39 protein-coding genes, 1 tRNA gene and 7 pseudogenes (2 of these 47 running past the window's edge) are annotated in these 57,671 nt (G+C 72.1%); 25 read left to right on the top strand and 22 right to left on the bottom strand.

The annotated features are described in order from the left end of the window. The 6 genes and pseudogenes from ACEXOX_RS18375 to ACEXOX_RS18350 all read left to right on the top strand — a co-directional run. Positions 1 to 137: the final stretch of a roadblock/LC7 domain-containing protein gene (locus ACEXOX_RS18375; RefSeq protein ID WP_030018953.1), read on the top strand. It extends 271 nt beyond the left edge of the window; only the last 137 of its 408 coding nucleotides appear in the window; the start codon falls outside the window, past its left edge; it ends in the stop codon at positions 135 to 137. A 73-nt stretch (positions 138 to 210) separates the two neighbouring features. Then, positions 211 to 572, top strand: a pseudogene (locus ACEXOX_RS18370) (DUF742 domain-containing protein). After that, the gene (locus tag ACEXOX_RS18365) at positions 553 to 1,176 is read left to right on the top strand and encodes an ATP/GTP-binding protein (protein ID WP_030018955.1); all 624 of its coding nucleotides are present in this window, start codon (positions 553 to 555) and stop codon (positions 1,174 to 1,176) included. Before ACEXOX_RS18370 ends, ACEXOX_RS18365 begins: the two are co-directional and overlap by 20 nt. Before the next feature lie 368 nt (positions 1,177 to 1,544). Next, positions 1,545 to 2,267 carry an ABC transporter ATP-binding protein gene (locus ACEXOX_RS18360; protein ID WP_406521903.1) on the top strand — a complete coding sequence of 241 codons (723 nt, stop codon included), beginning with the start codon at positions 1,545 to 1,547 and terminating at the stop codon, positions 2,265 to 2,267. Next, the gene (locus ACEXOX_RS18355; protein WP_406521901.1) at positions 2,264 to 5,023 is read left to right on the top strand and encodes an FtsX-like permease family protein; all 2,760 of its coding nucleotides are present in this window, start codon (positions 2,264 to 2,266) and stop codon (positions 5,021 to 5,023) included. The genes ACEXOX_RS18360 and ACEXOX_RS18355 overlap by 4 nt, the downstream gene beginning before the upstream one ends. A gap of 300 nt (positions 5,024 to 5,323) precedes the next feature. Further along, positions 5,324 to 5,533 carry an MbtH family protein gene (locus ACEXOX_RS18350; protein WP_030018958.1) on the top strand — a complete coding sequence of 70 codons (210 nt, stop codon included), beginning with the start codon at positions 5,324 to 5,326 and terminating at the stop codon, positions 5,531 to 5,533. Between the two features lie 220 nt (positions 5,534 to 5,753). Here the strand turns inward: ACEXOX_RS18350 and ACEXOX_RS18345 are convergent, their stop codons facing one another. After that, positions 5,754 to 6,992, bottom strand: coding sequence for an acyltransferase (locus ACEXOX_RS18345; RefSeq protein WP_406521899.1), 1,239 nt, complete (start codon positions 6,990 to 6,992; stop codon positions 5,754 to 5,756). A 468-nt stretch (positions 6,993 to 7,460) separates the two neighbouring features. Here ACEXOX_RS18345 and ACEXOX_RS18340 point away from each other — a divergent pair, with 468 nt between their 5' ends. Beyond that, positions 7,461 to 8,063, top strand: coding sequence for a DUF1707 domain-containing protein (locus tag ACEXOX_RS18340; protein ID WP_406521897.1), 603 nt, complete (start codon positions 7,461 to 7,463; stop codon positions 8,061 to 8,063). Between the two features lie 178 nt (positions 8,064 to 8,241). Here the strand turns inward: ACEXOX_RS18340 and ACEXOX_RS18335 are convergent. Then, positions 8,242 to 8,317: transfer RNA gene (locus ACEXOX_RS18335), tRNA-Arg, on the bottom strand. A gap of 314 nt (positions 8,318 to 8,631) precedes the next feature. Between ACEXOX_RS18335 and ACEXOX_RS18330 the strand changes: the two genes are divergently transcribed. The 7 genes and pseudogenes from ACEXOX_RS18330 (at position 8,632) to ACEXOX_RS18300 (ending at position 19,061) form a co-directional block, all read left to right on the top strand. Beyond that, positions 8,632 to 10,362 carry a dynamin family protein gene (locus ACEXOX_RS18330; protein ID WP_406521895.1) on the top strand — a complete coding sequence of 577 codons (1,731 nt, stop codon included), beginning with the start codon at positions 8,632 to 8,634 and terminating at the stop codon, positions 10,360 to 10,362. A 287-nt stretch (positions 10,363 to 10,649) separates the two neighbouring features. Continuing rightward, a complete protein-coding gene (locus ACEXOX_RS18325; RefSeq protein ID WP_406521893.1) occupies positions 10,650 to 12,983 on the top strand; it encodes a GTPase in 2,334 nt (777 codons plus the stop codon). A gap of 280 nt (positions 12,984 to 13,263) precedes the next feature. Beyond that, positions 13,264 to 13,821 (top strand): single-stranded DNA-binding protein, encoded by a 558-nt coding sequence (locus ACEXOX_RS18320; RefSeq protein WP_406521892.1) that lies wholly within the window; start codon positions 13,264 to 13,266, stop codon positions 13,819 to 13,821. A 416-nt stretch (positions 13,822 to 14,237) separates the two neighbouring features. Next, positions 14,238 to 15,652, top strand: a pseudogene (locus ACEXOX_RS18315) (LAETG motif-containing sortase-dependent surface protein). Between the two features lie 477 nt (positions 15,653 to 16,129). After that, positions 16,130 to 17,794, top strand: coding sequence for an energy-dependent translational throttle protein EttA (gene ettA / locus ACEXOX_RS18310; protein WP_406521890.1), 1,665 nt, complete (start codon positions 16,130 to 16,132; stop codon positions 17,792 to 17,794). Between the two features lie 5 nt (positions 17,795 to 17,799). Further along, positions 17,800 to 18,243 (top strand): acyl-CoA thioesterase, encoded by a 444-nt coding sequence (locus ACEXOX_RS18305; RefSeq protein WP_406521889.1) that lies wholly within the window; start codon positions 17,800 to 17,802, stop codon positions 18,241 to 18,243. Continuing rightward, positions 18,240 to 19,061 carry a hypothetical protein gene (locus ACEXOX_RS18300; protein WP_406521888.1) on the top strand — a complete coding sequence of 274 codons (822 nt, stop codon included), beginning with the start codon at positions 18,240 to 18,242 and terminating at the stop codon, positions 19,059 to 19,061. Before ACEXOX_RS18305 ends, ACEXOX_RS18300 begins: the two co-directional genes overlap by 4 nt. Positions 19,062 to 19,187: 126 nt before the next feature. On the opposite strand, the gene ACEXOX_RS18295 is transcribed toward ACEXOX_RS18300, so the two are convergent. Further along, entirely contained in the window at positions 19,188 to 19,592 is a 405-nt protein-coding gene (locus tag ACEXOX_RS18295; RefSeq protein WP_031004512.1) for a globin, read from the bottom strand. 74 nt (positions 19,593 to 19,666) lie between these two features. On the opposite strand from ACEXOX_RS18295, the gene ACEXOX_RS18290 reads away from it, so the two are divergent. Further along, positions 19,667 to 20,743, top strand: coding sequence for a methyltransferase domain-containing protein (locus tag ACEXOX_RS18290; protein ID WP_406521886.1), 1,077 nt, complete (start codon positions 19,667 to 19,669; stop codon positions 20,741 to 20,743). A 118-nt stretch (positions 20,744 to 20,861) separates the two neighbouring features. Here ACEXOX_RS18290 and ACEXOX_RS18285 read toward each other — a convergent pair whose 3' ends face one another. The 3 genes and pseudogenes from ACEXOX_RS18285 to ACEXOX_RS18275 all read right to left on the bottom strand — a co-directional run bounded on the left by ACEXOX_RS18285 (position 20,862) and on the right by ACEXOX_RS18275 (position 25,442). After that, positions 20,862 to 22,157, bottom strand: a complete 1,296-nt coding sequence (locus ACEXOX_RS18285; RefSeq protein ID WP_406521884.1) for an FHA domain-containing protein — start codon at positions 22,155 to 22,157, stop codon at positions 20,862 to 20,864. A 699-nt stretch (positions 22,158 to 22,856) separates the two neighbouring features. Further along, positions 22,857 to 24,282, bottom strand: a pseudogene (locus ACEXOX_RS18280) (vWA domain-containing protein). A gap of 269 nt (positions 24,283 to 24,551) precedes the next feature. Next, the gene (locus tag ACEXOX_RS18275) at positions 24,552 to 25,442 is read right to left on the bottom strand and encodes a PP2C family protein-serine/threonine phosphatase (RefSeq protein WP_406521882.1); all 891 of its coding nucleotides are present in this window, start codon (positions 25,440 to 25,442) and stop codon (positions 24,552 to 24,554) included. Positions 25,443 to 26,120: 678 nt separating this feature from the next. Here ACEXOX_RS18275 and ACEXOX_RS18270 point away from each other — a divergent pair. After that, positions 26,121 to 26,483: a hypothetical protein gene (locus ACEXOX_RS18270; protein ID WP_406521881.1), complete on the top strand. Its 363-nt coding sequence runs from the start codon at positions 26,121 to 26,123 to the stop codon at positions 26,481 to 26,483. Between the two features lie 63 nt (positions 26,484 to 26,546). Here the strand turns inward: ACEXOX_RS18270 and ACEXOX_RS18265 are convergent, their stop codons facing one another. The 11 genes and pseudogenes from ACEXOX_RS18265 to ACEXOX_RS18215 form a co-directional block, all read right to left on the bottom strand. Next, on the bottom strand, positions 26,547 to 29,582 hold the full coding sequence (locus tag ACEXOX_RS18265; RefSeq protein WP_406521879.1) for a tetratricopeptide repeat protein: 3,036 nt from the start codon (positions 29,580 to 29,582) through the stop codon (positions 26,547 to 26,549). Continuing rightward, positions 29,579 to 30,928 (bottom strand): hypothetical protein, encoded by a 1,350-nt coding sequence (locus tag ACEXOX_RS18260; protein WP_406521878.1) that lies wholly within the window; start codon positions 30,926 to 30,928, stop codon positions 29,579 to 29,581. The genes ACEXOX_RS18265 and ACEXOX_RS18260 overlap by 4 nt, the downstream gene beginning before the upstream one ends. Positions 30,929 to 31,653: 725 nt before the next feature. Further along, positions 31,654 to 32,643 (bottom strand): glutamate ABC transporter substrate-binding protein, encoded by a 990-nt coding sequence (locus ACEXOX_RS18255; RefSeq protein ID WP_406521876.1) that lies wholly within the window; start codon positions 32,641 to 32,643, stop codon positions 31,654 to 31,656. 20 nt (positions 32,644 to 32,663) lie between these two features. After that, positions 32,664 to 34,170: pseudogene (locus tag ACEXOX_RS18250) on the bottom strand (hypothetical protein). A 454-nt stretch (positions 34,171 to 34,624) separates the two neighbouring features. Then, positions 34,625 to 35,590 (bottom strand): N-acetylglucosamine kinase, encoded by a 966-nt coding sequence (locus ACEXOX_RS18245; protein ID WP_406526385.1) that lies wholly within the window; start codon positions 35,588 to 35,590, stop codon positions 34,625 to 34,627. Between the two features lie 115 nt (positions 35,591 to 35,705). Beyond that, positions 35,706 to 36,947, bottom strand: a complete 1,242-nt coding sequence (locus tag ACEXOX_RS18240) for a 6-phospho-beta-glucosidase (protein ID WP_406521874.1) — start codon at positions 36,945 to 36,947, stop codon at positions 35,706 to 35,708. Positions 36,948 to 37,004: 57 nt separating this feature from the next. Continuing rightward, positions 37,005 to 37,802: a carbohydrate ABC transporter permease gene (locus ACEXOX_RS18235; RefSeq protein ID WP_406521873.1), complete on the bottom strand. Its 798-nt coding sequence runs from the start codon at positions 37,800 to 37,802 to the stop codon at positions 37,005 to 37,007. 116 nt (positions 37,803 to 37,918) lie between these two features. Continuing rightward, a pseudogene (locus ACEXOX_RS18230) lies at positions 37,919 to 38,910 on the bottom strand (carbohydrate ABC transporter permease). Between the two features lie 12 nt (positions 38,911 to 38,922). After that, entirely contained in the window at positions 38,923 to 40,260 is a 1,338-nt protein-coding gene (locus ACEXOX_RS18225; protein ID WP_406521871.1) for an ABC transporter substrate-binding protein, read from the bottom strand. A 247-nt stretch (positions 40,261 to 40,507) separates the two neighbouring features. Then, positions 40,508 to 41,642: pseudogene (locus ACEXOX_RS18220) on the bottom strand (ROK family transcriptional regulator). Between the two features lie 132 nt (positions 41,643 to 41,774). Next, on the bottom strand, positions 41,775 to 42,206 hold the full coding sequence (locus ACEXOX_RS18215; RefSeq protein WP_406521870.1) for an ATP-binding protein: 432 nt from the start codon (positions 42,204 to 42,206) through the stop codon (positions 41,775 to 41,777). Positions 42,207 to 42,361: 155 nt separating this feature from the next. Between ACEXOX_RS18215 and ACEXOX_RS18210 the strand changes: the two genes are divergently transcribed. Together ACEXOX_RS18210 and ACEXOX_RS18205 are read left to right on the top strand one after the other, a co-directional pair. Continuing rightward, positions 42,362 to 43,249: a helix-turn-helix domain-containing protein gene (locus tag ACEXOX_RS18210; protein WP_406521868.1), complete on the top strand. Its 888-nt coding sequence runs from the start codon at positions 42,362 to 42,364 to the stop codon at positions 43,247 to 43,249. Next, complete coding sequence (locus ACEXOX_RS18205) at positions 43,246 to 43,443, top strand: DUF397 domain-containing protein (protein WP_406521866.1); 198 nt, start codon at positions 43,246 to 43,248, stop codon at positions 43,441 to 43,443. The genes ACEXOX_RS18210 and ACEXOX_RS18205 overlap by 4 nt, the downstream gene beginning before the upstream one ends. On the opposite strand, the gene ACEXOX_RS18200 is transcribed toward ACEXOX_RS18205, so the two are convergent. Genes ACEXOX_RS18200 through ACEXOX_RS18190 form a run of 3 tightly spaced genes read right to left on the bottom strand, consistent with a single transcriptional unit; the run spans position 43,424 to position 47,144 of the window. Then, on the bottom strand, positions 43,424 to 45,574 hold the full coding sequence (locus tag ACEXOX_RS18200) for a xanthine dehydrogenase family protein molybdopterin-binding subunit (RefSeq protein WP_406521865.1): 2,151 nt from the start codon (positions 45,572 to 45,574) through the stop codon (positions 43,424 to 43,426). The genes ACEXOX_RS18205 and ACEXOX_RS18200 overlap by 20 nt on opposite strands. Further along, a complete protein-coding gene (locus tag ACEXOX_RS18195; protein WP_406521864.1) occupies positions 45,571 to 46,599 on the bottom strand; it encodes an FAD binding domain-containing protein in 1,029 nt (342 codons plus the stop codon). Before ACEXOX_RS18195 ends, ACEXOX_RS18200 begins: the two co-directional genes overlap by 4 nt. Beyond that, positions 46,596 to 47,144, bottom strand: a complete 549-nt coding sequence (locus ACEXOX_RS18190) for a (2Fe-2S)-binding protein (RefSeq protein ID WP_406521862.1) — start codon at positions 47,142 to 47,144, stop codon at positions 46,596 to 46,598. The genes ACEXOX_RS18195 and ACEXOX_RS18190 overlap by 4 nt, the downstream gene beginning before the upstream one ends. Before the next feature lie 204 nt (positions 47,145 to 47,348). Between ACEXOX_RS18190 and ACEXOX_RS18185 the strand changes: the two genes are divergently transcribed. From ACEXOX_RS18185 to ACEXOX_RS18170, 4 genes are read left to right on the top strand one after another with little or no spacing between them, the layout of a single operon-like run. Beyond that, positions 47,349 to 49,148, top strand: a complete 1,800-nt coding sequence (locus ACEXOX_RS18185; RefSeq protein WP_406521860.1) for a YwqJ-related putative deaminase — start codon at positions 47,349 to 47,351, stop codon at positions 49,146 to 49,148. Between the two features lie 21 nt (positions 49,149 to 49,169). Next, positions 49,170 to 49,631: an SUKH-3 domain-containing protein gene (locus ACEXOX_RS18180; protein ID WP_406521858.1), complete on the top strand. Its 462-nt coding sequence runs from the start codon at positions 49,170 to 49,172 to the stop codon at positions 49,629 to 49,631. Between the two features lie 3 nt (positions 49,632 to 49,634). Next, a complete protein-coding gene (locus ACEXOX_RS18175) occupies positions 49,635 to 50,021 on the top strand; it encodes a YwqJ-related putative deaminase (protein ID WP_406521857.1) in 387 nt (128 codons plus the stop codon). Positions 50,022 to 50,057: 36 nt separating this feature from the next. Beyond that, positions 50,058 to 50,594 carry an SUKH-3 domain-containing protein gene (locus ACEXOX_RS18170; RefSeq protein WP_406521855.1) on the top strand — a complete coding sequence of 179 codons (537 nt, stop codon included), beginning with the start codon at positions 50,058 to 50,060 and terminating at the stop codon, positions 50,592 to 50,594. A gap of 236 nt (positions 50,595 to 50,830) precedes the next feature. On the opposite strand, the gene ACEXOX_RS18165 is transcribed toward ACEXOX_RS18170, so the two are convergent. Continuing rightward, complete coding sequence (locus ACEXOX_RS18165) at positions 50,831 to 51,898, bottom strand: mechanosensitive ion channel family protein (protein WP_406521854.1); 1,068 nt, start codon at positions 51,896 to 51,898, stop codon at positions 50,831 to 50,833. 277 nt (positions 51,899 to 52,175) lie between these two features. Here ACEXOX_RS18165 and ACEXOX_RS18160 point away from each other — a divergent pair, with 277 nt between their 5' ends. Continuing rightward, positions 52,176 to 52,712, top strand: coding sequence for an HNH endonuclease (locus tag ACEXOX_RS18160; RefSeq protein WP_406521852.1), 537 nt, complete (start codon positions 52,176 to 52,178; stop codon positions 52,710 to 52,712). Positions 52,713 to 52,790: 78 nt separating this feature from the next. Here ACEXOX_RS18160 and ACEXOX_RS18155 read toward each other — a convergent pair. Next, positions 52,791 to 56,047 (bottom strand): annotated as a pseudogene (locus ACEXOX_RS18155) (beta-N-acetylglucosaminidase domain-containing protein). A gap of 773 nt (positions 56,048 to 56,820) precedes the next feature. Between ACEXOX_RS18155 and ACEXOX_RS18150 the strand changes: the two are divergent. Both ACEXOX_RS18150 and malQ read left to right on the top strand, forming a co-directional pair. Next, positions 56,821 to 57,138 (top strand): hypothetical protein, encoded by a 318-nt coding sequence (locus ACEXOX_RS18150; RefSeq protein WP_406521850.1) that lies wholly within the window; start codon positions 56,821 to 56,823, stop codon positions 57,136 to 57,138. Beyond that, positions 57,138 to 57,671, top strand: partial view of a 4-alpha-glucanotransferase gene (gene malQ / locus ACEXOX_RS18145; RefSeq protein ID WP_406521849.1) — the start only. It continues 1,635 nt past the right edge of the window; the window shows 534 of its 2,169 coding nt (coding positions 1–534); its start codon is at positions 57,138 to 57,140; its stop codon lies beyond the right edge, outside the window. Before ACEXOX_RS18150 ends, malQ begins: the two co-directional genes overlap by 1 nt.

Raw genomic sequence — 57,671 nt, 5'->3', positions numbered from 1 at the left:
GCGCCGGCGCGTACCTCGCCGTCCTGGCCGATGAGGGTGTGGACGCCGGGCTGATAGGGCAGCGGATGCGGGACCTGGTGGCCCGTATCGGCGAGCACCTCAGCAGCCCACCGCGCCACGACGGACAGGACGCATGAGCGGGCGCAGCAGGCGGATCGGCCGGCGGCGTCGGCCGCGCGGGGGTACGGCGGGGCGAAGCGGGGACACGGCATGAGCGGAGCGGACCAGGACTGGGAGGAGCAGAGCCCCGAGCGGCTCTACGTGATCACCGGTGGGCGCAGCGGCGCCTCCGGCCACACCACCTCCCTCGACCTGGTCACGCTGATCGTGTCGAAGGCCGGACCGAAGCCGGGAATGCAGCCGGAGCAGGCGTCGATCATGCGGCTGTGCCATTCCCCGCTGTCCGTGGCGGAGCTCTCCGCCTACATGCAGTTGCCGATCAGTGTGGTCACCGTCCTGCTCGGTGACCTGCTGGCCGACGGGCGGGTGGTGGCACGCGCGCCCGTACCCCCGCCCAACTTCCCGACCGTGCCCTTATTGAGGCGGTGATCCATGGACTTCAAAAGCTCTGAAACGCTCGTCGAGCGCCCCGCTCAGGGGCCGCGGAGCGAGGACGAACTGCCCGAGACGGCCGCCGCCGCGGTCAAGGTCGTGATCGTGGGCGGTTTCGGGGTCGGCAAGACGACCCTGGTGGGATCGGTGAGCGAGATCCGCCCGCTGACCACTGAAGAAACGATGACGCAGGCCGGTGTCGGCGTGGACGACATCGTCGGTGTCGAGCGCAAGACCTCGACGACCGTGGCGATGGACTTCGGCCGCATCAGCCTCAACGACGAACTGGTGCTGTACCTGTTCGGCACGCCGGGCCAGCAGCGCTTCTGGTTCCTGTGGAACGGGCTGTTCGACGGCGCGCTGGGGGCGGTGGTCCTCATCGACACCCGTCGCCTGGAGGTCAGCTTCGACGTCATCGGCCGCCTGGAGGAGCGCGGCGTCCCCTTCGTGGTCGCCATCAACTCCTTCCCGGACGCCCCCGTCCATGCCGTCGAGGAGATCCGGGGCGCCCTCGATCTGCCGGCCGAGGTGCCGATCATCGACTGCGACGCCCGGCTGCGTACCTCCAGCCGCGACGTACTGATGACGCTGATGCGGTACCTGCACTCGCTGGCCGGGGCTTGATCGACTGATGTCGTCGGCTAGTTGAACACCGAGTACCGATGTTCGTGCGCTGACCGTTCGGGGCTGAGACCTGAACGGTCAGCGTTCGTGTGTGGTGGCCGTTCGTCGCCGTTCGCCGGGCCACCCGGTGCCGTTGCCCCCACCCGCATGGTGTCGCTGAGTCCCCCCTCAAGTGGGGTGCGGACCCCCTCGTGATCGCCACGCTCCGCCCATAGCGTCTGAGCAGCCGAAACATCGGCGAGCAAGCGCAAGGCCGGAGGGGTTACGGAATGATCAGGCTTCGCCCGCGAGGCAGCGGCAGAGCGACGAGGGACGCGGAGCCGCTCCACGCGCGCGGCAACGACGGCGCCGCGTTGACGCTGGAATCCGTGACCCGCAGTTACCGGCGCGGAGTCAGGACCGTAGCCGCCCTGGACGACGTCAGCGTCACGGTCGCCCGGGGCAGCTTCGTGGCCGTGATGGGACGTTCCGGCTCCGGCAAGACGACGTTCCTCCAGTGCGCCGCCGGCCTGGACCGGCCGACCTCGGGGACCGTACGTATCGACGGCACCGACCTGTCCCGGATCGACGAAGCCGCCCTCACCCGGCTCCGCCGCGAACGCGTCGGTTTCGTCTTCCAGTCGCTCAATCTGGTGCCTTCGCTCTCGGTCGTCGAGAACGCCGCACTGCCCCTGCTGCTGGGCGGCGAGGAGCCGGGCAGCGCGGATGTACGGGCGCGAGCGCTGCGCGTCCTGGACTCGGTGGGACTGGCGGACCGGGCCGACGACTCTCCGCTGCTGCTCTCCGGCGGGCAGCAGCAGCGGGTGGCCATCGCCCGCGCGCTGGTCACCGACCCCGCGGTGATCTTCGCGGACGAGCCGACCGGCGCCCTCGACCCGGTCACCGCCATCGACGTACTGACCCTGTTGCGGGACGCGGTGGACCGCGCGGGGCACACGGTCGTGATGGTCACCCATGACCCGGTCGCCGCCTCCTGGACGGACCGGGCGCTCTTCATCGACGCCGGGCGCGTCGTCGGCGTACTGGACCAGCCGCGACCCGACGGCGTCGCCCAGACGATGAAGCGGCTGGGCGGAGGCGCGAGGTCATGACCTACGCGCCTCACGACCATTCCGTACGCCCCCGCAGTACCGCCCGTTTCCTCGCTGCCCGCTCGCTGAAGCTGCACCGCAAGGCGTGGGCCGCGGTGTTCGCGGTACTGGTGCTCACTTCTCTGGTACTCGGCGGTTTCGCGCTGGCCACGCTGTCCGCGGTGACCGGCCACGCGCGGGTGGAACGCTATGCGGGCGCCGCGGCGGTCGTCACCGGCGACCAGACCACCCGCTACACGGTGGAGACCCTGGGCGGCGAGATCCAATCGGCTTCGGCGGAGCTGACGGAACGGGTGCGGGTGCCGCGTTCGGTGCTGCCCAGGATCGCGGCCGTGCCGGGCGTACGGGCCGCCGTCGCGGACGATGCCTTCCCGGTCGCCATGTCCGCGAGCCCCGCCGCCACACGCATCGCCACGCACACCAGCACCGCCACCAACACCCCCACCTCCACTCCCAACACCAGCTCCACCTCTGCCCCCGTTTCCCCCTCCAACCCCATCTACGGACATCCCTGGCAAGCCGCCGCCCTCGCGCCCTTCACACTGCGCGAAGGGCGCGCCCCCGCCGGCCCCCGGCAGGTGGTCCTCGACGGCGACCTGGCCGACCGCGCGGGCGTACGCGTGGGTGACGAGATCACCGTGCAGTCCCTCGGCGACCCCGCGACGTACGAGGTCTGCGGCATCGCGGCCCCCGAGGGACAGGGCGACCGCACCGGCCTGGGACACCAGGGCGCTGTCTTCTTCACCGACCAGCGCGCGCGGCAACTGGCGGGGCACCCCGAAAGTGCCGATGCCATCGGTGTACTCGCCGAACCCGGGGTGAGCGACGAGCAGGTCCACGCCGGGGTGCGCGCGGCGCTGGGCGGCGCCGATCCGGCCCGCAGTGTCACCGCCGGGCAGCGTTACGAGGAGGACGACACCGCGCTGACGGTGCTGACCGGCGACAGCCGCGGGGAACCGGAGTTCCTCGAAGCGGCTCCCAGCCGCTGGGGCCTGCTGCGACTGCTGGTGTCGGTCTGTGCTCTCGTCGTGATGATCGCCGTACTCGTGGTGGCCGGTACGGTCGCGCAGGCCGTGCATCAGCGTGCCCGCGAGATGGCGTTGCTGCGCGCGGTCGGCGCCACGCCGGGGCAGTTGCGCGCGACGGTGAGCCGGGAGGTCCGTACGGTCGCCGTCGTCGCCGCCGTGACCGGCGCGATCGGTGCGGTACCGGTCTTCGGGCTCCTGCTGAGCCTGCTGCGCAGCCGCGACGCCGTACCCGCCGGCCTCGAACTGCCCACCCCCTGGTGGCTGTACGCGGCACCCCTGCTGACCGCCGGGCTGACCGTCCTCGTCGCGTGGATCGCCGGCACCCTGGCCTGCCGGCGCACGGCCAGGGTGAGTCCCGCGCAGGCGATGGGCGAGGCGCGGGGCGAGCCGGAGCGGCCGGGCCGCGGCCGTACCGTGACCGGCCTGGTGATGCTGTCCCTCGGCGTGATGTCGGCCGGTACGGCGGTGCTCCAGTTCGGCGAGGTGGCCGCGATGGCCGCGAGCACCGCGGCGATAACGCTGGTGATCGGGTGCGCGCTGCTCGGCCCCTGGATCGCCCGCGGCGCCCTACAGGTGCTCGGCGCGCCCGCACGGCGGTTCGGCGGTGTGGGCGGCTACTTGGCTGCCGCCGCCGCACAGGCCAACTCGCGTCGGCTGGGTGCCGCGATCACGCCGATCGTGCTGATGGTGGCCTTCGTCGTGGTCCAGATGTCGGGCGGCGCGACGCTGGACCGGCAGGGCGGCCGGCAGGGCGAGGACGCGGTGCACGCCGATCTGGCGGTCACCACGGACGGCCCGGGCCTGACGCAGGAGACGGTCGGCCGGATCGGGCGGGTACCAGGAGTGGCGGCCGCATCGGGCGTGCTGCACAGCACGGTCGTCCTGGCGCGCAAGGAACTCGGCGAGCCGCGGCTGGACCGGCTGCCGGTCCTGGCGGTCAGCCCCGCGGCGCTGCCGCGCGTACTGGATCCGGGTGTGGTCGAGGGCGATACGGCGAAGCTGGGCCGTGGCACGGTCGCGGTGGGCAAGGACCGGGCGCGGTCGCTGGGGCTCGGCATCGGGTCCGCCGTCACGCTGCGGTACGGCGACGGGGCAAACGTTTCCCTGCGCGTGGCGGCCATCTACGAACGCTCGCTCGCCCTCGGCGACTTCCTCTTCGCCCCCGAGGAACTGGCGCCCCACATGTCCGCACCCCTGCACTCCCGCGTCCTGCTCAGCCTCGACTCCCCGGGCGATCGGACACAGGCCGCCGTGCGGCGGGTGCTGGCTGGCTCCGCGACAGGCGCGCGGGTCACGCCGGACCCGGCGGGGGAGCAGCGGCAGGCCGTGGACCGGGGCGTCGGAGAAGTGATCACCGTGGTCGCGGTGAGTGTGATCGGCGGCTTCACCGTCATCGCCGTACTCAGCACCCTCACCCTCATCATGATCGGCCGTCGGCCGGAGATTCAGCTGCTGCGCCTCGTGGGCGCGGGGCGGCGTCAGATCCGGCGGATGCTGCGCATCGAGGCGGCCGTCGTGGGGTTGGCGGGCCTGGTGGTCGGCACGGTGGTCGCGCTGGTGCCGCTGATCGCGCTGAGCCTGCCGCTGGCCGGGACGCTGCCGTACCTGCCGCCCGCGCAGGCCGGGACGATCGTGGCGGTGGTGGCGGTGACGGTCGCGGCGGGCACGCTACTGCCGATGCGGCCCGCGCTCCGCAAGCGTCACCCGGCGGGTCCCGGAGGACGCTGAGGGGCGCGAGGAACGGCCGCGAGGTTCGGTCGGGAGCCGATAATCGATTATCCGGAAAACGAGCGCGAGGGCTACGGGCCGTACTGGCACCGCAGCCCTCGCGCTTTTCCATGACGGACACGGTTACCGACCGACCTCGCGCCCGGGGCGCACCCCGCCCCACCCCACCGTGACATCCTCCCTGAACCGCTCGGAACCGCCACAAATCCGGCTATTCCCGACCCCGTACTACGGCGTCGACGCAACCTCACGCATAATCCAATTCTCCACTGGTAACTCCCTCACCGAGAGGCCACTCGCATGACGAACCCCTTCGAAGACCCGGAGGCGCAGTACCACGTCCTGACGAACGACGAGAACCAGCACTCGCTGTGGCCCTCGTTCGCGGAGATCCCGGCCGGCTGGCAGAGCGTGTTCGGTCCGGAGGGCCGGCAGGCGTGCCTGGACTACGTCGAGGAGCACTGGACCGACATGCGGCCGCGCAGCCTGGCGGAGGCCATGGCCGACTGAACCTTTCGCCTCCCGTCCTGCCTCATGCGAAAGCACCCGTTCCGGTCCCGGAACGGGTGCTCTTCGTTTTCCGACGGCACTCGGGATGCCCCCCGCCTTGCCGTCGCACCGCCGTCATCTCCGCGGTTTCATCTCCGTGGCTTCGCCACCGTCATCACCGTGACCTCGCCATCGTCCCCAGCACGCCGCCGGCGTCACCGTCACACCCCCGTCGTCACCGTCACACCCCCGTCAACCGCAGCGCGAACGCCGCGAATCCCACCGCCAGCACCCCGGCACACACCCGCGGCCCCCGGGGGATCCCCGCCCACGGCATCTCCAGTCGCCGCGCCGGCCGGGCGACGAGGACGAGTACGACGGCGAAGAGCGGCAGCCACGGCAGCCGGGTCGCCATCCAGGCGGCGAAGTCCGGCGCGGTGGTCAGTCCCTCCACCGTCGTACCGACGAACGAGGCCGGTACGGCGACGGCCAGCATGGCCGTCTGGTGCCAGCACAGGATCGTCATCGCGGACCGGTTGACGGCCGTCACCGGAGCCCACAGCGCGGGCCGCCGCAGCAGGGCCGTGATCCGGTCGCGGAGCAGGATCGCCGCGCCCGACTGCGCCGCGGCCAGGGCGATCACCAGCAGGGACGGCGGGTGGGAGTTCGTACGGTCCTGGCCGGGGACGCCGACCATGCTCGCCGGGTAGTGGAAGACGAGAAGCAGTACCGCGAAGAGGACGGCGCCGCCGACGAGCAGCAGCCGGGCGCCGCGCCTGCCGAGCCGTTTCTCGCCCCAGGAGACGCCCAGTTGGTAGCCGAAGAGCCAGCCCGGGATCAGGCTGATCAGCGTGGCCCAGTACGGGATCGAGTCGGCGTACGGGCCGTAGCGCAGGAAGTCCACGGCAGCGACGACCGCCGCCAAGGGGGCCGCCGCCCAGCCGCCGAGCCTCCGTGAGGCTGCCATGCAGTACGGCGTCAGCGCCGTCACCGCCGCGTACACGCCCACGAACCACAGGGGCTGGACGACCAGCGTCGCGGCCGTGTGCAGCGTCGTGAGGGGGACGCCGGCCGCGTACAGGGCGGCAGCGAGCACGGCCCACACGGCGGTGACGCCGACGGCGGGCCGTAGCAACCGGGTCAGCCGGCCGCGCAGCCAGTCGCCCGGTGTCGTGCCCCGCGCGGTGGCGCGCCGGTAGGACTGCACGGAGGCGTAGCCGCCGACGAGGAAGAAGATGCCGAGCATCTGGAGCACCCAGGTGATCGGCGCGAGCGGCGCGAAGGTGGAGAGCGGGCTGGCGTTGTGCAGCGAGCTGTCGGGGTCGCGGACCAAGCCGCCGACGAGCCAGTGGCCGGTCGGTACGGCCAGCAGGGCCAGCGCCCGCAGCCCGTCGACGGCCCGGTCGCGCTGGACGACCGGGAGGCGGCCGGCCGCGCCCGGCAGCGGTGTGTGCGAGCGGGACCGCTCGTCCAGGCTCATGCTCCGGAACCCGCGCTGTCCGCGGCGCGCGGCATGGCAACTTCCCGTACAGCGGCTTCTCGTACCGCGGCCTTCCGTATGCAGGCATCCTGTACCGCGGCCTTCCGTATACAGGCTTCCCGTACCGCGGCCTTTCGTATGCACGCATCCCGTACCGCGGCTTTCCGTATGCAGGCTTCCCGTATGGAGGCTTTCCGCATGGCAGCTTTCCTCTTCTCGCACACGGTCGGCGCATGGGCGTGCCACGGGCCTGCCGAGGGTCCGTCTTGAAGGTGATGGGGCGATCGCCTTCCATGCTGGTGCGAGGAGCCTGCGAAAGCAGTCGGGACAGAACCCGTATCAGGGTGGGGCAAACCTCACCGCGGCCCAGGGGGACAGCACCCTGCGGGGCGGGCCCGGTGGCTGGTCCGTCTCCCCTACTCCCCGGGCAGGGCCCGCTGTTGTTCGCAATGTTCGTATCATCGGCTCATGACCGCCAAGACTCCGGAATCCGCCTCCTGGGGCGAACTGCGCGCCTCCCACGCCGACCGGGAGGCCGTGGTGGAACAGCTGAGGGAGGCGGCGGGCGAGGGCCGGATCGACCTCGCGGAACTGGAGGACCGGCTGGAACGGGCGCTGACCGCCAAGACGTTCGCCGACCTCGCGCCGCTCACCGCCGACCTGCCGCAGGCCGGCCCCACGGCGGACCCGGGCGAGGCGCTGGTCCTCAAGGGCGGCATCCACGGCGTGTCCCGTACGGGGCGCTGGGAGGTGCCTGTGCACATCACCGCGCACGGCGGTATGGGCGGCGTCCGGCTCGACTTCACCCGTACCGAGTGCCGACTCCCCGAGGTTGAGGTGGAGGCGTACGGAGAGATGGCGGGTGTCACGGTCGTCATCCCCGAGGGGTGGGCCGCGAACTGCGACGGCGTCGCGACGGGCCTCGGCGCCCTCAGGGACGAGACCACCCCCGAGCGGCTCCCGGACACGCCGCTCATCCGGCTCACCGGGGCCGTCGGCATGGCCGGCGTGGTCGTCCGTCATCCCAACGCCCGTGAGCGCCGTCAGCTGAAGCGCGAACGGGCGAAGTAGCCGCGCGCCCGTACGGCGGCAGCCTGCACGCCGCGCCGGCGGCCTGTCGCGCCCGTACAGCAGTCATCGCGCCAGTACGGCGGCCGGTCACGCTCGTACGGCGGTCATCGCCCCGGACGGCGACTGTCACGCCCGTACGGCACTCGCCACGCCCGGGCGGCCTCGACGGCGAGCGATGTGGCGCCCCCGGCAGGACTCGAACCTGCGGCCAAGTGCTTAGAAGGCACCTGCTCTATCCACTGAGCTACGGGGGCCAGGTGGTGGGCGTGGATCACACGGGCCGCCGACAAGGATAGGGCTCCGTGTGCCTCGTCCCGGTTGCTTCACCTCCGTGGCACGTTGTGGAGGTTCGGTGAAGCGGTCCCGATAATCGCAGGCAGGTACGAATTCTGCACCGTTTTTGGCGCCTCACGCGTCGGGTGTTGTGCACTCGTTATGCCTGAGCCCCTCTGATCGCGTCTGCCCCATGCGTCGCTGATCCCGATCTGTACGGGTTTACGCGGCACGCACAGATGGCTATACGCTTCAAAAACCTGCCAAAATTGGGCATTCTGCACGAGTGGCAACCTTGGATGTACAACCCCGTCTCCTTGACGTCCTGTCCGCGCTGCGCGACCGCGTCGACGCCGCGCGCTTCCCGCTGCCACTGCCCGGCGCCGCCCGCGCCCGGCGTACCCGGTCCGAGTTGCTGGACCAGCTCGACGACTATGTGATGCCCCGGCTACGCGCTCCTCAGGCCCCGCTGCTCGCGGTCGTCGGCGGATCCACCGGCGCCGGCAAGTCCACGCTCGTCAATTCCCTGGTGGGCCGGCGCGTCAGCGAGGCGGGCGTACTGCGGCCCACGACACGTACGCCGGTGCTCGTGTGCCACCCCGACGATCATCACTGGTTCGCGGGACGGCGCGTACTGCCGCAGTTCACCCGCGTCTGGGTGCCCGAGCAGGACGGCCCCGAGGGACTCGACGCGTACGACGACGCGTGTGAACGCGAGTGCGAGTACACCTACGAAGGTGAGGACGGGGAGGAGGGCGGCGGCGCGCCGGCGAGCGCGGCGGGCATGGCGCCCCTGCGCATCGAGACGGACCCGGCCCTGCCCAGCGGTCTGGCCCTCCTGGACGCCCCCGACATCGACTCGCTCGTCGCGCGCAACCGGGAGCTGGCCGCCGAGCTGATCTGCGCGGCCGACGTATGGGTACTGGTCACCACCGCCGCCCGGTACGCGGACGCGGTGCCGTGGCACCTGCTGCGTACGGCCAAGGAGTACGACGTCACCCTCGTCACCGTGCTGGACCGGGTGCCGCACCAGATCGCCACCGACATCTCGGCGCGGTACGCCGCTCTGCTGACCCGCGCCGGGCTCGGAGACGTGCCCCGCTTCACCATCCCCGAGCTGCCCGAGTCGGCGGGCGGCGGCAGCGGGCTGCTGCCCGCCACGGCGGTGGCGGCGCTGCGGCGCTGGCTGGAGCGGCACGCACAGGACCCCGTGGTCCGGAACGCGGCGGCCGCCCGTACCACCGCCGGGGTCCTGGCCTCGCTGCACTCCCGTATGCCGGCCCTCGCCGGAGCCTCCGCCTCCCAGCACGCCGCCACGCTGCGGCTGGCCGACCAGGTGGAGCAGGCGTACGAGGAGGCCGCGGCCCGGGTACGGCGCGAGGTCGAACAGGGCGAGGTGCTGTCCGGCGACGCCCGCGCCCACTGGCGCGACCACGAACTCGGCGGCCGCCCCGACGAACTGCTGGACGCCCTGACCCACGGACTGACCTCCCTGCTGCGCTGCGCGGTGGAAGAAGCCGACGAGCGGGCCGCCGAGGCGTGGCGCCGGGACCCCGCGGCGGCGGACGCGGCCCTGGCGGAGGTGGCGGACGCCGCGGCCTCGGCAGCCCGCCTGGGTGTGCTCGTACGGCGCTGGCGGCGCTGTTTGGAGGAACTGGCGGAGGAAGGCGTACGGGAAGCGCGCGCGCCACGAGGCGGGCGCGCGGCGCGCAGGGCACGGGCCGGGGAGCGCGCGAAGTCCGCCGCCGACCCGGAGGAGGCCGCGGCGCTGCTGGCCACCACCTTGCTGGGCGGACGCCGGGCCCGTACAGCAGGCGAAGCCCTCGCCGACTTGCTGGGCGCACAGGCCGCGGTACGGCTGCGAGACCGGGGCGGCCGACTGCTCGACACGTACCTCCGGCGCGCGCTGGACGGCGAACGGGAGCGGCGTCTGACGCCGCTGGAATCGCTGGGCGTACGGCCGGACCACCAGGCCGCGCTGATCGCCGCGCTGTCTCTATTGCAGAAGGAGAAGGTGACGCGGTGACTGCTCGTGTGGGGCGTATGGATGGGGATGTGGGTGGGGACGGGGACGGGGATGTGGGCGGCGGGTATGCGGATGGGGACGCCGGAGCGCGGCCGGAGATGGCGGGGGGTTCGCCGATGGCCACCGAGACGGCCATGCCCATCGAGACGGCGACGGCCGTAGGGGCGGCCTCCGTGGCGTCCCCGAAGACAGACCCGGATGTTTCGGATGATGCGGAAGTTCCGGGACCCCTGGCAGACCCGGTGGCCCCGGAAACCCCGGGAGGCCCGGCGGCCCCGGAAAGCCCGATGCCCCCGGACGCGGCAGCTGTCCGGCCGGCCCCCGACCAGGCCGAGGCGCGCACCTCCTGGAACGACGGGCTGATCGCCCGCCGCGCGAAGGACGGTGCCGACGCGAAGCCCGCCACCGGGCGGCGACACGCCCGCGCACGGGAAGCGGCGGCGGAGCCACGCGAAGGCCGACAGCCCGAGTGGCGTGAGTGGCCCGAGTGGCTGGAGTGGGAAGACCGGGACCGGAGTTCCCATCCGGACGGGGACGCGTGGCCGGACGACGGGGACGAGTGGCACCAGCAGCGCGACTGGCAGGAGTGGGAGGACGAGGGCGACAGCGAACTCGAAGCCGTACTGGCCGTACTCCAGGAACCCGCGGAACCCGTACAGGAGCCGCGGGGCCGGCGCGGCCGCGCCCAGGAGGCGAAGGAGTGCGCCCCCGACCCCCGGACCCCCAGGGAGCCCAGAGGAACCAGAGGAAGCAGAGCTGTCAGAGGCACCGGTGGCATCAGACAGCGCAGAGAGCGCAGTGCCCCCGAAGGCCCAGAAACCCCCGAAGACCGCGACGACCACGTAGCCCCAGGCAGACCAGGGACCCTCAGACCCCCTGGAACTCCCAGAACCTCTGGAGCCCCCAGAACCCGACCGACCCCCGCCCAGCGGCTGCGGCCCCGCCTCGACGCTCTCCGGGAGCTCGTCGGGCTGTCCCGGACGCGCCTGGACGGGGCGACGCTGGCCGAGGCGGGACGGGTGCTCGGCGCGGCGGACGAGCGCTACCGGCTGTCCGGGGAACACACCGTCATCGCTGTCGCGGGGGCCACCGGCAGCGGGAAGTCGTCCCTGTTCAACGCGCTGGTGGGGGCGGACCACTCGGACGTGGGGGCGCGCCGGCCGACGACCTCGGAGCCGGTGGCCTGCGTGTGGTCCGGCGGGCAGCCGGGCGCGCACGGCCTGCTGGACCGGCTCGGAGTACCGGTACGCCGCAGACACGCGCCGGCCGCCGGTTCGGCCACGCTGCCCGGCCTCGTCCTCCTGGACCTGCCCGACCACGACTCGGCCGCGGCCGGGCACCGTGAGCAGGTCGACCGGATGCTGGGGCTGGTGGACGCGGTGATCTGGGTGGTCGACCCGGAGAAGTACGCGGACGCGGTGCTGCACGAAAGGTATCTGCGGCCGCTGGCGGGCCATGCCGAGGTCATGTTCGTCGTCCTCAACCAGGTGGACCGGCTGCCGGGGGACGCCGCCGTACAGGTGGTCGACGATCTGCGGCGGCTGCTCGACGAGGACGGCCTGGCCCTCGGCGAGCACGGCGAACCGGGCGCCGCCGTACTGGCGCTGTCGGCGGCCACCGGAGAGGGCGTCGGGGACCTGAGGGAGGCCCTCCGCCAGTTCGTCGCGGAGCGCGGCGCGGCGGACCGGCGGTTGACCGCCGACGTGGACGCGGCGGCGGGGCGGCTGTGGCCGGTGTACGTGGCGGACGGACGGTACGGGCTGACGGAAGCGGCCCGGGAGGAGTTCGAGGACTGGCTCGCCGAGGCGGTCGGCGCCGGGGCCATGGGCAGTGCGGCGGAACGCGACTGGCTGCGCCACGGGGAGCGGGCCTGCGGCACGCCGTGGCTGCGCCTGCGGCTGCGCAGACGGCGGTCGGGGGCGGCGCGCGGGCGGTCCGGGCGGACGAGCCCGGGTCGTACGGGACGGTCCAGGCTGTGGCATCGGGACGCGTGCCCGGACCCGTACACGGAAGCGGACGCAGCCGGTGATGTGGACGGCGAGGACGAGTACGGCACCGTGAGCGGCTGGGTGCCGGTGGACGGGCGGGCGACGGCGCGGCCGTTGGTCGAGCAGGCCGTACGGGCCGTGGCGGGGGAGGCGTCGGAAGGGCTGCCGGCGCCTTGGGCGCAGGCGGTGCGCGAGGCGGCGTTCCGGGGCGCCGAGGGACTGCCGGAGGCGCTGGACCGGGCGGCGGCGGTCTCGGAAGGGACCTTGCGCGCCGGGCCGCTGGTGCGGCCGCGGTGGTGGTCGGTGGCCGCCGTGACGCAGGGGCTGCTGACGGTGTTGCTGGTGACCGGGGTGTTGTGGCTGCTGGCCGTGGTGGTGGGCGCGGCGGATGCGGGGGAGTGGCTGTCCGCGCTGCTGGTGACGGTCATCGGGACGACGGGCGGCCCGGTTCTGTCGTGGGTGTGCGGAGTGTCGGGGCGCGGTGCGGCCCGTCGGTACGGCCAGGAAGCGGAACGCCGGCTGCGTACGGCGGCGGCGGGCTGCGGCCGCGCCGCGGTGCTGGAGCCGGTCGCCGCCGAACTGCTGCGCTATCGGGAGGTGCGGGAGCAGTACGCGGTGGCGGCGGGGTTGTGAGGCGGTGAGGCAGCGGGATCGGGAGACAGCGGGACTGGGAGACAGCGGGGCAGCGGGGTTGTCGGCTTCGCAGCTGCGCGGCTTCGGAGCTGTGAGGGGGCGGGGTGCTGGGGCCCGCCGACATGATGATCCCCCGCCGGAGTGACGGAGTTGTCCACAACTCCGCGGTAGCGCACAGGCCCCGGCAGGCTCCGGCGAATCCGTGCAGCATGGGTTCCACGCAGGCCCGGGACCGGGCCGCAGGGCCCGCCCGGGGCCCATGACGGGGGAGGCGACGGCAATGTACGAAACGATGGTGACGCTGGTGGGGAACGCCGCGACGGCGGTGGAGCACCGGCTGACCACGACAGGCGCTTCGGCGGCGCGGTTCCGTCTGGCGACGTCCGCGCGGCGCTGGGACAAGGAGCGCGGATGCTGGGTCGACGGGGACACGAGCTTCTACACCGTCCGCGCGTGGCGGACGCTGGCGGACCACGTCGCCGCCTCCGTCTCGCGCGGCGAGCCCCTGGTCGTGCACGGCCGCATGCGGGTGTGGGACCGGGAACTGCCCGAGGAGAAGGGCGGACAGCGGCGGGTGTCGGTCGAGGTGGACGCCGTGGCCGTCGGGCACGACCTGTCGCGCGGCACCTCGGCCTTCCGGCGGATCAACCGGACGGGTACGGATCCGACGCCCCCGGACGGACGGCCGGGCGGCGGGGAAGAACCCACCGAGGCGGCAGCCCCTCCGCCCCTTTCGCCCTCTCCGGCCCCTCCAGCCGCCGCACCGGCCACAGAACCTGACTGGTCGTCGCCGCCCCCGGCGCCCACTCGGGAGGAGGGCGGTATTGCCTCGGCCTGACACCTCACCCGAGTGGTTCCGAACCTTCCGGTGGAGCCTCGCCGGCACCGGCCGGCGGCAGCCTCCGAGGCTGCCCCGCCCAATCCTCTCCCGACGCTCTCCCGGCTCTCTCCCGCCCGTCTCCCGAACCTTCTCCGCACCCTCGATGCGCCTTACGCCGGAGAAGCGATCAGTGCCCGGAACGTCCCGGTGATTTGTCGATATTGCCAGGTCAAGTGGGGTGCAGTCGGTAACGATTGTGATTCGGATCGCTTATAGGACGGTATTGCGGGGGATCGTGTTCCGCCCGCTCTCTAGGATCCGTCGGGTACTCACGAGTACTCACGGGGGCTGATGTATTCGGCTGTTGAGTTCTTCGGGTTCATTCCGGCGAGGCAACTCCCCTATCGATCCCGCCTCGCCCAGAGGGGAAATTCATGATTTCAGTGAAGAGGCGGGGCGCAGCCCGCCTCGCCGCCGCGGTCCTGGCGTCGGGTCTCGTCGCGGCGGGCGCGATAGCCACCGCGGGTCCCGCCGCGGCTGACGAAGCGGCGCCGGTCCACGGCGGCGCCAGTGCCACGCTCGACGGTCTGAAGACCTACGGCCAGGCCGTCCTCCACGCCGACGGTCACGACCAGCGGATCGGCGCCGGGCTCTTCGAGATGAAGGTCGACAACGGCGGCACCCTCCAGACGTACTGCATCGACATCGGCACGCCGACGCAGCAGATGGCGAAGTACAAGGAGGTGCCCTGGAGCGCCTCGTCGCTGCACGACAACCAGGACGCCGGCAAGATCCGCTGGATCCTGCAGAACTCCTACCCGCAGGTCAACGACCTGGCCTCGCTCGCGCAGAAGGCCGGTGCCGGGAGCCTGAGCGAGAAGACCGCTGCCGCCGGTACCCAGGTCGCGATCTGGCGCTTCTCCGACCACGTGAAGGTCGACGCCGTCGACCCCGCGGCCGGGAAGCTCGCCGACTACCTGGAGAAGAACGCGAAGAGCCTCAGCGAGCCCGAGGCGTCGCTGAAGCTGGACTCGCCGGCCGTCTCCGGCAAGTCCGGCAGCAAGCTCGGCCCGGTCACGGTCCGCACCAACGCCGGCAGCGTGACCGTCTCCCCGGCCGCCGGTACCCCCGCCGGCGTCAAGGTGGTCGGCGCCGACGGCAAGCCCGTCACCAAGGCGGTCAACGGCACCCAGCTCTTCTTCGACGTGCCCGCCGGCGCGAGGACGGCGCCACCTCGCTGACCGCGCAGGCCGCCACGAAGGTCTCGGTCGGCCGCGCCTTCACCGGCAGCGTCGGCCGCGTCAAGAGCCAGACCATGATCCTGGCCGGCTCCAGCGAGTCCACCGCCACCGCGACCGCCACCGCCTCCTGGAAGAAGCAGGGCGCGGCCCCGGCCGTCACCGCGGAGAAGAACTGCTCCAAGGGCGGCGTGGACGTCACCGCCACCAACAAGGGCGACGCGCCGTTCAAGTTCCAGCTGTCCGGCAAGGAGCACGTGATCGCGCCGGGCAAGTCCGAGACGGTCACCGTCCCGGTCGGCGAGGACCAGGCGTACGAGATCACGATCGCGGGTGAGGGCGGCTTCAAGAAGACCTTCACCGGCGTCCTCGACTGCAAGACCGCCGGTGCCACTCCCGGCAAGCCCTCCTCGCAGCCCAGCCCGGCCTCGGCCGGCGGCACCAGCGCCGGCAGCACCGGCGGCGACACCGGCGGCGCGGGCGGCGACCTCGCCGAGACCGGCTCCAGCAGCGCCACCCCGGTGATCGCGGGCGTCGCGGTCGCGCTGGTCGTCGTCGGCGGCGGCGCGGTCTTCTTCCTCCGCAAGAAGAAGGCGGGCGTCACCCCGTAACCGAGATACGGGCATCACCCCGAGATCGAGGTACGGACGTTCCTCCGTAACCGAGGTACGGGGTGCCCTCCCGTGACCGAGGCATCGGCGACACCCGGGAACCGGGGTGTGGAAGCTCCCCGGGACCCGGCGTGACGAGACACGCCCCGGCCTCGGCCGCCCGTGACCGTACGCGCACCACCCACCGCCCTCCGTGCCCGAGCGAAACCGCTCCTCGGCCACGGAGGGCGGCGGCGTTCCCGTCCGGGGGCAAAGGCTCAGAAACCGGTAGCAAAGGCCCGTCGCCCGGCCCACCACCCCGACCCCTCACCCCGAATCACCACCCCGAAGCACCGCTCTGCGAGGTACTCGTTTCCATCGCGGGCTGGCCGTACGGCAAGATGGGGTGTATCTGCCCTCGCGCGGCGGAGCCGCTCATCGGCCCACGCGGCGGAGCCGCATTGACCATGACAGATCCAGACTGCCGGACGGTTTCTCTTGGCTGAGTACATCTACACGATGCGCAAGGCGCGTAAGGCGCACGGCGACAAGGTCATTCTTGACGACGTGACGCTGAACTTCCTGCCTGGCGCGAAGATCGGTGTCGTGGGCCCCAACGGCGCCGGCAAGTCGACGGTGCTGAAGATCATGGCCGGTCTTGAGCAGCCGTCGAACGGTGACGCGTTCCTGTCCCCGGGCTTCTCCGTCGGCATGCTCCTCCAGGAGCCGCCGCTGGACGAGACCAAGACGGTCCTGGAGAACGTCCAGGACGGCGCCCGCGAGACCATGGACAAGCTCAAGCGCTTCAACGAGGTCGCCGAGCTGATGGCGACCGACTACAGCGACGCGCTGCTGGAGGAGATGGGCAAGCTCCAGGAGGACCTGGACCACGCCAACGCCTGGGACCTCGACACCCAGCTGGAGCAGGCCATGGACGCGCTGGGCTGCCCGCCCGGCGACTGGTCGGTCACCAACCTCTCCGGTGGTGAGAAGCGCCGCGTCGCGCTGTGCAAGCTGCTGCTGGAGGCCCCCGACCTGCTGCTCCTCGACGAGCCCACCAACCACCTGGACGCCGAGTCCGTGCAGTGGCTGGAGCAGCACCTCGCCCAGTACGCCGGCACCGTCGTCGCCGTCACCCACGACCGGTACTTCCTCGACAACGTCGCCGAGTGGATCCTGGAGCTCGACCGCGGCCGCGCGCACCCGTACGAGGGCAACTACTCCACCTACCTCGACAAGAAGCAGACCCGCCTGAAGGTCGAGGGCCAGAAGGACGCCAAGCGCGCGAAGCGTCTGAAGGAAGAGCTGGAGTGGGTCCGCTCCAACGCCAAGGGCCGTCAGGCCAAGTCCAAGTCGCGTCTGTCCCGTTACGAGGAGATGGCGGCCGAGGCGGAGAAGACCCGGAAGCTGGACTTCGAGGAGATCCAGATCCCGCCGGGCCCGCGGCTGGGCAACATCGTCGTCGAGGTCGAGAACCTCAGCAAGGCGTTCGGTGACAAGGTCCTCATCGACGACCTGTCGTTCACCCTCCCGCGCAACGGCATCGTCGGCGTCATCGGCCCGAACGGCGCCGGCAAGACCACGCTGTTCAAGATGATCCAGGGCCTGGAGGAGCCGGACTCCGGCCAGATCAAGGTCGGCGACACGGTCAAGATCTCCTACGTCGACCAGAACCGCGCCAACATCGACCCCAAGAAGACGCTGTGGGCCGTCGTCTCCGACGAGCTGGACTACATCAACGTCGGCCAGGTCGAGATGCCGTCCCGCGCCTACGTCTCGGCGTTCGGCTTCAAGGGCCCGGACCAGCAGAAGCCGGCCGGCGTGCTCTCCGGCGGTGAGCGCAACCGCCTGAACCTGGCGCTCACCCTCAAGCAGGGCGGCAACCTGCTGCTCCTCGACGAGCCGACCAACGACCTCGACGTCGAGACCCTGTCCTCGCTGGAGAACGCGCTGCTGGAGTTCCCCGGCTGCGCCGTGGTCGTCTCCCACGACCGCTGGTTCCTGGACCGCGTCGCCACGCACATCCTGGCGTACGAGGGCAACTCCAAGTGGTTCTGGTTCGAGGGCAACTTCGACTCGTACGAGAAGAACAAGGTCGAGCGCCTCGGCCCGGACGCGGCCCGTCCGCACCGCGCCACGTACAAGAAGCTCACCCGGGGCTGAGCCGCGTGCGACACCTGTATTCCTGCCCGCTGCGCTGGTCCGACATGGACGCTTTTGGCCATGTCAACAACGCGGTCTTCGTCCGCTACCTGGAAGAGGCGCGGATCGACTTCATGTGGCGGCTGGCGCCGGGCGAGGGCAGCACGTCCTTCTCCGGCGGGTCCGTCGTGGCCCGCCACGAGATCGACTACGTACGGCCGCTGGTCCACCGGCACGCGCCGGTGACCGTCGAGTCCTGGGTGACGAAGATAGGCGCCGCGTCGATGACGATCGCCTACGAGATCAAGGACGAGGACACGGTGTACGTCCGCGCCTCGACCGTCGTCGTCCCGTACGACTTCGGCGCGGAGCGGCCCCGCCGTATCACCGCCGAGGAGAAGTCCTTCCTCAAGGAGTACCTGGACGACGCGGACGGCGCCCAGCAGCAGGAGGGGGCCGTCGCCGCATGACGGCGTTGCGCCTGGCCGATGCCGGGGAGGCGGCGGACCTCGCCGCCTTCCTGGCCCGGCTGATCCACTACGACCGTGCCGCCGCGGTGCGGTTGCAGGCGGGCGGCGGGGTGCTCGCCGTGTTCGGGCGCCCGCCGTCGTTCGAGGTGCTGGCGATCCGTACGGCACGCCTGGCACCGGCCGTGCCCTCCGGCACCGGTCCGCGGACCGGTACGAGCCCGCAGACCGGTACGGGAACCGCTCCCGCCGCCGGTCTCGACCTCACCGTCTCTGCCGGTGACCTGCTCGAAGGCATTGACGAGGCGGCGGACAGCCTGACGCTGCCCGCCGCGGTCACCGGCCCGCCCTGGGCCGGCGTCCTGCCGCCGCGGGGCGGCTGGCAGCAGGTGCCGGGACTGCCCTCGCCGCAGGCGCTCGGCCGGACCGTGGCCCTGGCCGTCGCCGAGTTCCGGGCCCGGGACGAGGCGCTCACACCGGAACGCCGTACCCGTGCCGAGCGCGACCGCATCGGCCGCGAGATCTGGTCCCGGACGCTGGGCGACACCCACCTGCCGCTGCGCGCCGCGCACGCCGCCCAGTCCCTGGGCTTCCTGCGCCCCGCCCGGGCCGAAGCGCAGGCCGCCGGCGTCCACGGACTCGCGGGCGGTGGCCATGGTTCGGGTTCCGGCGCCGGTTCCGCGGGAGCCGGAGCCGCACTGGCGGAACCGCCCACGCTCACCCTGCTGACCGCGGGCGGCTGGCTGCGGCTGCGCACTCCCTACGGCTCGGTCGCGGTCCGTACGGGCGGACTGCCGGCGCTCTCGGTGACACCCGCTTGACGCTCCCGGTGACATCCGTGTGAGACGTCCGCCCGGAAAACACGTCAGCGCCGGGCGTCACGCCCCACACCCCGTCCCGACGGCGATCTTTCACCCCGCCCCGGCGGCGGCCTGGCCGCCGACGCCTCACTCAGCCGTATTGATCATCGACGCCGCCGCATACGTCAGGTAGTTCCACAACTGCGTCTCGTGCTCGGGGGACAGCTCCAGGGAGTCCACCGCGTCCCGCATGTGCTTGAGCCAGGCGTCGTGGGCGGCGCGGTCCACGGTGAAGGGCGCGTGCCGCATCCGCAGCCGCGGGTGGCCGCGGCCGTCGCTGTACGTACGGGGGCCGCCCCAGTACTGCATGAGGAAGAGCGCGAGCCGCTCCTCGGCCGGGCCCAGGTCCTCCTCCGGGTACATCGGCCGCAGCAGCGGGTCCTCGGCCACCCCCTGGTAGAAACGGTGCACCAGGCGGCGGAACGTCGGCTCGCCACCGACCTGCTCGTAAAAAGTCTGTTCCTGAAGCGTGCCGCGCGGAATCTTGTTCACCCGTCCATGGTGTCAGACGACGCGGCGGAGCCGGACTGCTCGGCCGAGGACCCACGACGTAGGACAGTGGAGACATGAGCGGTACACCAACCGGTCCGGAGCCGGACCACGAGCCGACGGCCGCGGCCCGCGCCGAGCTGATCCGGCAGATCAGAGCGGCCGGCCGGCTCGGCGACCCGCGCTGGCGGGCCGCCTTCGAGGAGGTCCCGCGGCACCTCTTCGTCCCGTACCACTTCGTGGCCACACCCCGCGGCTACCAGCGGCTCTCAGGCTCCGATCCCGACCCCGGGCGACGGGCACGTTGGCTGGAAGACGTCTACACCGACATGGCGCTGGCGACGTACATGCGGGACGGCGAGCTGGTGTCCACCAGCAGCCAGCCGTCGCTGATGGCGATGATGCTGGAAGACCTCCGGGTCGAGGAGGCGGAGGCGCAAGGCGGCCGCTGCCGCGTCCTGGAGATCGGCACGGGCACCGGTTACAACGCCGCCCTGCTCTCCCACCGGCTGGGCGCGGAGCACGTGACCACCGTCGACCTGGACGAGGAGATCACCGGCCCGGCCCGCGACCGGCTGGCCGCCGCGGGGTACCGGCCCGCCGTGGTGACCGGCGACGGCGCCCGGGGCTGCCCGGAACGCGCACCGTACGACCGGATCATCGCCACCTGCGCGCTCCCGTCCGTACCGCCCGCCTGGATCACCCAGTGCACTCCCGGAGCCCTGATCCTGGCCCCGCTGGCGACCGGCCTGATCACCCTCCGCGTGACGGACCCCGAGGCCGTACGGGCGGAGGGCCGCTTCCTCCCCACCCCCGCCTACTTCGTCCCCCTGCGAGCCCGCCCCGACCCCACCGCCCAGCCGCCCCACCCGGACCCCTCCGAGCGCCCCGACCCACCCACCGAATCCGGCGAACATCACCAAAACCCCCACCACGCCCTCCCCCGAGAAGCCCTGCGCGACGACCGCTTCCACTTCCTCCGCACCCTCACCGCCAACACCCTCACCCCGAACGAGGCCCACACCCTGTGGCACCACCAGAACCACCCCCGACGCGAACGCTTCGGCGTCACCGTCCAGGGGGCCTGTCAGTACGCGTGGCTCGATTCTGCTGAGGGACCTTATCGGTGGCCGTTGCCCGGGCCTGGAAGCTAGGAGGCTGCTCCGCCTCATGCGAGAGCGGTGCCGGACAGCGGAAAGCGCCGGCCACAGTGTGTGCACTGAAGCCGGCGCGTCTGCCGCTTACCGGTCCCGCCTGTCGTGAACTGCCGTGTCAGGCCCGGCGGACGGTGATGGTGGTCCAGGCGCCTACGTGGATGCGGTCGCCCTCGTGGAGAGGGGTGGGGACGTAGGGCTGGATCGGGTCTTCGGCGAGGTTGACGGTGGTGCCGTTGGTGGAGTTCTGGTCGACCACGGCCCAGCTGCTGTCGGGCTGCTGGACCAGGAGGGCGTGCTGGTGCGAGACGCCCGGGTCCTCCGGTGGGCGGCCCAGGTCGATGTCCGGGGACTCGCCCGTGCTGTGCCGGCGGCGGCCGATGGCGATCTGGGTGCCGGTGAGCGGGATCTGCTGCTCGGGGGAGTAGGCGGGCAGGTTCAGGCCGGCTGCCTCCGGGCCGCTGCGGCCCATCATCGCCATGAAGTACTCGCGGTCCGGGGCGATCGCGACGACCCAGCCGTCACCGACGACCGGCGGCGGTCCGGGCGGGGCGGCGGGACCCGGTGCGGGCTGGTTCCACTGCTGGTCGGGCTGCGGTTGCTGGTGTGCGTCCGGTTGCTGCTGCGGCCGGCCGAAGGGGCCGGGCTGCTGCGGCTCGAACGGGGCCTGCGGCGGCGCCTGTTGGGCAGGCTGCGGGTCGTACGGGGCCTGCGGCGGCTGTTGCTGGGGAGGCTGCTGAGGCTCGTACGGGCCCTGCTGTTGGGGCGGGGTGGGCGGGCCTTGGTGCGGGTGCGGGAAGCCGTAGCCGCCCTGGCTGCCCTGACTGCTCGGGCCGCCCTGGCCACCCTGGCTGTGGTCCGGGCCGCCCTGCGGGCCCGGCTGTGCGGGCGGCGGAGGCTGGGGCGGGGACTGGGGTGAGGGCTGGGAGTTGGGCGGAGGCAGGGGCCAGTCGTCGTCGGCCGCTCGGGGCGGGGGTGCCGGGCTGGGGTGGCCGGTGGTGCCGGATTGACCCGCGGGGTTGGGGTGTCCGGTGGGGCCGGGTTGGCCTGCCTGTGCGGGGGTGCCGAACGGGCCGGGCTGTTCGGGCGAGCCGAACTGGCCCGGCTGGTCGGGCTGGCCGAAGGGACCGGCCTGGTCGGGCCGGCCGAAGGGGCCGGGTTGGTCGGGCTGACCGAACGCGTTGGGCTGGTCGGGCTGGCCGAACTGGCCCGACTGGTCCGGGGAGAGCGGTTCGGCGGGGCGGTTGATCTGTGACGGGCGGGAACCCTGGTACTCGTACTGCTGCGGCGGGGTGGGTGGGCCCTGCTGCGGGGGCGGGAAGCCGTAGCCGCCCTGGGAGCCCGGGCCGCCCTGCGGGCCGGGGGCGGCGGGGCGTACGAGGTGGCCGAGTGCGTCAGGAAGTTGTAGCGGCACTCCTCGCAGAACGGAGCCATCGCCTCGCGCGGCGTACGGCACTGGGGACACAGCTCCGGCCGGCCGGCCGGCTGGGGCTGCTGGCCGGGGCCGAAGCCCTGGTGGGGAGGGGGTGCGGGGGTGTTCGGTCCCGGGGCCGGCGGCGGGAAGCCGTAGCCGCCCTGACTGCCGGGGCCGCTCTGCATGCCTTGGCCGCCCTGGCTGCCGTGCGGGCCGGGGGTCGGGCCGGGGCCCTGGCCCATCGGTCCCTGCGGTGCGGGCGGCGGCGGGGTCTGCTGGAGCGGGGGCTGGGGGCCGGGGGCTGGTGGGGCGGCGGAGCCTGTTGCGGCGAAGGGGCCTGCTGAGGCGAAGAAGCCTGCTGAGGTGACGGGGTCTGCTGAGGCGGTTGGGGCTGGCCGGGGAAGGCCTGCCCACCCTGGGAGGCGCCGGGGGCTCCGGAGGTGCCGGTGTCGCCGGGGGCTCCGGGGCCGCTCTGGGGGGCCGGGCCGCCCTGCGGAGCGGGCGGCGGCGCCGGCTGGCCTGCCGGAGGTGTATTGAGGAACCCCGCGGGCAGGGAGGGCGGCGGGGGAACAGCGCCCGCCATCCGGTGGCCGCACACCTCGCACCAGTCTTCGGCCACCGACTGATGGCCGTTCGGGCAGGTCGGCATGTCGGATCTTCCCCCTCGTACCGATTGTGTTCGGTAGTACGTCTAGTTTGTTATTTCTTGACGCGAACTGTCTTGGTCGAGCGCGTTTCGAGCGTCATCTCGTCCGCCTCTGTGACCTTCGCCTTCAGTCGCACAGTACCGGTCGCCGCATCGACGACGTCCACCACCTTCGCAAGCAGTTTCGCAGTGTCCTCGTTCCCGGACGCGCTCGCCAGTTGCACGGCCCGGCCCAGCTTCGCCGTGGCATCGTCCGCATCGCCCGACTTGCGGGCATCCAGCCCCTGCTGGATGACCTGGGCCAGTTCGGCCTGTCCGGTGTAGTGCGCGACTTGGGGGTTGATACTGGTCGAAGCGGTCATATCGTCCGTCCAGATCGCGCGCACGAGCCCCTGTGCCAGGGTCCGGGAGCCGCCGCCCGGTTCGGGGAGGACGAGTGAGATCCGCGCGGCCAGCATCTCCTGGCCCACCTCGGCGGCCCGGACGCGTACACACGTGGTAGTCGCGGGACTCGTCACCCCAGGAACCTGTCGGATAGTCGCCGGTGCGCGGGCCGGATTCGGTACGGCGGCCGGTCAGGTCCTCGACGGCCGGTGCCACCTGTTTGACGAAGGCGACCTGCGCGCCCTGCGGGGTCCACAGCCGCAGGGTGACGTCCGCCACCTCCTTGCCCATCGCGGCCTCCATCATCCGTGTGAAGTCGGCGGCCAGCCCGGCCGGGTCGGCGACGATGTCGGCCGTGCCGAGCAGCGCCGAGGCGACGCCGGTGACCTCCTTGACCTCCCAGTCCGTACCGACGCCGCGGGCGTCGCAGGTGAAGCGGCCGGCGCAGGCGTCGAGGGTGGCGCGCAGCTCCTGGGGCGACTCGTGTTCGTTGCGGCCGTCGGTGAGCAGGATGCCGTGCCGGACGGCGACGTCCGCGTCGGCCAGCAGCCGGTCGGTCAGCCGCAGCCAGGTGCCGATGGCGGTGCCGCCGCCGGCGCTCAGCTTGCGCAGCGCCTCCTTGGCCTGCGCGCGGGTCGTCGGTCCGGCGGTGGCGAGCCGCCCGCCGCCCGGGTAGACCTCGGCGGCCTGGTGCGTACCGGCCACCACGGCGAAGGCGGTGCCGTCCCGTACGGTGTCGATCGCGGCGGCCGTGGCGTCGCGCGCGTTGCGCAGCTTGGTGGGCGGGTAGTCCATCGAGCCGGAGCAGTCCACCATGATCACGACGGCTGCGTGCCGTACGCCGTTGTGGTTGCGGGGGTCGGTTCCGGGGCCGGGTTCGGGCCCGGGGCCGCTCGTGGTCCTGGCTTCGGCTCTGGTTCCGGTTCCGGCGGGGTCCGTACCGGCTGCGAAGAGCGGCAGCCCGCCGCTGGTGCCGCCCCCGGTGGCGGTGACGGTGACGATGGCGTTCACTTCGCGCCCGCCCTCGGGCAGGTACGCGTTCTGGTAGACCTCGGCGGCGAACCGCGGCACGCCGGACTTGGAGAAATTGGCCATCTGATCCGCTCCTTTGTGCCGCCGCGAGGCTCCGCAGCGCAGTCGTCGCGGCGGTGAAGAGACACCTGGGCGGGCGGAAGTCCCCGTGATCATCCCCCCGTTGGCGCTGTGCTCCTGCTGATGGGTACGGGTCCGGGCGGTGCCGATGGTTCCGGTGGTGCGGTGTGTGGCTGCTGGTACGGGTCAGGGTCAGCCGGGCGGGGCCGGGAGCATCAGGGCTCCCGGCCACCGTGGCCGACGAGGGCGGGCGGCGCGCCCCCGGCGGACGCTCAGGCCGATCCTGCCCGTCCCCGCGGCGCCGGGAACGGGACCACCGCCACTGTTACGTTGTCGTGGCCCCCGCCGGCGAGCGCGTGGGCGACCAGGGTCCGCGCACTGTGCAGCGGCCGGTCGTGCGCGTCGCCCGGCAGCACCGCGGCCAACTGCTCCGCGGCCTCGGCGTAATTCCACAGTCCGTCCGTGCACACCACCACTACACCCGGTCCGTCGGGTTTGAAGGAAGCGGTGTGCGGTTCGAGTTCGTACGCGTCGGCGCCGAGCCAGCCCGTGATGGCGTGCGCCCGGTCGTCCGCGTACGCCTCCGCCTCGGACATCAGGTTGTTGGCGACCATCTGCGCCGCCCAGGAGTCGTCCTCGGTCAGGCGGACGGCGGGTGCGCCGCGGTCGTCGGGGACCCAGTACGCGCGGCTGTCGCCGACCCAGCCGATGACGAGCAGCCCACCGCCGACCACCGCGCCGACGAACGTGCAGGCGGGAGCGTTCTGCTGGCGGTACGGGTCGTGCTGCTGGGCCTGGTTGGGCGCGGCGGCCAGGGCGTTGACGGACTTGGCGGCGGCGAGGATCGCGTCGTGCATGGCCCGCTGCGGGTGCGTACCGCCGGGCAGGGCGGCCAGCAGCGACCGCGCCGCGACCCCGGACGCGGCGGCGGACGCGTCGTCGGGGCGCGAGGCGGAGGAGACGCCGTCGCAGACGATGGCGAGTACGGCGGGCGAGCCGTCCGGCAGCGCTCCTTCGGCGACCGCGAAGAAGTCCTCGTTGCGGTGGTGGCGGTGGCCCCGGTCGGTGACCGCCGCCACACCGGGCAGTTCCCGTTCCATGTGATCGCGTTCGCGCGGCTGGGCGTGGCCGCAGTTCTCGCAGTAACCGTCGCCGGTGACCATCCCCGCGTGGCAGAGCGCGCAGATACCGGTTCCTTGAGCGGGGGTTTGGTGCTCGGGGGAGGGGGTGACGGGGGAGGAGCGGTGGGAGTGGTGGGGGTGCTGTGGGGCGTGGGGGTGGTGGGGACTGTGGGGGTTTGGGCTGGTGGGGAAGCCGGTCCGCTGGGCGCCTGTGGGCCTGTGGGGCCGGTGGGGGTGGTCGGGCCGGTGGGGGTGGTCGGGCCGGTCGGGGCCGGGTCGGGTTCCGGGCCGGAGCCGCGCGCGTCCGCGGAGCGGTCCGCTGCCTCGGCGGCGAGGTCGTAACCGGCGACACGGGGGTCCGGGGCACCGCCGTGCGATGCGGCGGCCTGGTGCGCGGCACTCCCGTACGGACCGCCGGCCGACGGCGGAACGCTCGCCTCCGCATGGGGTGCCCGGGACTGCGCGTCGCCCTGCGCGTGGGCCTGCACGCCGACGCCAACCGGTGCGTGCACCGGCTGCCCTCCCGGCGCGTAGCCCGGCGTGGTCGGCGGCGGTACGGGGGCGTGCGGGGTCTGGGGAGCGTGCGGGGGATGTGGGGCGTGCGAGGGGTGTGGGGTGTGGGGAGCGTGTGGGGTGTGTGGCACGTGCGGGACCTGCGCCGAGCCGTTCGCGTGCGCGGCGCCCGGCGTGTGCATGGGGCCGCTGTCGTGCCGTGCTTCCGTGCCGAGTGCGGCCGGCCCGCCGTACGACGGGGCCGTTACGGGAGCGGTCGGCGACGGGGCGGCTTCCGGCGACGGGACGGCCGCCGGTGGCGAAGCGGCCGCCGGTGGCGCGACGGGCGGTTGCGACGACGAGACGGACGGCGACGGCGATGGCGATGGCGACGGCGAAGACGATGCGGACGGCGTCGCCCCTCCCGCCCCCGGCATCAAGAACGACGCGGGCAGCGCGACGGATCCCGGCGGCGCGGCCCCCGATCCTGGCGCGGCATGGGCCGTGTCGCCCAGCGGGACCGTGGGGCGGTCACCGGCCGCGCCCGGCCCGGCGGGGGCCACGACGTCGGCGCCGCAGAATCCGCAGTAGTTGTCCCCCGGTTCGAGCGGCTCGCTGCAGCTCGCACACCGGAACGGCCCTGTCACACCCATGTCACACCCACGTCCTGGGGCGGAAGCGGTTGGCCCGTTCCACCAGCTCGATCCTTTCCTCGCCGCGCTGCGCCAGCCGGGCGAGCAGTCTGAACGACCGCTCCAGGCCGAATCGCAGGCCGCGTTCGTCCAGTGCGCTGCCGAGCAGACCGGGCCGGGCGGCGGCACCGCCGGAGCCGGACCCGGGGGCCCCGGACGGCAATGTACGCCCCTGCCGCTCGGCACCGCGGCTACCGGAGAGTACCCAGTCGAGGGCACAGCCCAGCACTTCGGTCGTCAGTTGTTCGCGGCGCTCCGCGTCCAGCCCGGAGTCCGCCAGCTGCTCGACCTGCCCGGCCGCCGACCGCAGATCCTCCAGGAGTGCGTCGTGGGCGGGACGTTGCCGCAGCCGGGCCCGGACGGCCGCGATGCGCGCCGCAGTGTAGTGAATGGAGGATTCCGGTACGGCTTCCAGGGCGGCCACGGCTCCGGCCCGGTCGCCGGCCGCCAGCCGTACCCGGGCCAGCCCGAACGCCGCGCTGACGTAACTGTGGTCGGTGGCCCACACCAGCCGGTAGTACTCCGCCGCGTTGTCCAGCTGTCCCAGCACCTCGGCGCAGACGGCGAGCGCCAGCTTCGGCGCCGGTTCGCCGGGGAAGGCGTCGTACATCGCGTCGAACGACAGGGCCGCCGTCTCGTGGTCGTCGTTCGTCAGCGCCACCAGGCCGCGATACCAGACCACCCGCCAGTCCTCGTCCCAGTCCCGGTCGGGCTCCGTCTCGACGGCGCGCAGTTCGCGCAGGGCCGCCGCGCCGTCCCCCATCTCCAGCTGGGCCCGCAGCCTGCGCAGCCGGGTTTCCATGGTGTCGGCGGGGGCCGCGCGCAGCGCGCTGACCAGCTCGGCGGGGGCGGCGGCCAGCAGACCGGCCAGGAAACCCGCGTTCGGGTCGGCGGGATCGACGCGCGGTACGGGCAGGGCGAGTACGGCGAGGCCGGTGTCGAGCGGACGGAGAGCGGGCGCGCCGCGCACGCCACCGGCTGCCGCGGACGCCGCTCCGGCGGCGCCGCTCATCGTCTGCGGGCCGGTGGCCGACGTGACTTCGTAGGCGACCTGCGCGGGGACGGCTGCTGGGGAAGGGGCCGCCGACTGCGCGGCGTTTCCGGCCGGTGCCCCGCCTCCGCCGGCACCCCTGAGCGCTCCGCCACCGCCTCCGCCGGCACCCCCGAGAGCCCCGCCACCGCCTCCGCCGACACCCCCAGGCGCTCCGATTCCGGTGGCCGGGCCGACCACCGCTTTCCCCTTCCGCCCCACCCACCCCTTCCGCCCCGCTGCGGGAACCGCACGCGCACCCAGCAGCGACGTGTCCCCCTCCGCACGCGCCACCACATCCGTGTCCACGACGCGCAGCTCCGGCCCGAACAGCGTGGAGAGCGCGGGCCGCTGTTCACCCGTCCGGAGCGCCATGACCTCCCGCAGCACCCCCGTCAGCTGCTCGGCCATCTCCTCCGCCGACGAGAACCGCCGCGCCGGGTCGGGGTCGGTCGCCCGTACCAGCAGACGGTAGAAGGACTCGTACGTACGGAAGACCTCGATGTTGTCGGGGTCGGGCAGCGAGTCCACGAAGACGTTCGTATAGCCCTGGAAGTCGAAGGTGAGGACGGCGAGGGTGCGGGCGACGGTGTAGAGGTCGGAGGCGACGGACGGGCCCGCGGCGGCGACTTCGGGTGCCTGGTAGCCGATCGTGCCGTAGATCGCGCTCTCGTCGTCGTCCATCCGGCGGACCGCGCCCATGTCGATCAGTTTGAGCTGGTCGTTCTGCTGGATCGCGTTGTCCACCTTGAAGTCGCAGTACAGGAGGTTGCGGCTGTGCAGGTGGCCGAGCGCCTCCAGGGCCTCGATGCCGTACGCGCAGGCCTGCTCGACCGGCAGCGGGTCGCGGCGTCCGTGCGCCGTGCGCCGCTCGTTGGCGATGTCCTTGAGGGACTTGCCGCCGACGTACTCCATGACGATGTAGCCGTCCAGGCTGCCGGTCGTACGGTCCAGGTGCTCGACGAAGTTGTAGATGCGCACGATGTTGGAGTGCTCGATCTCGGCGAGGAAGCGGCGTTCGGACGCGGCCACGGCGAGGGCTTCCTCGTCGCCGGTGTCCAGCAGGCCCTTGAGCACCACCCACCGGTTGGAGACCGCGCGGTCGATCGCCAGATAGATCCAGCCCAGGCCGCCGTGCGCCAGGCAGCCGACGACCTCGTAGCTGCCGTGCACCACGTCGCCGGGGCGCAGCTTGGGCACGAAGCTGTACGGGTGGCCGCACTTGGTGCAGAAACCTTCCGTACGGCCCGGGCGGTCGCCGCGGGCCCGGCCCACCGGGGCGCCGCAGTCGCCGCGGCTGCAGAACCGCTTCCGCTCGGGGACCTCCGGGTTCTCCAGGACGGCCGTACGCGGATCCGGACGCGGAACTTCCGGTACCGCCACCAGCCCGGCCCCCAGCCGCCCGCGGGACGGTCCGGATCCGGTACCGGAACCGCGGCCGGCGCTGCGTACCGACACGGACATCGAACGCGTCGAGGCACCCGGCAGAGAGCGGGAGAGACGACCGGAGACGGAGCGCCGGGAGGTCGAGGAACGGGCGGAGGCGGAGGCGGAAGCGGCCCTGCGCCCGCCGGCGGACGGCACGGAGACGGAACCGTGCCCCGCCGCCCCGGCCCCGCCGGAGCCATCGGAGCCATCGGAGCCGCCGGAGCCACCGGAACCTCCCGAGCCACCCGAACCACCTGAACCGCCAACACCGACAGAACCGGCAAAGCTCAGCGAGCCTCCAGAGCCTCCAGAGCCCCCAGCCCTTCCCGCCTCCTCGGCCCCCTCAGCCCCTCCGACACCAGCCACCCCCCGCCGCGCCGCCGTGACACCCGTCGGAGGTGAGCCGACCATTCCCTCCCGTGACACGACCGGCGCCAGGCCGCAGGTGTCGCAGTACCGTTCGCCGCCGCCCACGTCCTCGTACGTGCCCGGGCACTCGCGGCGCTGGCACGGGTCGCCGCCGGTCCGCTCCTCGGTCATGTTTCCCCCTGTGGTCCGTCCGCCGGCCCGTCGTCCGGCCCTGGTGGCCGGAGCGTCTCGGCCACCGTCCGCTGATAGCGCAGTACCGCCTGTTCGGCCACCCGCAGGTCGCACGGCGCGCTCCACAGCATCCGTCGCGCTGCGTCGTAGCGCTCGATCAGCAGCGGGTCCTCGGCCAGGCCGTATCGTGCGGCCTTCGCCTTGTACGCGTCCAGGCGGCCGCGGAGTTCGGCCCGTACGGCCAGTGGGGCGGTGACCGCCGTCAATGATTCGCGGGCGCGGTGCAGTTCGTCCTCGGCGCGCTGTTCGAGGCTGTCGAGCAGCGGGGAGAGGCGGTGCCACTGGGCGTGCCGGCGGTACTCGGCGGCGGTGGACAGCTGCTCGTGCAGCGCCGTGGACGGGCCGCTGACGGCGGGCACCTCGGACGCGGCGATCTTCGCGAGCACCTCGCCGCGGGCCTGCCGCGCCTCGGTGAGCGTCCGGTCCGCGCGGGAGAGCACGTCGCGCAGCCGCATCAGCCGGCGCTCGGCGTCCTGCCGTACGTCCAGGACCGCTTCGATCTCCCGCCGGACGTCCTCCAGGGCGAGCGCCGCGCGGTCGTAGCGGACGGTGTCCGGGCGGCCGCCGCCGGGCGCGGCGCTGCGGTCGGCGTCCGGGACCCAGTAGGCCAGCGGGTCGGACACCACCTGGGCGCGCAGGTGCGTCAGTTCGTACGTGATGCGCTCCAGGTCGTCGCCGGCCGGGTGCTCCCCGGGGCGTACGCCGACGGATCGCGCCAGGGACAGGGTGCGGCGCAGCTCGGCGGCGAGCAGGTCTATCCGGGCGGGCAGCGCGGACCATACGGCATCGGCGGAGACGATCACGTCCAGCGCGGCCGCGTACATGCCGTTCATCCGCTCGACCAGTTCCTCCAGGCTGAACTGCTCGCTCAGCCGGGTCGGGCCGCCGCCGGCCTGCGGTGAGCCGCCGCCGGCGGCCGCGCCGGAGACGGTGACGCGGGTGCCGCGCAGCAGCTCGGTCAGTTCGGCGAGGTCGTCGGGGGACGGCCAGCGGCGCCGGGCGCGCAGCTCACGGGCGGCGGTGAGCGCCCTGGTGTACGCGTCGAAGTGCGCCCACAGGACGGTGATGGACTGTTCGGTGGCGGCCCAGCGCTCCTTGGTGAGGCCGGTGAGTTCGGCGCCCTCCAGGAGCCTGCGGCCCGCGTGGTCCTGGAGGGCGAGCAGCGAGGTCTCGATCGCCTCGTACTCGGCAGCGAGCCGGCCCAGGGCGCGGTCCACCTCCTCCCGGCTCATCACCGGATCTTGGGACTTCCCCGGGGAGCCGGGGAAGGGTCCAGGGGCCCCCATCGATCACCTCTCCACAGTGCGTGCGGTGCGCGGCGGCCGTGACGGTCGTCGCGACGGTTGCGGTGCGTGCGGCCGGTGCGGCCGGTGCGGCGGTTGTGGTGCGCGCATCCGGTGCGGCGGCCGCGTACGGCGGTACGGAGCGGGTGCTCTTGGACGACGGCACCCCGAGGCGTCGCGGCCGCTCTCTCGCCGACGCCTTCCGCCGGATCCGCCCGCTCCGCCCCTGCTGCCTCCCCTGCTGTCTCCCCTGCTGTCTCCTCCTCCGGTTCGCGAGGCTCCGCGTCCGCGGTGCTCCTTCCATGGTGACGCGACCGGCGGGCAAACGCCGGTCCGTGGCGCGGCACCGGCCCGCCACGTGCCGCCGCCCGGCCCCGAAGCGCCCGCCCCGGCCCGGTCGTCCACCCGCCCCGGCCCGGTCGTCCACCCGCGCCGGCCAGGGCACCCACACCGTGCCGTTCGACGGCAGTGCCGGACCACCCGCCACTGCCGGGCCGCCAGGTCCAGGGCCGCCCGCCACTGCCGGGCCGCCCGCCCAGGACCTTCCGCCCCCGGACCACCCACCCCCGGACCACCCACCCCAGGACCACCCGGCCCAGAACCACCCGGCCCAGAACCACCCGGCCCAGAACCATCCGCCCCCGGACCGCCCGGCCCAGGCTCACGCCCCCGGCCCGCGCCCCCGATGTGTCCCTCAACGCGCCCCGCGGCGCCCGCCCCCGCACGGATCAGTCGCTGTACTGGGGCTCGGGCGCCTTCGTTATCCCGGGCAGGTCCGCCTGCAGCCACTTCTTGTAGGCGGCCATCCACCGGCTCCCGCTGCCGCCGTCGCGGTAGTCCTCCAGCACCTTGTTGACCCGCCGCACCAGGTCGGCGTCGGCGCGGTTGACCGCGACCCCGTACGGCTCGTCGGTGAACGGTTTGCCCTTCAGCTGCACGGTCGGGTCCTGCGCGGCCTGCGCCGCGGCCAGCGCGTTGTCGGTCACCACCGCGTCGGCCTCGCCGAGTTGCAGGCGCACCAGGCAGTCCAGCTGGTTCGGTACGGTCACGACGCGGGCACCGTGCCGCTCCTCGGCCAGCCGGGCCTCGCCCGTGGAACCGGCCGCCGTACAGACCCGTTTGCCCTTCAGTGAGTCGTCGAAGGCGGTGATCGAGGAGTTCTTGGGCGCGAGGACCTGCTGTCCGCCCTGGAAGTACGCGGTGGAGAAGGCGACCTGTCGTTTGCGGGCGCAGTTGATGGTCATGGTCCGTACGACCAGGTCGACGGTGCGCTCCTGGAGGGCGGGGATGCGCTGGTTGGTGGGGATCGCCCGGAACGTGATCTTCGGGTCGGCGCCGAGGATGTCCTCGGCGATCGCCCGCACCAGGTCGATGTCAAAGCCCTCCAGGTCACCGGTGGCCGGGTTGCGGTAACCCCAGCGGTAGGTGTTCTGGTCGACGCCGACGATCAGCCGCCCCCGGGCCTTGATCCGGTCCACCGCCGGGCCGTCGTCCGGGGAGGGCCGCAGGCTCGCGGCGGCGTTGCCGGGGGTGCAGTCCGCGGCCGTGGCGTCGGCGCGCGCGGTGCTCGTCCCGTGCGGGAGGGGGCGGGGCGCCGGGGCGTCATTCCCGAGCACCGGGACGAGGACGGCGGCCGCCGCCGCCATCACGCACACGCCCGCCGCCACCGGGGCCAGCGCGGCCCGCAGATTGCGCAGACCTCTCGCGTGCTTCGTCATGTCGCCATCACCAGGCCTCATCACCGGTACTCCGAAAGCCTGCGCCCGATGCCCAGCACCGCGCCCGTCGCCCCCAGGACGGCCAGCACCACGGCGCCGGCCACCAGCCCGTCCAGCGCTCCGCGCCCGCCGTCCGCGGCCCGTCGGAACTCCTGCTGCTCATGGGCCAGGGCCTGGGCCAGCCGGCTGTCCACCCTGTCGAAGGACTGGCCGGTCGCCGTCTCGCCGCCGATCACCTTGGCCAGCGCCCGGTCGTAGTCCCCCTGGTCGTCCGCGGCGCGGGCCTCGGCGTGCCGCGCCTGCCACTGCCGTACGGTCTCGACCGCCTCCCGGACGGGGCGCCGGCCCGTGTCGTCGTCCGCGAGCGTCAGGGCCGTGCCCAGTCTGCTGTCCGCCGCGGCGGCCCCGGACCGGCCGGGGCCCGCGAGGTCCCGCATGCCGGTGCGGTAGCCGACCTCGTAGAAGTCCTGCTGGTCCTTGGTCACCACGGCGCCGCGCGCGACCAGGGTGAGGTTCTCGTCGCCGCGGGCCTGGAGGGCGTCGATGCGGGCCTCGTTGAGGACCTTCAGCGACCTGGCCCCGCTCTCGTAGGACGTGTTCAGGCCCGAGCGGGCCACGGAGTGCCCGGCCACCAGCCACAGCAGCACGACGGCCGAGGCGGTCGTGGCGGCCAGCAGGCCGCGGTTGAACACGCGGTTCGTCCGGCGGTAGTTGCGGCGCTGTGCCCAGGTGAGGGCGCCGAGCGCCAGCACCCCGACGGTGAGCGCGAGCCATGGCCACGCCTTCGCGGCGTCGTAGTCCTCGCCGAGGCGGGCCGTCTCGGTCGTGTACAACCCGCGTGCCGCCGGGAGGAGTTCGTCGCGCATCTGCGCGTTGGCGTAGCGCAGGTAGGCGCCGCCGAGGGGAGGCCCTGCCGGTTGTTGGTACGGGCCGTCTCGATCAGGCCCGTGTACCGGGGAGGAGGCTGTTGAGCTTGCCTATCTGGCGGGCCGCGGCGTCCGAACCGCTGGTGTTGGACGAGGCCTTGGCCAGCAGCCGGGCGGCCGTGGCGATGTCGTTCTCGTACCGGTCGCGGGTGGTCTGGGTCTCCTTGCCGCCGGCCAGGAAGCCGGCGGCGGCGGTGGTGTCGGCGTCGGCGAGCGAACGGTAGATGTCCGCGGCGTCCGCGGTCAGCGGCTGGCTGCGCGCCACGACGTCGCGCGCGGCGGCGGACCGGTCGGCGACCTGCCAGGCCGTGGCGGCACCGAACGCGAGGACCAGGAAGGCCAGTACGGCACCGATGATCCGCAGCCGTCCGGGCTCGGTCGTGGCCGTGGCCCGCAGCTGGTCCACCCCGTCGGCCCAGGCGGTACGCCGACGGGCGCCCTGGGCGGGATCGGTGCTGCCCAGGAGCGCGCCGCCGAGGCCCGTACCGGCGGCGGAGCCCGTACTGCTCACGGCGGAGCCCGCACCCGCGGAGGAGGCGGCGGGACCGGCGGCGCGGCCGGACGGCGACGGCGGCGCAGTGCCGGTCTGCGGGTTGGACACGGAACCTCCCCTGGTCGCGGACGGCGGCCCCGGCCCCGCGCGACGGGCGCACGGGAACAGATGCACGGCCAGCAGTCAGTATGGCCGCAGGGACTGACAACCACACCGTTATTGCCTGGATCATGTGCGGAACAGGCCCCGCCGAATCCTCCCGTCCGGTGGGCGTTTCCCCGGCCCCCGCCCTCACAGGACGCGCGACCCACCGAACGCGGTTCCCGAAATGGGCACGCATGTACGGCTTTTCGGCGTACAAGCCTCACTGTACGAGCTTTCGCTGTACGAGCCTTCGCTGTACGAGATGCAGGCGTACGACCTCCCCGCGCACGGCCTCCCGCGCACGGCCTCCCGCCTACAGCCCCCCGCCTACGGCCCCCGCCTACGACCGGGCAGCAGCGCGCCCCCTCGCCCCGGAATCGCACCCTCAGCCGCCCCCGGCAACACCCCCCTCAGCCGATCAGCCGAACTCCCCCCGCACCCGCTCATACGCCCCTGCCCCCGCCCCCGCCCGATCCAGCGCGTGCAACGCGGCCCCCAGCACCGGGGGTGCCGTCACCACGCGGGGTTCCGCCTTCGGGGCGCGTTCCGCCAGCAGGCGGGTCACCTGGTCGTGCAGGAGCGGGTGCCGGGCGGCCAGGACGCCGCCGCCCAGGATCACCGGCGTCCGCTCGTCCAGCAGGCCCAGCCGGTCCAGCGCGACCGACGCCAGCAGCGCGATCTCCTCCGCCTGCCGCGTCACCAGGGCCCGCGCGACCGCGTCGCCGGACGCCGCCACCGCGAACAGCAGCGGCGTCAGCCCGTACCGGCGCTCCCGCGGGATGCGGCCCAGATGCAGGGCCTCGATCAGCTCCGGCATGGTGGCCAGCCCGAAGTAGGCGGGCACCTCGCGGGCGAGCGCGCTCGGTTCGCCGCGTCCGTCGTCGGCGCGCGCGGCCCACCACAGGGCCTCTTCGGCCAGGTGGCCGCCGCCGCCCCAGTCGCCGGAGATCCGCCCGATGGACGGGAACCGCGCGGTGCGGCCGCCGTGCCCCAGCCCGGCGCAGTTGATGCCGGCGCCGCACACCACGGCGACGCCGACCGGTTCGACGTGGTCCGGGAGCCCGGCGCGCAGCAGCGCGAAGGTGTCGTTGCCGACCGTGACCGTACGGGCCCAGCCGTACGAGCTGATCTCCGCGGCCAGTTCGGTCTCCTCGGCGGGGAGGTCGGCGTTGGCCAGGTAGGCCGACACCTGGCCCACCGGGCCGGTCACGCCGGCCCGTTCCCGTACCGCGTCGACCAGTACGGCCAGGTCGCCGACGGCCCGCGCCACGCCGACCACGGGCGGCTGGAAGCCGCCGCCGCGGGCCGTCGCGAGCACCGTGCCGTCCGCGCCGACCAGCGCCACGTCGGTCTTGCTGTTGCCCGCGTCTACGGCGAGCGCCAGGCCGTCGGCGGCGCGCGCCGGAGCGTCGGCAGCATACGCCGGAGTGTCGGCGCCCGGACCGGCGGACGACGATGTGCGCGCCTCCCCGGTCGCCGCCCCGCCCCCTCGGCTTCGCTCAGAGCCACGTGAGGTGCTCCCGGTTGTGCGCGATCAGTTCGTCGGTCAGCCGGTCCGCGTACGCGATCTGGCCGATGAGCGGATGGGCGAGCAGCGCCTCGAAGACCCGGTCCCGGCCGCCCTTGAGGGCCGCTTCCAGCGCGAGGTGCTCGTACGCCGTGACGTTGGCGACCAGCCCCGAGTACAGCGGCTCCAGCGGCCGTACGGGCAGCGGCTTCGCCCCGGACGCGTCCACCGTCGCCGGTACCTCGATCACCGCGTCGTCGGGCAGGAACGGCAGCGTGCCGTTGTTGAACGTGTTGACGATCTGCACGTTCCCGGTGTCACCGAGCAGTGCGGAGGTCAGTGCCACGGCCGCCTCCGAGTAGAACGCGCCGCCGCGCTCGCCCAGGAGTTCCGGCTTCTCGTCCAGCGACGGGTCGCCGTACATGTCCAGCAGCTGCTTCTCGATGGCCGCGACCTCCGCCGCGCGCGACGGCTTGCTGCGCAGTTCCTCCACGACCTCGTCGTGCTGGTAGTAGTAACGCAGGTAGTACGACGGTACGACGTCGAGCCGTTCCACGAGGGAACGCGGCATGTGCAGGTCCTCGGCGATGGCCGCGCCGTGCTCGGCGATCAGCCGGGGCAGCACGTCCTCGCCGTCCACCCTTACGGACCGTTCCCACGTCAGGTGGTTCAGCCCGACGTGCTCCAGCTCGACCCGCTCCGGCGCGATGCCGAGCAGCCGCGCGAACTTCCTCTGGAAGCCGATGGCCACGTTGCACAGGCCGACGGCCTTGTGGCCGTGCGCCAGCAGGGCCCGGGTGACGATGCCGACGGGGTTGGTGAAGTCCACGATCCACGCGTCGGGATTCCGGCGGCGGATGCGCTCCGCGATGTCCAGGACGACCGGGACGGTACGCAGCGCCTTGGCCAGGCCGCCCGCGCCGGTGGTCTCCTGACCGACGCAGCCGCACTCCAGCGGCCAGGTCTCGTCCTGGTTGCGGGCGGCCTGCCCGCCCACGCGCAGCTGGAGGAGGACCGCGTCGGCGCCGTCCACACCGGCGTCGACGTCGGACGTCCACGAGATCCGGCCCGGGTGTCCCTGCCGGGCGAAGATCCGCCGGGCCAGGCCGCCGACCAGGTCCAGCCGGTCGGCGGCCGGGTCGATCAGGACCAGTTCCGCCAGCGGCAGCGCGTCCCGCAGCCGGGCGAACCCGTCGATGAGTTCGGGGGTGTAGGTCGATCCTCCACCGACCACAGCGATCTTGAGATGGGGGTGCGGGGGCGTTCCCCGGGGGACGACAGCATGAATCGATCAGCCCTTCACTCCGGTGAGCGTGACGCCTTCGACAAAAGCCTTCTGGGCGAAGAAGAAGACGATGATGACGGGAGCCATGACGAGCAGGGTCGCGGCCATGGTCAGGTTCCAGTTGACGCTGTGCGCGCTCTTGAACGATTCGAGTCCGTAACTCAACGTCCAGGCGGCGGGATTCTGTGCGGCGTAGATCTGCGGTCCGAAATAGTCGTTCCAGCAGTAGAAGAACTGGAACAGCGCGACGGCCGCGATCCCCGGCTTCGCCATCGGCACGACGATGCGCAGCAGGGTACGGACCTCGCCGCAGCCGTCCACCTTCGCCGACTCCAGATACTCCTGCGGAATCGTCAGCAGGAACTGCCGCAGCAGGAAGATGGAGTACGCGTCACCGAACGCCATCGGGATCAGCAGCGGCCACAGCGAACCGGACAGATGCAGCTGCTGCGCCCACACCAGATACATCGGGATCACGATGACCTGCGGCGGCAGCATCATCGTCGAGATCACCAGGACCATCGCCGTACGCCGCCCGCGGAAACGGAACTTGGCGAGCGCGTAGGCCACCGGAATCGCCGAGCAGACCGTGAACAGCGTGCCCAGGCCCGCGTACATCAGCGAATTCTTCCACCAGTCCAGGAAACCCGGCGTGCTGAAGACCGTCGCGTAGTTGGACCAGTTCCACTCGTGCGGCCACAGTTCGCCGCTCATCGCCTGGTCGTCGCTCATGACGGAGGTCAGGAAGACGAACACGAACGGCAGGACGAAGAACAGCGCGGTGGCGATCGCGACGGCGTGCACGGCGATCCAGTGCAGCAGCCGCTTGCGGCGGGCGCGGGCCGCGGCGGGCCCCCGGTCGGTGGAGCCGGTACGGGCGGCGCGCCGCCCGCCCTCAGGGTCGTCGTGGTCATGTCGGTTCAGTCCTCCGCCGGGAGCAGGCCGGCGCGCTTGCGCATCAGCAGGGTGGTGACGGCCATGGCGATCACGAAGAGCACGAGCGAGAGCACGCACGCGGCGCCCGTGTTGAAGTTCTGGAAGCCGAGCGAGTACACGAGCTGCGGCACGGTGAGGGTGGAGTGCTCCGGGTAGCCGGGCTGGATGACCGAGCCGGGGCCGATGTTCACGCCGGAGGCCAGCTTCCCCGCGACCAGCGCCTGTGTGTAGTACTGCATGGTCTGCACGACGCCGGTGACCACCGCGAACATCACGATCGGCGTGATGGACGGCCAGGTCACGTACCGGAACTTGGCCCAGGCGCCGGCGCCGTCCAGCTCGGCCGCCTCGTACTGCTCCTTCGGCACGTCCAGCAGCGCCGCCATGAAGATCACCATCAGGTCGCCGATGCCCCACAGGGAGAGCAGGACCAGCGACGGCTTCGCCCAGGTCGCGTCGTTGAACCAGCCGGGCGCCGGGATGCCGATGGCCTCCAGCAGCCCGTTGACCGGCCCGGTACCGGGATTCAGCAGGAAGACGAAGGCGACCGTCGCCGCGACCGGCGGGGCGAGATACGGCAGGTAGAAGGCGGTACGGAAGAAACCGACCCCCGACTTGATCTTCGTGACGAGCAGCCCGATCCCGAGGCCGAAGACCACGCGCAGCGCGACCATCACCACGACCAGCCACAGCGTGTTCCACAGCGCCGGGCCGAAGAGCGGCATCTGGGTGAGGACGTACTTCCAGTTCCGCAGCCCGACGAACGAAGGCTGCTGGATCTGGTTGTAATGCATGAACGAGAAATAGACCGTGGCGATGAGCGGATAGCCGAAGAAGACGCTGAAACCGACCAGCCAGGGGAGAGAAAGCCGAGCGTACGCAGCCGCTGCCGGGTGTGCTTGCGGCGCAGTTCGGGGGCCTTTGGGAGCGGCGCGGCGGTGGCCGCCGAGCGCTCAGGGGATTCGACGAGTGACATGGCAGGGCTCCGTCAGTTCACGGACTGGAGATTGTCGGTGTCTATCTGGGCGTCGAGCTCACGCAGGCCCTTGTCCAGGTCGGGCACTTTCCCGGCCTCGACGTCGTACGAGAAGTCCTGCAGCGACACCACGTACTGGCCGCCGTTGACGGACGGCGGCAGCGCCGTACTGTGCGGATTCTGTGCGATGTCGATGAATGTGCGGAACGCCGGATCGGCGTCCAGCTTGGGCGACGTGAGCGCGGCCTTGGTCGACGGCACATTGTGGATGGCGTTGGCGAACCGCACCACCTGGCCCGTGTCCATCGTCAGGAACTTCACCAGCTCCCACGCCGCGTTCTGGTGCTTGCTGCTGTGCGCGATACCCGCGACCGTGCCGGTCAGAAAGCCCCGGCCGTACGTGTCCGCCTGGTCGTCCGGCACCGGCAGCGGCGCCGTTCCCCAGCCGAACTTCGCCTTCCCCTCCTTGAGCATCAGACCGCGCCATTCGCCGTCCAGATGCATGGCCGCCTTCTGTGTCATGAAGGAACTCTGCGACGACATCTCGTCACCGAACGTCGTACGGAACTTCTCCAGCGCGGCATAACCGCCCTGCGCGTCGATCAACTCCCGCTGCGTGGCGAAGAACTGCTTGCTGCGCGGGTCCTCCGAGAGCCGCGCCTTGCCCTTGCTGTCGAAATAGGTCGGCCCCCACTGCGCGAACAGCCGGTCCGGACTGTTCTGGTAGAGCCGGAAGTTGGGGACGAATCCGACCCGCTCCAGCGCCCCGTTCGGCTTCCGCTTGGTGAGCTTGGCCGCGTCCCGCTTGAACTCGGACATGGTGCGCGGCGGCCGCTCGATACCGGCTTCCTTGAACGCGTCCTTGTTGTAGTACAGCCCGTACGAGTCCGCGAGCAGCGGCAGGGCACACTGATTGCCCTGATATTGCGTGTAGTCCAGGAACGTCTTGGGAAAGACCTTCGCCTTCTCCACACCCGTCTTCTTCATGAACGGGTCGAGGTTCACCCACATACCGGACGAGCAGTACTGCCCCACGTTGTTGGTGGTGAACGACGACACCACGTCCGGAGCGTCGTCCCCGCCGGCGCGCAGCGCCTGGTTCACGGTCGCGTCGCTGACGTTGTCGACCGTTTTCACCGTGATGTTCGGATGCAGCTTCTCGAACCGGGCGATACTGTCGTCGATCGCCTTCACCTCGGCGGTGTTGGACCAGCCGTGCCAGAACTTCAGCGTGACGGGCCGGGTGGGATCGTCGCGATCGCTGCCGACGCTCGGATTGGCACAGCCCGAAAGAATCAGACCGGCTCCGGCGAGCGCCGCCGACAGGCAGATGCGCATACGCGGACGCATGGCGGACTTCCTTTACGGCAGGGGTGATGACAGAAGGTGCTGCGCATGCTGAGATGCGCGGGGCTTTCCCCGGTGGGGGCGGCGGCCGTAACGGTGACGGCCGTGACAGTGGCAGGGGAGAAGCGGCCGCCCCCGGCCCGTACGGAGCGGCCCCGGCTCCTGCTCACGGTCTTCCCGGCCTTCCCGGCCGGGCGGAGGCGGCGGCCGACGGATAATCGGTCCGCCACGTCACCGCTGACCCGTCTCATCAGGCCGTGTCGAACACGGTGTTACGTGCTTCGGCGAGCGCCGTTCGCAGCGCGCCCATGAGAATCGGATTCCCCACGACATTGCTGAGCCGGAGTTCCGGCCGGGGCAACGCCAGCCCGGTGAATTCCCCTCGACCAGCTCCCGCAGGCGTTCACCGCCCGCCTGGGCCACTTCGCCGGAAAGCACCACCAGCCGGGGATCCACGACGGCCACCACCGCGGCCAGCCCGGTCGCGAGCCGCCGCGCGACCTCGGCCCGCACGCCGTCGTCGGCCAGCGCCTCCTCGACCGTACGAGCGTCCCGCACCCCGTACTCCCGGGCCAGCTCCACCACGCTCGGCGCCCCGACGAGACGCTGGAAGCCCCCGCCGGCGTCCGGCTGCGCCGCGCTGCGGTCGCCACCTCGCGCGAGCGGCGCGTCCGGCAGCGGCATGTAGCCGATCTCGCCCGCGCCACCGGTGGCCCCGCGCAGCACCTGCCCGCCGAGCACGATGGCCGCGCCGACCCCTCGTCGGCCCACACCAGCACGAAATCATCAAAATCCTGCGCGGCGCCGTCGTGCTGCTCGGCGACCGCCGCCAGATTCACATCGTTCTCGATGACGATCGGCACGCCCAGCACCCCGGCCAGCTCTTCGCGGAGCGTCCGCGACTGCCAGCCGGGCAGATGCGGCGCGTACCGCAGCACCCCGGTCTGCGGATCGAGCGCGCCGGGCGTCCCGATCACCGCCCCGTGCAGCCGCTCCCGCTCCAGACCGGCCTTGGCCAGCGCGCCGTCCACGGCGGCCGCCACGAGCCGCGCCGTCCTGCCCGGTGCCCCTTCACCCACGGCATCCGTGCCGACCCGCTCCTCACCGAGCACCCGCCCGGTGACGTCGGCGACCGCGGCGGTGATCCCGCCCTGGTCGACGGCGAGCGCGGCCACGTACGCGGCGTCCGGCGCGACCTCGTACAACTGGGCGTTCGGCCCCGGCCGTCCGGTCACGTTCCCCGTCGTCCGCACCAGCCCGGCCGCCTCCAGCCGCCCCAGCAACTGCGAGGCGGTGGGCTTGGACAGCCCGGTCAGCTCCCCGATCTGGGTCCGCGTCAACGGCCCCTGCGCGACGAGCAGATCGAGCGCGGCCCGGTCGTTCATGGCCCGCAACACCCGCGGCGTCCCAGGAGTGCCCTGCCCGCCCTGCCCTCCGGCCATGACGCCCGCCCCGCCTCTCGCTGCGCGATCTGTTAGGAAAGTTTCCAATCGATGCACAGGAACGTAAGCGCCGCGTCAGCACCCCGTCAATGGGTCTGGACCACTGACTTTCCACACCGCCCAGACGGTCTTCCCCGGGCCGGGCCTTACAGTCACGCCCCACTCGTCCGCGAGCATGCTGACGATCACCATGCCCCGCCCGTGCTCGTCGAGCGGCCGGGGCGAGCGCACGACGGGCGTTCCGTCACCGGCGTCCGACACCGCGATACGCAGCACGCCGACGTCGAGAGTGAACCGGACCTCGATCCGGCGCCCCGGCCCGGTGGTGGCGAGGACCGCGTTGGCGGCCAGCTCGCCGGTCACCAATTCCCCGCTCTCGATGGAGGCGGGCGAGAGGTCCTGCGCGGTGGCCCATCTCCGAAAGACTGCCCGTGCCTGGCCGGGGCTGCGGCGGTGGCGGGGAAAGTGATGAGTGACGCGGGCGGGGAAAAGCAGGCTCTCGGTCATGACGAAACCCCTCTGCGGGAGCGAGATCGAACCCTCGACAGACTGCACCCATCCAATTACTCCAAGCAACGTTTCCTGCCGCCACGAAAGAGTGAAGTCGTGTTGCGGCCCACGAGCCGACTTCGCCAAACTGGCGCTCCACCAAGGGAGGTTGCATGCCCGTACGCGGCGCCACCATCCAGCCGTCCACCGTTCTCGGCCGCCAACTGGGCGACGAACTGAGGCGGTACCGAGAAGCTGCCGGGCTGTCCACGCAGGTGGCCGCCGAAGCTCTCGACTGCACCAAGGCGAAGATCAGCCGGATCGAGAACGGCCGCGTTCCGGTGCGTGTTCCCGACCTCATGGCCCTGTTGCACACATACGGGATCGGCGACGACGCAGCCCTGGAGCGGCTCACCACTCTCGCCCGCTCTGCCAACCGGCGGCGTCGCGAGGGATGGTGGAACCAGTACGGGCCCGTCCTGGAGGACACATACCGGGACTACATCGCTCTGGAGGCCGTGTCCGACAGCATCAGGACCTTCCAGTGCCAGTTGATCCCGGGCCTGCTGCAGACGTCCGCGTACGCGCGGGCTGTGACCGTGGCCTCGAAGGCATGGCAGACACCGGATGAGATCGAACAGTTCGTTCAGGTACGAGCTGCCCGCCAGGAGCGGCTGACTGCCGATCTGCCGCTTTCCATCTGGGCAGTCATGGCCGAGGGCGTACTGCACCAACGGGTGGGCGGCGTGGACGTGATGCGCGCCCAGCTGGAACACCTCGTCGCCATGACCGAGCTGGCGAACGTCACGGTGCAAATCCTCCCGTTCTCGCGTGGCGCCCACGGAGGTATGTTCGGTCCGTATCTGCTGCTGAGCTTTCCGCAAGTGTCGGCTCTGGACGTCGTACTCATGGAACATCCCACCGGTCACATCTGGCTGGAGCAGGAGTCGGAGGTCGCGCGCTACCGTGATCTCTTCGACGCCGCCCGTACGTCGGCCCTCTCGCCGGCGGAGTCCGTGGCCAGGATGGAACGCATCGTCTCCAAGGAGTACCGAGCATGAATCTGACGGGTGTCACGTGGCGCAAGAGCACGTACAGCGGCGGCCAAGGTGAATGCCTGGAGATAGCCGACGGCCTTCCGTCCCACTCATCCGTGCCCATACGTGACAGCAAGCGTCCGAGCGGGCCGCACCTGCGGTTTCCCGCTCCCGCCTGGGCGGCCTTCCTCGCAGCCGTCAGAGCGGAACGTTTTTGAGCCCCTCCAACACCTTGTCCAACGTCACCGGCACCTCTCGCACCCGTACTCCCGTCGCATGCCGGACCGCGTTGACGACGGCCGCCGCCGTCCCCGTGATGCCGATCTCGCCGATGCCCTTGGCGCCCAGGGGGTTGACGTACGGGTCGTCCTCGTCGATCCAGTGGGCCTCGATGCTGTGCACGTCCGCGTTGGCCGTGATGTGGTAGTTCGCCAGGTCGTGGTTGACGAGGAGACCGTAGCGGGGGTCCGTCACGGTTTCCTCGTGGAGGGCCATGGACAGGCCCATCGTCATGCCGCCGATCAGCTGGGAGCGGGCGGTGCGCGGGTTGATGATGCGGCCGGCGGCGAAGATGCCGAGGAGGCGGGGGACCCGTACCTCGCCGGTGTCGGCGTCCACCCGCACTTCGACGAACTGGGCCCCGAAGGCGTGCATGGCGAAACGTTCGGCGTGCGGGTTGGCGGGCGTCTCGGCCTGGGCGTGGTCGCCGGGAGAGGGGTCGTGTCCGTGGCGCTCGCGGAACTTCTGGGCCGCCGCCACGATCGCCGAACCCCACATCGCCGTCCCGGAGGACCCGCCCGCGACGGTGGCCTTCGGGAGCGCGGTGTCGCCGATGCGAAGGTCGACCTGATCGAGGGGAACGTCCAGTGCGTCGGCGGCAATCTGGGCCAGTACCGTCCAGGCGCCGGTGCCCAGGTCCGCGGCGCCGATGCCGACCCGGTAGCGCCCGTCGTCCCGGTACTGGACCGCGGCGACCGAACCGGGCTGGCGGTTGACCGGGTAGGCGGACGAGGCGACCCCCGTACCGATCAGCCAGCGGCCCTCCCGGCGCACACCCGGGCGCGGGTCGCGGTCCTGCCAGCCGAAGCGGCGCGCGCCCTCGCGCAGGCAGGCGACCAGGTTGCGGCTGGAGAAGGGCTTGCCGGTCTCCGGGTCCGTCGGCGCGTCGTTGCGGACGCGTACCTCGACCGGGTCCAGGCCGAGGCGTTCGGCGAGTTCGTCCATCGCGACCTCGGGCCCGAACATGCCGGGGCACTCACCGGGCGCCCGCATCCAGGACGGCACCGGCACGTCGAGGGCGGCCAGGCGGTGGGTGGTCTTCCGGTGCGGCGCCGCGTACATGGTCCGGGTCGGGTTGGCGGACTGCTCGGCGAACTCCTTGATGCGCGAGGTCTGCTCGACCGCGTCCATGCCGATGCCGGTCAGCCGCCCGTCGGCACCGGCTGCCAGCCGTACCCGCTGGTACGTGGGGGTGCGGTAGCCCACGAGAGTGAACATCTGCTGCCGGGTCAACGCCAGCTTGACCGGCCGCCCGGACACCTCACGCGCCGCCAGCGCCGCCAGCACCGAGTGGGCGTGCGGTTCGCCCTTCGAACCGAAGCCGCCACCGACGTACGGGCAGATCATGTGGACCCGCGCCCGGTCGAGGCCGAACACCTCGGCCAGCGTGTCGCGGTGCCCGTGCACGCTCTGACTGGAGTCGTACAGCGTCAGCTCGTCGCCCTGCCACACGGCGATCGTCGCGTGCGGCTCCATCGGGTTGCAGTGGGTCATCGCGGTCCCGTACGTCTCGTCCAGCGCGACCGCGCCCGGATCCGCCCGGGCCGCCTCCATGGCGGCGTCCAGATCGCCCAGCTCACTGTCCGTACCCGCACCACCGTTGGCCGTCTCCGGCCGGTACAGCTCACTCTCGCCCGGTTTCAGTTCGGATGCGTGCGGTTCTTCGGCGTACGTGAACCGTACGAGCGAGGCCGCTTCGCGCGCCGCCTCCGGGGTCTCGGCGATCACCGCCCCCACGATCTGCCCCCGGAAGGCCACCTCGGGCTCCTGGAGGATCGCCAGCTCCGCGTCGTCCGTGGACGCCAGCTGCTCGGCGTTCTCGTGCGTCAATACGGTGATGACGCCGTCCTCCTGGCGCGCGGCCTCGGTGTCCACGGCCGTGATGCGGCCGCGGGGCACGGAGGAGAGCACGGCGTGCGCGTAGCAGGGACGTTCCATCGGGTGCTCGAAGGCGTACGGGGCCCGGCCGAGCACCTTGTCCCGGGCGTCGGCGCGTTCCCGGTCGGCGCCGACGGCACGGGGGCGGGCGGCCGGGTCCGGGCTCCGGCTCTCGGACGTACGTGTCGTCATCGCGATCCCTCCAGGCCGCCCGGAGCCTCCGGCGCCCCCTGTCCTACGAGGTCGCGTACGACGGCGACCAGCGTGTTGTGCACGAGCGGGACCTTGAACGCGTTGTCCCGCAGCGGATGCGCGTCCGCCGTCTCGGCCTCGGCGGCCGTCCGGCAGCTGTCCTCGGTGGCCGGCAGCCCGCGCAGCGCCGCTTCGGCGCGCTCGGCCCGCCACGGCTTGTGCGCGATCCCGCCCAGCGCGATCCGTGCTTCCCGTACGGTGCGGCCGTCGTCCTCCAGGTCGAGCGCCACGGCCACGGAGACCAGCGCGAAGGCGTACGAGGCACGATCGCGGACCTTGCGGTAACGGGAACGCGTGGCGAACGGCAGCGCGGGCAGCTCGACGGCGGTGATCAGCTCACCATGCCGCAGCACCGTGTCGCGGTGCGGCGCGTCACCGGGCAGCCGGTGGAACTCGGTGAGCGGGACGCGGCGCTCGCCGTCCGGGCCGAGCGTCACGACGACCGCGCCCAGGGCGGTCATGGCCACCGCCATGTCGGACGGGTGCACGGCCACACAGTGCGAGGAGGCGCCGAGGATGGCGTGGTAGCGGGTCCAGCCCTCCAGAGCGGCGCAGCCGGAGCCGGGGTCGCGCTTGTTGCACGGGGAGCTGGGGTCCTGGAAGTAGGCGCAGCGGGTGCGCTGGAGGAGGTTGCCGCCGGTGGTCGCGAGGTTGCGGAGCTGCCCGGAGGCGCCGGACAGCAGGGCCTGGGAGAGGACCGGGTAGCGCGACCGTACGGCGGGGTGGGCGGCGAGGTCGGCGTTCCGTACGTTGGCGCCCACCCGGAGGCCGCCGCCGTCCAGTTCCTCCACCTGGTCCAGGGGCAGCCGGCTGACGTCGACCAGCAGGTCGGGCGAGGTGATGCCGAGCTTGAGGTGGTCGACGAGATTGGTGCCCGCACCCAGGAACGCCGCCCCGGGGTGCGCCGCCACGGTGGCCACGGCCCCGGCTGCGTCGGCGGCCCGCTCGTACCGGAACGGCTTCACCGGTCCGCTCCCGCTGCCTCGGCGGCGGCCGCGACGGCCGGAACGATGTTCACATACGCCCCGCAGCGGCACAGATTGCCGCTCATCCGCTCGGCGATCTCGTCATGATCCAGTGCTTCCGGCGAGATGTCCCCCTCCGCACCCACCTCGGTGACCACACTGGGCCACCCCTGCGCCGCCTCCCGCAGCACACCCACCGCCGAACACACCTGGCCCGGCGTGCAGTACCCGCACTGGAGCGCGTCGTGGTCGACGAAAGCCTGCTGGACGGGGTGCAGCCCGCCGTCCTCGGCCAGCCCTTCCGCCGTGGTGATCTCCGCCCCGTCGTACGACACGGCCAGCGCGAGACAGGTCGTCGCCCGCCGCCCGTCGAGCAGCACGGTGCACGACCCGCACTGCCCGTGGTCGCACCCCTTCTTGGGGCTGGTGATCCCCAGCCGCTCCCGCAACGCGTCGAGCACGGTGGTACGCGTATCCACCGTCACCTCGTACGCCTGCCCGTCGACGCGCAGACTGATCTCGGTCTCCATGGTCAGCCGAGTCACCCGGAGCGGGGCCGGTAAACGACTGCATACAGGTGACGGGGTGAAGGATGCGGCGCCCTGAGACCGTCTCGCGCCATCATGAACCTGCCAAAGTGTGCGGGAGAGTCGGCTCGTTCCTCTCTTGAAGAACCATTTGTGCAGGTGGCAGCGTCCTCCGGACTGTTACCAGTGTGTTCGGGTGTGTTCGACGGGGGCGTGTTCCGTATGGGTGTCGTACTGCCGGGGTGGGCCGACGAGATTCTCGACATCATCGGCGTGTCCTGGCCGAATGTCGACGAGGACGACTACCGCGAGATGGCGACGGCCATGCGCGAGTTCGCCGGCGACATCAACGACGGCGCGGGCCAGGCGCACGAGGCGGTCCAGGCGCTGGTCTCCTCGGCGGGCGGGGGCCGGGCCGCGGAGGCACTGAACGCCCACTGGGGCAAGATCAACGGCACCCACCTGGCCAAACTCGCCCAGTGCGGCGAGCTGGCCGCCACCGCGCTGGACGGCGTGGCCGTCCTGATCGAGGGCGCCAAGCTCGGCGCGATCGTCCAGCTGGGCATCCTGGCCGCCGAGGTCATCGCCGCCCAGGCCGCGGCCCCCTTCACCTTCGGCCTGTCCGAACTCGGCGCCCTGGGCGCCACCCAGGCCACGCGCGTGATCGTCAAGCGCCTGTTCAAGGAGGTCTGCCAGCAGGTCGCCGAACAGGTCGTCAGCATCGCCCTGACGCCGGTGGAGGAGGCGTTGGGCGCGATGGTCGGCGACCTGGTCGTCCAGCTGGGCGCCAACGCGCTGGGCGTCCAGGACGGCGTGGATGTGGGCCGGACCGCCAAGGCGGGCAAGGAGGGCTTCAGCCAGGGCGTGCAGGGAGCGAAGGACGCCGCCGGCAGCTCGATGCAGCTGCTGAGCGCGGGCGGTGGAGGCGGCGGTGCGGGTAACTCCGGCAGTGGCGGCTTCACCTTCGACCACGACGCCCACGACAAGGCCGTCACCGGCCTGGCGAGCGCCGGCGGGCACTTCCGCACCACCGCGGGCGGCAAGATCGGCCGCGCCAGGCAGCACCACGGCCGCACCCGGGGCAAGGACGCCATCGCGGACGCGGTCAGTCCGGCGATCGACAAGGTCATCGACGGCCTCCAGGACGCGGCCAAGAAGTCCGCCCAGCACCTCGACGACAACATGACCCGCGGCGTCAAGCAGATGGCCAAGAACCACAAAGAGAACGACAAGGGCCTGGCGGACCACTTCACGGGGTTGGGCAAAGGTGGGAAGCCGGACCCGAAAGGGCCGAAGGAGACGAACTCCGGCGGGGGAGGCGGGGGCGGGAAGCCGCCGGGCAAGGGAAAGACCGGCGGAGACGGGGACGGCGCACGTGACCCCTGGTGGCACGGCCACAGCGCCGACCAGATGCGGCACCATCGTGGTGAGCCCGTCGACGTCTCGGGCCAGGACCGGCCGACCCAGTTGAACCGTCTTGAGGATGAGGCCGTCAAGCTGGCGGACGAGGCCCGGGACAAGAGTCACCAGAACAGCAACATTCCGGGAAAGGATTACCGCAAGGACGGTTGTTCGGGGAGCTTCCTGCACAATGGCGTCATCACCTCGCACACGAGTTCCACGCGACGGAAACCTTCTGGGGGTAGCAATTCAGGAGGTGATCAGCCTCAGGAACACCCGAAGGCCCATCCGGCTTTGCAGCAGATTCTCGACGATGTGAAGCAGGGGTTCCTGGACATGGATGAGAAGCCTGCGGCCGGCCACGGGAAATGTGCCGAAGTGTCGCTCATATCCGATCGCCTGCATCAGATGGACCCGGACGGGACGAAGATAAGAACTCCCGACGATGCCCGGCGGGCGCTGGAGGGCGGGGTCATTCATACGCGACAGCTGGGAGATGATGTCAGGAAACATCCAGATACCAGAGAGAAGTACTTGCACGCGCCGCACGGTGCGTACAAAAAGCCCTGCGACTCCTGTCAGCCGATGCTGGACAGGTTGGGAATCATCGCTCATCGCTAACTGCTGTCCCGTGGGAGAGACGTGACCGACGGAAAATCGAAATACGACATCGATCAGTGGCTTCGTGGCAACGGATGGACGCCCGAGAGAGACGTGTCCGACCGGATTCCGGACTTCATCGAGGACGCCGTTCAGCAGGCGGCGGAGGACGGATACCCTGCTCCTGTTTTCGAGGCCGCGAAGCGATTCCTTGATTCGTACGGGCTGCTGGAGATCAGGCACCCGAGGAAAGCTGACCGGGTGCTGGAGACGAACCCTGCCGGGGGACACGAGGGCGACTTCGAGGATATCGCCGAACTGTCCGAGGAGTTGGGTGTCGCACTGTTTCGTGTCGGGTACGATGAGCCTGAGTCGGCGAGTATTCTGATCGATGAATCGGGGCGCTTCTACTATCACCATTGGTCCGACAACTACTTCCTCGGTGATAATGAGCGTGAGGCTTTCGCCAATTGGCTGGTGAACAACTATCAAGGATTGGGATAGCGCATGTCAGGATGGGTTCCCGGTACGGCGTCGTCGCTGCTGGTGCAGGGAAAGGTGTTCAGTCACACCAACCTCACCGGCGACGGCGAGCCCAATCTGCACCCAGCGGTACGGGACTTCTTCGATCGCCTGCCGGTAGAAGACCGGGAACCGTTTCTCGGATACTGCGCGGAGTCCGCCCTCGTTTCCGACCAACTGTGGGGGCTCGATGCAGGCGGGCCCGGCGCTTCACTCTCTCTCGCTGACGCTGCGCCGTACTTCGCCGGCTCCGCCATGGTGTCCAAGAAGGTCCGTGAACACGGAGACCCGGAGCACGGCCAGTCGACGGCCCCGTGTTCAGCCTGCCGAAAGCTGTTGACCGAGCTGGGCATCGAGTTCATCGGAGCATAGAAGGTGGACGAAGGGCGAGGGCGTACGGGCGGCACCGTGCGCAGCGCGGCTGCGGTACTTGCCGATGCGGGCTGGCATCCGGCGCGGAACGCCGGACCGGACGCACTGCTGGCCATTCTGGAAACGGTCAGTACGGTCGGTACCCGAGCAGGTGCGGAGTGGGAGATGTTTCCCGCCGCTGAGCGCGCCTTGCGCGCGTTCCACGGCCTGGAGACGGCCGCCTACGGCGCGGGCGTCGAAGTTGCCTTGCGTGGAATTTCCATTGATCCGCGTGAGGGCCGCCACGCGTCGCAGACGTTCCATGACTTCGGCGTTCGGATCGGCTGCCGCACTTTCCCGTTGGGCATCCACGGCGAAGAGTCGTTGCTGGCGGTGGACGAGCAGAGCCGCCTCTTCATGGTCAACCACGGGGGCTGGTGGTATCTCGGTGAGTCGGTGCTCGCCGGGCTGACCCTGCTGATCGAGGGGCGGCGGCCGCAGCGGGTGCGGGAGGACGGGACGTGGGGGGCGGTGGAGGACGTTCGGGTGCACGCTGATGGTGACGGGGCTGGTGTGCAGAGCGTGTTCGGGTAAGGGGCGGGGAAGCAGGTTCCTTGGTGGAGGAAGACAGTGCTTTTCGCGGAGCCGGACCGTCCGGGACATCGACGCGCCCACACTCTTCGACTTCGCGCAGCCGTGGCCGCCTGGCGGAGACGCCAGATGGGGAGATGTGGAGTAGGGGACACCGCTCTCATGGCAACGGCCTGAGGAGCCGCTTGCTCCGGCCCGCGGAACTGCTCGGACCGGAGCGAGCGGATGGTCCGACCGCCCTACTTCCCCAAGTTCGGCGGCGGAATCGGCGTGGTCGCCAGGGACTGCGGTGATGTCGGGCTGGCCAGGGCCGACGGGGCTGCCACCGCGGCGGACGGGTCGGGGGCCGGGTCGTCCGGGGTGTCGGGGAGGGGGCGCGGGGCCAGGGTGATGCCGGCGGTGTCGAGGGCCTTTTTGATGCGCCAGCGGAGTTCGCGTTCTATGCCGGGGGCCTTGCCGGGCATGGTCTTGGCGGAGACGCTGATGGTGACGGAGTCGAGGTGGACCTCGCTGAGTCCGAGGACCTCGACGGCCTCCCAGAGCTGTTCGTTCCAGGGTTCGGCCTTGGACATCTCCTCGCCGGTGGAGGTGATGATCTCGCGGGCGCGGTCCAGGTCCTGGTCCGGGGCGATCATGACGTCGACCGTGGCGGTGGACCAGCCCTGGCTGAGGTTGCCGATGCGCTTGACCTCGCCGTTGCGGATGTACCAGATGGCGCCGTTGGGGCCGCGCAGCTTGGTGACGCGCAGGCCGACCTCGACGACCGTACCGGTGGCCACGCCCGCGTCGATCTCGTCGCCGACGCCGTACTGGTCCTCCAGGATCATGAAGACGCCGGAGAGGAAGTCCGTGACGAGGTTGCGGGCGCCGAAGCCGATGGCGACGCCCGCGACGCCGGCGCTGGCCAGCAGCGGGGCCAGGTTGATCTTGAGGACGGACAGCACCGTCAGGGCGGCGGTGCCCATGATGACGAACGACGCGACGCTGCGCAGCACCGAGCCGATGGCCTCGGAGCGCTGGCGGCGGCGTTCGGCGTTGACCAGGAGGCCGCCCAGCGCGGTGCCTTGGGCGGCCGTCGCGGTGCGGTTCATCCGTTCTATGAGCTTGGTGATCGTGCGCCGGATCACGTGCCGCAGGACGACGGCGATGATGATGATCAGCGCGATCTGCAGGGCGGACGTGAGCCAGGTCGCCCAGTTCTCCTCCACCCATCCGGCGGCGTTGGTGGCCTTCTCCGTGGCGTCGTCGAGCGACGCCCGGCGGTGCGCGCCGGGCGGCGTGGCGGCTGGGGAAGCGGACCAGAACACAGCAGGAACCTCCGTGTGGGACAGCAGACCCGGGTCGGGACTTACCGGGCCCCGGGCAGACCAACCACACTAACGGGGCAACGGGGGCGGTCCGCGCCGGTGTTCGACAGTGACCGGACCAATTACGGGCCTGTTCGGTGGGAAGTAGAGCGGTGTGGTCGAAAACACCTCGGGCCCGTTACCCGGTGATGGTGGCGCTCCGACCAGGCGTCGGGGGACACTGTGGAGAGATCGTCCCGGCGCGAGCCACGCGCCGCCGGCGTACAAGGAGGCACCCGTGCCGCATGTCCTGGTCCTCAACGCGTCGTACGAGCCGCTCGGCGTCGTACCGCTCCGCCGCGCGCTCGTCCTCGTCCTCAACGAAAAGGCCATCAGCCTAGAGGAGTCCGGCGCCCTGATGCACAGCGCGACCCGTGTGTTGCCCGCTCCGAGTGTGGTCCGCCTCAAGCGGTTCGTGCGGGTGCCTTTTCGCGGCCCCGTCCCGTTGACCCGTCGTGCCCTTTTCGCCCGGGACGGCGGGCGGTGCATGTACTGCGGTGGCGTCGCAACCAGCGTCGACCACGTCGTTCCGCGCAGCCGCGGCGGGCAGCACACCTGGGAGAACGTCGTCGCCGCGTGCCGCCGCTGCAACCACGTCAAGGCCGACCGGCATGTCGCCGAGATCGGCTGGCGGTTGCGGCATCAGCCCGCGCCGCCGTCCGGCCTGGCCTGGCGGATCATCGGCACGGGGCATAGGGACCCCCGGTGGCTGCCATATCTGCAGCCGTACGGGGCGGATGACGCGCTGGCCCGGATCGACGCCGTATCGGCATAGGTCCGGGTCTTTTGTGTGCTGAGGGGGAGCGGCCTCCCAGCGGCCGCCCCCCAGCCGCCCCCTAGTACGTGCGCCCCGCTAGCGCCCGCCGCCCGGCCACATCTCGTGGGCCGACGGGCCGCCTCCGGGCGTGTCCCCGGTCTTCGCCGGCCGCGCGGGCGTGCCGGGCTGGGCGCCCCCGGAGCCGGGCGGCCGCGCGGGCGGTGGTGCGGGCCGGTCCGAGCCCTTCACCGCGTACGCCTCCACGCTCCACAGCGAGTAGCCGAAGCGGGTCGCGCGCTTGTCGCCCTGGATGCGTACGAAGCGGACGTCCTTGGCGTCCATGCGGAGGGTTTCGCGGCCGCCCTTGCCGTCGCGAACGGTGGCGGCCGTGCGCCAGGTGACGCCGTCGGACGACACCCGGACCGTGTAGGCGGCCGCGTAGGCGTCCTGCCAGGTGAGGGTGAGGCGGCCCAGGCGGGCCGGGCGCGGCAGGGTGAACTGGAGCCAGGCGTCGTCCTCGGCGGGGGAGGACCAGCGAGTCTTCGGGTCGCCGTCGATGGCGGCGGTGGCCGGGAACTCGGACGTCTCGTCGCCGGAGGAGGTGGCCTCGGCGCCGCGCGCCAGGTCGGGGCCCGCGGTGGGCGGGTAGGTCCGGACGGTCAGCGTCCGCTTCTGGTCGCCGTAGGTGACCGGGATCTCGTACGTGCCGGTCTTGGCGTCGCGCGGGACCGTGACCTGGAGGCGGGCGGTGGCCGTGCCGCCGCGCGGGGCCGTGACGTGCTCCGGCGCCCGTACGGTGAAGCCCTCGGGCGCCTTCGCCGTGAGCTTGCCCTCCACGTCGGAGGGGCGCCGGGAGAAGATCCGGGCGTCCACGGAGAACGTGCCACCGGTGTCGGCGTCGATCTCGTCGCGGGAGAGCTCCAGGCCCGCCGCCGGAGTGTCGGCGAACCACGGGGTGAAGGAGTGCACGGACGGCGCGGTGGTGCCGTCCTTCCAGGCCAGCCGGATCGCGTCGGCCTTCATGCCGCGCGCCTCGGTCTGCGTCCACCCGGTGCCGGACAGGCCGCCGAGGCGGTGCCAGCCCTCGCCGGGGACGTGCGCCTCCACGGAGACGGCGGCCGCGGACGGGCTCGGCTCGGTGAGCGAGGTGACGGCGGTCAGCGGGCGGGGGCGGCCGAAGGGGACGGTCAGGGAGGTGGGACGGGTGTCCTGGTCCGGCGGCGGGGCGGTCTCGGAGCGGTCGGAGCGGGCACCGGTCCATGCGTCGGACTCGGTCATCGCACGGTCGAGGAAGGGGCCCAGAACGCCCTTTCCGACCGTCACGGGGCTCTTTTTGATCTTCTTGAGAAGGTCCTGGACGGCGCGCTGCGCGGTCCACGCGGCGGAGCCGTCGCCGCGGGCCTGCGCCACCAGCATGTCGACGGCACGCTCGCCCGCCGAACCGTAGCGCGCCAATTGGCGGGCCCAGGGCCGTACTTCGTCGGCCAGGCCGGGGAGAGGCGTTCCGGCGCGCCGCTCATCGTGTGGAAGGCGGCCCGCAGCCGGGCGGCGGCCTTGGTGTAGCGCTCGTCGTCGTGCCGTTCGTCGTTGTCGGTGGCGTCGGCGCGCGCCTTCCAGAACGCCTCGATCAAGGGCTTGAGGTACGCGGACTCGTCGGTGCCGAGGACCGAGGAGGCGTCGTTGCCGGCCAGGGCGTGCAGCGCGGCGCGGGAGGAGGCATCTCCGCCGGAGAGGTCGTCGATGGCGGCCTGCCAGGAGGCGCCGGGCCGGTAGGCGCGCGGGTTCCAGGCGTAGTCGGCGGCCGTGAACAGGGCGATACGGGACGCGGTGGGCTGCGCCATGGCGTTGGCCAGCAGCGCGCTGGAGCCGGCGGCGACGGCGGGTTCGCGGCCCGTGTAGGGGCCGAGGAAGATACGGTCCTGCGCGTAGTCGTTGACCGGGTAGTTGTCCATCGTGACCAGCCGGTGGCCGAACACTTCGCGGGCCTCGGCCAGTTCGCCGCCGGTGATCGTACGGGGGACGACGCCGACGCCGGTCCACGCGACCTCGACCCGGCCGGACAGCGCGGCCGCCAGCGCCTCCCGGTAGGCGGTCGAGCCGTCCTGGTAGTACTCGGTCGGCATCAGGCTGAGCGGCGCCGCCTCGGGGTGCCGGTCGGCGAGGTGGGCGGCGAGCGCGTCCGCCACCTTGGCGTGCGCCTTCGCGGCGGCCTCGGGGCCGGAGCCGAAGGTGTCGGCGTCCGCGTCGCAGTGCCACTCGCTGTAGCTGACGTCCTGGAACTGGAGCTGGAAGGCGCGCACGCCCAGCGCCCACATCGCGTCCACCTTGCGGCGCAGCGCCTTCAGGTCGTCCTCGGAGGACATGCACATGGCCTGCCCGGGGGAGACGGCCCAGCCCAGCGTGACGTGGTTGGCGCGGGCCCGCGCGGCCAGCGCGCGGAAGTCCTCGCGCTGCGCCGCCGGGTAGGGGTCGCGCCACCGGAACTGGCGGTACGGGTCGTCGCCGGGCGCGTAGAGGTAGCGGTTCTGCTTCGTACGGCCCATGAAGTCGAGCTGGGCCAGGCGCTGCTCGCGGGTCCAGGGCTGGCCGAAGAAGCCCTCGGTCGTGCCGCGTACGGCGGTGCCGGGCCAGTCCCGTACGACGGCCGCGGCCAGCTCCTTGCCGCCGCCGTCCTTTCCCTTGCCTGCCTTGCCGCCGTCGTCCTTGCCGGTGTCCGTCTTGCCGCCGTCCTTGGACCGCTCCACGACCAGTTGGCGCAGGGTCTGTACGGCGTGGAAGAGACCGTCCGGGCCGACGCCGTCCAGGGCGACCGTGTCCCGGCCCGCCACCTCGCCGACCGCGAGGCGGTAGCCGCCGGAGGGCAGATCCCCGCGGGCGGGCGCGCGCAGGGCCCGTAGCGCGGTCTCGGTGTCCGGGCCGCCGACACGGAACACCGGGCCCTCGCCGGGCAGTGCTTCGCCTGGGGAGGCGTCGTGGACCGTACGGACCCCGGCGTCGCGCAGTACGGCGCGCAGCGCGCTCAGGGCGTACGGGTCGGTGTCCGGGGTGGCGACGACGGTGGCCTCGCCGTCCAGCGCTACGGACGCGCCGCCCGACCGCATCGACTGCGGGCGCGGCCATACGGCGGGCAACTGCCCGGCGGTGGCGGTCCGGCCGGTGCCGCCTGTACCGCCTGAACTGTCGAGGCCGTCGAACTGCCCGGGCAGGTCGGGAGTGCCGACGGCCGGGTCGGCGGGTGCCGCGTGGACAGGGGCGGCGCTGCCGAGGAGCCCGCCGATGACGGCGGCCGCGAGGGCGGTGGCCCCGGCGACCCGCGCGCGGGCCCCGGCCCGTACGGCGCCGAATCGCCCGATCCCGCCGACGCCGAGGCTGCCGGTGCCGATGCTGGTGGGGCCGGTCAGGGAAGTGGCGGTGTGTGTGGCCGGGCGGGCCGCAGTGTCCCTGGCCCGGAAGGCGTCTCCGGAATCCCCGTGCTCGTCCCCGGCCCGGAAGGCGTCACCGTCTTCGGCACCCCCGCCCCCGGCCCCGCCGGTCCCGGTTCTGCCGTCCCCGGCCCCGCCGCTCCCCTCGCGCTGCCTGCCGACCTGTCCGGCGTCCCGAACGCCGCTCCGGACTCGCACGGTCTCTCCTCAGTCCCCGTCGTCCCACTCACCGGCCGGCCGTGACGCACCGGACGACCGCGGCCCGGCCGCCCCGCGGCCGCGCGCCCCTGAGCCGGCTGCCGCGGCGGGGGCCTCGTGCCCCGCGGAAGTACCCCATGGGAGTACTCCGAGGGAGTACTCCGTGGAACCCCGCCGGACCAGCCTTCGGCAGTGAGCCCACCACTATGGCGGTGAGGGTGTCAACGGGAGCACACGAAGTGCCGGGTTTGCCCTGTGCGACCGGCGTGTCGCGGCGTGTTCCGGGGGCACCCGAGGGGGTTTCGGGGCCACTCCGTGACGCTGAAGGACTTCCTCCGGAACGCCGCCCCGATGGGCATCCCTGCGCCGTCACCCGTCCGCCACCGGCAAATCGCCTGCACGAGGGATGTGTGACCTGGGCCACGTTGGTTGAATGGATACGTCTGCGACCGCCCGGAGTGGGTAGGGCAGGTCGTGTCCCACTACCGACGAACGGGAGGCCCTCCGTGGCCGCGTCCGCTCAGCTTCTCCTCGACGCACTGTCGTCCGCCCCCGAGTACCCGGCAGAGCGCGTCAAACCCTTCGAACCGCAGAATTTCCAGCTGGAGAAACCCGTCGAGCCGGATCTGTACGAGGGTGTGTCCGGCCCCGACTCCGGCCTGGACGGCTCCGGCTCGCTCTGCTTCTGCGAACCCCCGCTGACCAGCGAGCCCCCGCTCGCCGACGCCGCCCCGCTGACCAGTGAGTCCCCGATCGCCGCCGAGTTGCCGCTGACCAGCGAGCCCACCGCGACCGGCCTGGGCACGGAGACCATGGAGGTCTGATGGGCCGACCGCGGCTCGCCGGTCTGCACGGTGTGTGCACGTCCTATGAGCCCGCACCAGGACGCATCGAACACGTCGGTGACGACACCGTCGTCGCCGTCCTCGCCGCGCTCGGGGTCGACGCCTCGACTCCGCACGCCGTACGCGCCGCTCTGGAGGCGTACGACCACGGCGCGGGCCGGGCCCTGCTCCCGCCCACCGTCGCGGTGCGCCCGGGGCGCCCGCCGGATCTCGCACGCCTGCCCGAGGGCACCGCCCTACGGGTGGAGACCGAGACGGGCGAGGTGCTCGACTGGGGGCCGGACCCCGGAGGCCGCGCGGAGTACGCGTACGAGCCGCCCGCCCAGGACCCGGACCGCGACGGCGCCCGCTCACCGCGCCGAGCCCCTGTACGCACTCCCGACCGCGTCCCCGGTGACACCGTCGGCCGTCTCCCCCTCGGCATCCACACCCTGCGGGCCCACACACCCGACGGCCGCTCCGCCCGCGCCCACCTGATCGTCGCCCCCGACCGGATGCCCACGCCGCCCGGC

Origin of the sequence: Streptomyces sp. Ac-502 (assembly GCF_045222935.1) — a bacterium.
GTDB classification, from domain to species: Bacteria; Actinomycetota; Actinomycetes; order Streptomycetales; family Streptomycetaceae; genus Streptomyces; species Streptomyces monomycini.
The sequence above is the reverse complement of the archived record's forward strand: the minus strand, read 5'-3'. Positions and strand labels throughout refer to the sequence as shown.

What these genes read in the sequence shown, in the direction of transcription:
- ACEXOX_RS18290 (WP_406521886.1), top strand. Translation starts at nt 19,667, where the DNA reads ATGAGCGGTACACCAACCGGTCCGGAGCCGGACCACGAGCCGACGGCC.
- ACEXOX_RS18350 (WP_030018958.1), top strand. Translation starts at nt 5,324, where the DNA reads ATGACGAACCCCTTCGAAGACCCGGAGGCGCAGTACCACGTCCTGACG.
- ACEXOX_RS18355 (WP_406521901.1), top strand. Translation starts at nt 2,264, where the DNA reads ATGACCTACGCGCCTCACGACCATTCCGTACGCCCCCGCAGTACCGCC.
- ACEXOX_RS18225 (WP_406521871.1), bottom strand. Translation starts at nt 40,260, where the DNA reads ATGCGTCCGCGTATGCGCATCTGCCTGTCGGCGGCGCTCGCCGGAGCC.
- ACEXOX_RS18255 (WP_406521876.1), bottom strand. Translation starts at nt 32,643, where the DNA reads ATGACGAAGCACGCGAGAGGTCTGCGCAATCTGCGGGCCGCGCTGGCC.
- ACEXOX_RS18340 (WP_406521897.1), top strand. Translation starts at nt 7,461, where the DNA reads ATGACCGCCAAGACTCCGGAATCCGCCTCCTGGGGCGAACTGCGCGCC.
- ACEXOX_RS18200 (WP_406521865.1), bottom strand. Translation starts at nt 45,574, where the DNA reads ATGACGACACGTACGTCCGAGAGCCGGAGCCCGGACCCGGCCGCCCGC.
- ACEXOX_RS18260 (WP_406521878.1), bottom strand. Translation starts at nt 30,928, where the DNA reads ATGGGGGCCCCTGGACCCTTCCCCGGCTCCCCGGGGAAGTCCCAAGAT.
- ACEXOX_RS18215 (WP_406521870.1), bottom strand. Translation starts at nt 42,206, where the DNA reads ATGACCGAGAGCCTGCTTTTCCCCGCCCGCGTCACTCATCACTTTCCC.
- ACEXOX_RS18185 (WP_406521860.1), top strand. Translation starts at nt 47,349, where the DNA reads ATGGGTGTCGTACTGCCGGGGTGGGCCGACGAGATTCTCGACATCATC.
- ACEXOX_RS18345 (WP_406521899.1), bottom strand. Translation starts at nt 6,992, where the DNA reads ATGAGCCTGGACGAGCGGTCCCGCTCGCACACACCGCTGCCGGGCGCG.
- ACEXOX_RS18175 (WP_406521857.1), top strand. Translation starts at nt 49,635, where the DNA reads ATGTCAGGATGGGTTCCCGGTACGGCGTCGTCGCTGCTGGTGCAGGGA.
- ACEXOX_RS18365 (WP_030018955.1), top strand. Translation starts at nt 553, where the DNA reads ATGGACTTCAAAAGCTCTGAAACGCTCGTCGAGCGCCCCGCTCAGGGG.
- ACEXOX_RS18275 (WP_406521882.1), bottom strand. Translation starts at nt 25,442, where the DNA reads ATGGTCACCGGCGACGGTTACTGCGAGAACTGCGGCCACGCCCAGCCG.
- ACEXOX_RS18300 (WP_406521888.1), top strand. Translation starts at nt 18,240, where the DNA reads ATGACGGCGTTGCGCCTGGCCGATGCCGGGGAGGCGGCGGACCTCGCC.
- ACEXOX_RS18320 (WP_406521892.1), top strand. Translation starts at nt 13,264, where the DNA reads ATGTACGAAACGATGGTGACGCTGGTGGGGAACGCCGCGACGGCGGTG.
- ACEXOX_RS18210 (WP_406521868.1), top strand. Translation starts at nt 42,362, where the DNA reads ATGCCCGTACGCGGCGCCACCATCCAGCCGTCCACCGTTCTCGGCCGC.
- ACEXOX_RS18265 (WP_406521879.1), bottom strand. Translation starts at nt 29,582, where the DNA reads ATGACCGAGGAGCGGACCGGCGGCGACCCGTGCCAGCGCCGCGAGTGC.
- ACEXOX_RS18205 (WP_406521866.1), top strand. Translation starts at nt 43,246, where the DNA reads ATGAATCTGACGGGTGTCACGTGGCGCAAGAGCACGTACAGCGGCGGC.
- ACEXOX_RS18325 (WP_406521893.1), top strand. Translation starts at nt 10,650, where the DNA reads ATGCCCCCGGACGCGGCAGCTGTCCGGCCGGCCCCCGACCAGGCCGAG.